Here is a 53200-nt window from a genome sequence, read left to right as displayed (position 1 = left end):
TAGGCAGAACCGTTGGCGGCGGTCGACGTGGCGCCGAAATTCCATGCGCATTTGTCGCCGTTTTCCATGCCGTTGGACAGCGCATACCAGGCGTTGCCGTCCGGGTCGGTGGTCGCTTCTTCAAGCTCATGCGAAATGATGCTGGCCATCGCATCGGCGCCTGGGGTGTTGTTCGGGCTTGGCGTATTGGCGCCGCACGAGCTTGCGCACTGGGTTTCAGGATTGCCGATGAAGGCGTACTTGATATCCTGGCCGTTGATCGTGGCGTTGGTGTGCCAGCCGCAATACTGGGTGCAGAAACCCGAGGTGGCAGTGGTGTTCTTGTCGGTCAGCACGAAGTAGACGCCGTTCGCATCCAGCGGCAGCGCGCCGGAATTGATCTTGTTGGCGACGATGGTTTCGATGTTGGCGTCGGACAGCTTGGTGCCGAGCGAGCCGCTGTCGGTAGTGGTGCCGGCATAGTTGACGACGTTTTGCACATGCGTGCCGGCCTTGTTGGTGTATGTGGTGTTGATGTTGAAGTATGGAGAGCCGCCGATGTGGTTGCCGAGGTTGGTCAATACATTCTGCGAGGCGCTATCCCAGGTGCCGTACCAGATGTAGTAAACGTTCTTTGGCGCGGTCATCACCGGACCGCCCTGGTTGGTCAGGTTGGCGGTACGCTGGGCTTTCAGGGTTGCCGCCTTTTGCGCATGGGTCTGCACGTCCAGGTCCAGCTCGCCCCAGCCCTTGCCGGTTGGCTTGTAGACCGAGTCGCCGGATCCCTTGACAGCGCCTGCAAGCGCAACGCTGGCGTAAGCACAAGACAAAGCCAGCACGACTAATTTGCGATTCAATTTCATTGCATCTCTCCATAGTTGATGTGAATTGACATAGCCGGACGTCCGATCGGGAGCGTCCGGTTACCGCATCTGCAGCGAGATTGCGTCCCGCTGCAGGTCGACGCACAGGCGTGCCGCCACCTGCCATGGCGGAACGACGGCTGCGTCTAAGACAACCCGGGCGTGCAGAGCGCCAGGATTGAAATTCGGTATAGCGAAAAATTGGAAGCTAGAAGCTAGAAGCTAGAAGCTAGAAGCTAGAAGCTAGAAGCTAGAAGCTAGAAGCGAAGAGGCGGAGCGAGCGGCCTTGAGGTGGCGTGATAGGCGTACGGCTGGAAACCGATGAAGCTGAGCATCATGTCATTCCTCCTGTTGTACAGCCATGTGCTGGCGCCGCATTGTGGTGGGCGCCGCATCATTTTGTCGTGGCCAGGGTTGGTCACGGGACTGCAGTGTATCCCCACATTTTGCTCTCGGACAATCTATTTAATTGTTACGCGGAAACAAAATTGTAACCAGATGATACAGAGTGATACAGTTGTCCAGCCATTGCATGCGAATGATTATTGGTAAAAAAAATGACAGCCGCGGCTGTCATTTTTTTGATGGGACCGGCAGGGCGGCAAGCCCTGGGTGCGCTGCCTTTATTTGAACAGCAGACGGATCGAATCCCAGGCGCGGCCGAAGATGGTGGCCTGGGCCACGTCTTCCAGCGCCACCACCGGAAACTCGGCAATGGTCTTGCCGTCGGCGTTTATCTTGACCGTGCCGACCTTGGCGTTTTGCTGGATCGGCGCGATCAGCGGATCGGTGCGTTCCAGCACTGGCTTGATCTTCTCTGCGACGCCTTTCGGCACGGTGACGTAGACGTCATGCGTGAAGCCGATCTTGATCTGGTTCTTGGCGCCTTTCCAGACTTGCGGCGTATCGATCGCCTGGCCCTTGGCGTACAGCTTGACGGCATCGAAGTTCTGGAAACCCCAGTTCAGCATTTTTTGCGCTTCCTGGGTACGGGTGCCGTCGGAATTGGTGCCGATCACGACCGCCAGCAGGCGGCGGTCGCCGCCGGCGTTCGGACGCTTGGCGCTGGCGATGATGGAATAGCCGGCGCTGCTGGTGTGGCCGGTCTTCATGCCGTCGACGGTCGGATCCAGCCACAGCAGGCGGTTGCGGTTAGGCTGGGTGATCTTGTTGTAGGTGTATTTCTTGGTCGAATCGATCTTGTAGAACTCGGGGAAATCGACGATCACGTGGGCCGCCAAAGTCGCCAGGTCGCGCGCGGTGGAGTAGGTATCGGCGCTCGGCAAGCCGTGCGGATTGCCGAAATGCGTGCTCTTCATGCCCATGCGCTCGGCTTCGTGGTTCATCAGCGCGACGAAGGAATCTTCGGTGCCCGCGACCGCTTCCGCCAATGCCACTGCGGCGTCGTTGCCCGACACCACCATCAAGCCGTACAGCAGGTCGTTGATCGACACCGGCGTCGCCGGATCGATGAACATTTTCGAGCTGCTTGGATCGACCTTCCAGGCGCGCACCGAAACATTGACCATCTGGTCGAGGCTGATTTTCTTGGCCTTGAGCGCATCGAAAACCACATAGGCGGTCATGATCTTGGCCAGCGAGGCCGGTTCGATGCGCATGTCGGGATCTTGCGATGCCACTACCTGGTTGCTGGTGGTATCGAGCAGCAGCCACGATTTGGCGGCTACTGTCGGCGGCGGCAATGTCTGCGCAAAGGCAACGGATATGGAAAGGACAGTGGCAGCAAGCGCCGCGAGTATTTTTTTCATGGAGTATCGAGTAATGAAATCAGTAGCGATAGAGCTGCATCATGTGAACAACTGGTGTAGACGATGAGCAACTTTATCTGCTTAAGGGGTTGAAAAATGCGTAAGCGGAGGCGGCAAGCAAACAACCGCATACAACCATGCCGACAGAATTATAGCCCCACTGCCTCCCCGGACGGCTTAAACACTATGCCAGCATGCTTGCATCGTCTTTAAACCGCGTCTTTTAGCGACGCCACATTTCGACCATGAGATTCTTGATATGTTGCAGCCGGCGATGAAAAAAATGATCGGCGCCGGGAATCACGATTACCGGGATGTCTTGCGGACGCGCCCATTCGAATACGGCAGCGAGCGGAATCGTATCGTCCAGCTCGCCGTGGATCAGGATGGTGTCGGCCGGCACGGTCGGCATCGGCCATTTGCCGGCGGCGGTGCCGACCAGCACCAGCCGGTCGGCCGGCGTGCCGGCCTGGTTCAGGCGCTGCTGCAATTGCGCCTGGACGAAAGTGCCGAACGAGAATCCGCCGAGCACCAGCGGCAGGTCGCGATACTGCTGGCGCATGTGGGCCAGCAGCAGCGCCATATCGTCGGTTTCGCCGCGCCCTTCGTCATGCACGCCTTCGGATTTGCCGACGCCGCGGAAATTCATGCGCACCGTGGCATAACCCAGCGCCAGGAAACCGCGCGCCAGCGTATGCACTACCTTGTTGTCCATGGTGCCGCCGAACAGCGGATGGGGATGCGCCACCAGCGCCAGGCCGCGCGGCGCGGCGAAGGTTGAAGGATCGGGCAGGTCTAGCGCGCATTCGAGCTGGCCGACAGCGCCGGCGATGAAAAAGGGAAGCGTTTGGGCGTTCATTGCATTGATGGTTCTGATTGATGGCGACGGAATGCGTGTTGCTTAGATTTTGAGGCGTTCGACAATCTTGCCGCCGACGATATGGACATCGATGATTTCGTCGATGTCTTCATTGTCGACGTAGGTGTACCAGACGCCTTCAGGATAAATCACCAGCGCCGGCCCCTCTTCGCAGCGTTCGAGGCAGCCGGCCTTGTTGATCCGCACCTTGCCTTCGCCGGCCAGGCCGAGCTGCTTGACGCGGCGCTTGGCATGCTCCTGCGCGGCCTGGGCGCCGGCGTTGGCGCAGCAGACGCGTTCGCCCGGTTCGCGCTGGTTCAGGCAAAAAAATACGTGGTGTTCGTAAAACGGCTTATCGCTCATGGCAGGATTCTGGAATAGTTGACCAATACAGACGGGAATCATACACCGCCGCCATTTTGATTTCAGGAGCGGGGCTGCCGCGAGTCGCGCTGCGCCAGCTCGCGGCGCCGCTTGTGCATCGGATGGAACAGGAACCACAGCGTGCAGAACGGCCACAGCAGGGCCAGGAACTGGGCGACGCCGTTGAAGTTCAGGAATTTCCCCTGCGACCAGGTTTGCACGGTTTCGGTGTAATACGGATTGTCCGGCATGACATTGACCAGCAACAGCGATATGGCCAGGGTCAGCCCGGCCAGGCGCCGTTGCGCCAGCTGCGGCGCATAGGCCAGGCCGCTCAGCATGAGGCCGCCGATCAGCAGGCCGCCGAATGAGCCGGGGGTCAGCCAGACGAAGGCGTTGTCGGGCGCGAACAGCAGCGCCGTCGCCAGGATCTTGGTCATCAGCGTGAGAAACACCAGCAGCAAGGTCAGCGGCAATTTCGGCGCCTGCTGGCGCAGCAGGATCAGGAAGGTCAAGGCGGCCCCGGTCAGGCCGCAGGCGGTGATGATGGTCTCGGTCAGCCAGTACTGGTCGGCGCTGAACTGGATATCGTTGGTCAGCCAGGCTTGCAGGTCGATCGGCTGTTCCAGCAGGTCGGACAGCCAGGTCGACAGCATGGAGGTGAACTGGCCGAAGCCGAACAGGTGGCTGAGCGGATAAATCTGCGCCAGCGGCCACAGCGCGACCACCACCATGCCCTGGCTGGCTTCACGGTTGAACCAGTGCTCGCGCAGCTGCAGCAAGCGGCTGTCGGGGCCGAAGCGCGGCCGCAGGATGACGCCCAGCACCGCGCCGAGCAAGGCGCCGGCGCTGTTGGTCATCAGGTCCAGGTTGGAGGCGACGCGGGTCGGCAGGAAAGTCTGCACTGCCTCCATGGCGCCCGAGACCAGGATGCCGGCCAGGGTCGCCAGCAATACCGACCAATACGGCGACCAGCGGCGCGAGCGCGGCAACGACAGCACCATCAGCATGCCTAGCGGCAGGTAACCGGCGATATTGGTCCAGACATCGAACACGGTCCAGTAATGCGGCAGCGGCGCGCCCAGGTAGGCGAAGGCGGTCAGGCCGAGGTCGCGCCAGCCGGCAAACGGATACCAGCTGGCGTAGATGATCAGCAGCAGGTAGATCAGCAGGCTGACGCGGGCAAACGACGACGCGGCTGAAGAATTTGAAACGGTTGCTTGTTGCGTCATTATTTTTTCGGCGCCACTGTCGCCAGCCAGCTCATCAGGTCATCGATCACGCCGTCATTGGCCGCCACGAAAGCGCTGGCGGCGCCGGCGGCGTCGGCGCTGGGAGTCGCGGCCTGGCGGCTGAAGCTCTTTTGCGCCAGCAGCGTGCGGCCGTTGAACAGAGAAGCCCGTACCTGCAGCGTCGCCAGGCTGTGCGCGGGAGTATCGAAGGTTTGCGTGAAATCATCCATGTCGATGCGCAGCAAAGGAATATTCAGCGCGGCGTCCGACATCGCCAGCACCGTGCCGCCAGCCTGGGCCAGGCGCGATTTCAGGCGCTGCTGGAACAGCTGCGCCGGCGGCATGGTCCAGCGGCTGGCGGCGTATGGCCGGGGCTGCAGCTGGTTGGCGTAGGCCAGGCGGAAATACATCATGTTGTTGTCCAGCCAGGCCGGCGCATTGACGTCGGCCACGCTGACGGCGGGCAAGGCTGGCGCGGCGGTCGCGGCTGCGGGAGGCAGCAGGCCGAGGTCGTATTGGGTCGGCGCGTCGACCTTGCTGGCGCAGCCCGCGACCAGGGCAATCGCAAGGAACGACGACAGGGTTTTCAAGATAGCGGTCATGGCATGCCTTTAATCGGTTGGCGGCAGAGTGCGATCTCTGCCGCGCGAATGTTTATTTTCCTGGGGCGACAAAACCCGCTTCGCCGGGTCCGGGAGGCAGCGGCTTGCTGCCGAACAGGATGCTTTGCGGCTGCTGGTTGAGATGGTCCAGGGTCTGGTTCAGGCTGCGCATCGACGAGCGCGCTTCCGTGGTCAGCACATTGAAACGCGGCAGCGTATCGTATTCGACGCCATTGGCGACCGAGCCGATATTCTGCACCGCCCCGGCCAGGTTGGCGACAGCGCCGTCCGGTCCTTGCAGGCTGGCGGTCAAGGTGTTGAGGTTCTTGCTGAGCACCATCATGTTGTTGGACAGCGCCGTGACCGAGGCCAGCGCCTGGTTCAGCTGGCTGGTCAGGGCCGGCAGCTGGTTCAGGGTCGGCTGCAGCTGCTGCGGGATGCCCTGGTATTCGTTGACGGTCTTGCTGACGTCGCTGAACGCTTTCACCATGGTTTTCTGGTTCTCGGGATCGAGCAGGCTGTTCAGTCTTTCCACCGTATCGTTGGCGCGCGACAGAATCACCGCGCCCTTGCTCTGCAGGTTGTCGAACAGGCTCGGCCGCAGCTCTATGCGCGCCAGGTGCTGCTTGCTGCTGTCGAGCTTGAGCGGCTTGCTGCCGTCGTCGTCGAGCTGGATATAGGCGATCCCGGTCACGCCCTGGTAGCCCAGGGTGGCGAAGGTGGATTGCGTCATCGGCGTATCCGGATTGACCTTGATCTTGATCAGGATCTGCCCCGGCGATTTCGGATCGAAGGTGATGGTGTCGACCTTGCCGGCATCCAGGCCGCGGTAACGCACGTCGGCTTGCGGATTGAGGCCCGGCACCGACAGCTTGGTGGCGATTTGGTAAGGGATCCGTTCCACCCGGTCGCTGTTGAACCACATGACGCCGAACAGCGCCGCGATCAGCAAGGCCACCGTGAACAGTCCGGCGATCAGGGCATGCGCTTTATTTTCCATAAGACTTCCTATTTACGCTTTCTGCATTTATCCGCAAGTTTCATGCTCAAAACGGTTAGCAGTAAGAAAAAATGTTTCGATGAACGGATGCCGCACTTTCATCACGCGCTCCGGCGTGTCGTAGGCGATCACATGCTTGTCCGCCAGCACCGCGATCTTGGTCGACAACGCCAGCAGCGGCTCCAGGTCGTGGGTGATCATCACTACCGTCAGGCGCATGTCTTTGTGCAGCGAACGGATCAGTTCGATAAAAGCGGCCGACGATGCCGGATCGAGCCCGGCCGTCGGTTCGTCGAGAAACAGCAGTTCCGGTTCCAGCGCCAGCGCACGCGCCAGGGCCACCCGCTTGACCATGCCGCCGGACAGGTCGGACGGCATTTTCAGCGCATGTTCAGGGCCGATGCCGGCCATCTGCAGCTTGAGCAGGGCGGCGTCCCTGATCAGCCGGTCCGGCAAGGCGCGCAACTCGCGCATCGGCAGCGCCACGTTGTCGAGGACGGTCAGCGCCGAAAACAGGGCGCCCTGCTGGAACAGCATGCCCCAGCGGTTTTGCAGCGCGTACATCTGGTCGACATCGGCCTGGCTGATATCGGTGCCGAACACCATCACCTTGCCCTTGGTCGGCCGGTTCAGCCCGAGTATCTGGCGCACCAGCGTGGTCTTGCCGGAACCGGAGCCTCCCACCAGGCCGACGATCTCGCCGGCTTCTATGCGCAGGTCCAGGTCCTGGTGGATCACCGCCTGGCCGAACTGGGTCCAGAGCTTGTCGACCTCGATGATGGGTGCGTGCTCGGCCATCAGAATCCCACGCCGCTGAAAATGATCGCAAACACCGCATCGGCCACGATCACGATGGTGATGGCGGTCACCACCGAGGTGGTGGTGCCGTGCCCCAGGCTTTCCGTATTCGGTTCGATGCGCAGGCCGAAATAACAGGCCACCATCGCAATCAGGCCGCCGAACACCGCGCCTTTGCCGAGGCCGATCAGGTAATTGGGCAGCGGCACTGCGTTCGGCAACTGCTGCAGGAAATAAGTCGGCGACAAACCCAGCTGCAACTGCGCGGCGACCATCCCGCCCAGCAGCGCGATGGCGTCGGTCCAGATGACCAGCAAGGGCATCGCCACCAGCAACGCGAGCACGCGCGGCAAGATCAGCCGGAAGCCGTGCGGCAAGCCCATCACCAGCATCGCGTCGAGTTCTTCGGTCACGCGCATCACGCCCAGCTGTGCGGTGATCGCCGAGCCGGAGCGGCCGGCCACCAGGATCGCCGCCAGCAACGGCCCCAGTTCGCGGATAATGCTCATGCCGAGGATGTTCACCAGGTAGATATCGCCGCCAAAGGTATGCAATTGCTGTGCCGACAGGAACGACAGCACCACGCCGATCAGGAAGCCGACCAGCGCCGTAATTCCCAGCGCCTGGTAGCCGACGTGGTAGACGTTGGCGGAAATCTCTTTCCACGGCGCCCGCTGCGGCGCGCGCACCATGCGCAGGAAATCCAGCACCAGTTGTCCCAGCAGGGTGATAAAGCCGGACACATGCTCCAGCATCTCGGCGCCGATGTCGTAAATCACGTTGAGCAGGCGGCGGCGCGGCGGCTTGGGCGGTAATGCCAGGGTGCCGGCGCTGGCCAGGCGCTGGAAAAAATCGCGGTGCTGCGGCGCCAAGGTCAGTTGCCTGGGCCGGGTTTTGCCCCATGCGTTCCACAGAAATTGCGCGCCGATATGGTCCAGCGTGCCGATCCCCGACAAATCCCAGCGCAATGCGTCGTTTTTCCCGCCCAGTTTTCTCAGCTTGGCCTGCAATTCCCAGATCACCCCCGGCTGCGTCAAGGCATGCACCTGCCAGTTGCCGCGGGCGGCTACCAGGCTGCCATCTTTAAGATCGAGAACAGGAGTAGTGGAATCTGGGTTCGGCATCGTGTCAGTTTAAGGGAGAATTGCTTTCCAGACTATTACGGCAGTGATAAAACCCGGCCGGAAACGCCGCTCGGACAAGCGATTTAACGGTTTCCAGAGAAATATGCCATACGGATTAGCGGCGCCGTTGTTTTTTATTGTGTTTTCATGGGGAATCCCGCGCATGGCGAGCCGCATTCCGGCATAACTCCCGCTACAATGCGCGGCATGACTGTCCAATTTATTGCACCAATTTCGCCCGCGAGCCATTTGTCGGCCGCCCGCATCACCGCATTTGCCGGCTACCACGCTGAACAGTGCAGGGTCGAGGTAGTGGCCGAGACCGGCTCCACCAATGCTGACCTGCTGGCGCGCGTCGCCAGCGGTGACCGCTCCAGGGCGCTCGGCGCGCCGACCTTGCTGGCGGCGCAGACGCAGACTGCCGGCCGCGGCCGCGCCGGCCGCGCGTGGCTGACGGCGCCGTCGGCGGCGCTGACGTTTTCGCTGGCCTGGCCGTTTGCCGCGCCGTTGCAAACGCTGGTCGGCCTGCCGCTGGCGGTGGGCGTGGCGATTGCCGAGACCCTGGCCGATTTCGGCGTCGAGGTCCAGCTGAAATGGCCGAACGATGTCTTGCAAGGCGGCCGCAAGCTGGCCGGCATCCTGATCGAAACCGCGACCGCGCCGGACCAGCAGCTATGGGCGGTGGTCGGCATCGGCATCAATCTCGCCATGCCGGAACAGCTGCAGGAACAGATCGGGCGCCGCACCGCCAGCCTGCCGGCGGCGGCGGCGCAGGACCGCGACCTGCTGCTTGGATCGCTGCTCAGCGCGCTGGCGCAGACCATGCGGCAATTCGAAAACGCCGGCCTGGCGGCTTTCGTCGAGCGCTGGAACCGGCTGCATGCGTTTGCCGGCCAGCAGGTGCTGATCCTGGACCAGGGCAAGACGCTGCATGAAGGCCGCGCGCTGGGTATCGACCAGATCGGACGCCTGCTGCTGCAAACCGATGGCGGCAGCAGCCCGATTGCGATCATGGCCGGCGACATTTCATTGCGGCCGAAGGAAGACTGAACCATGGGCATGCTGTTGATCGATGTCGGCAATACCCGCATCAAATGGGCGCTTACGGCCATGCCGCAGCCAGGCGACCTGGCGGGCGCGTGGCTCGACAGCGGTTCGACGGCGCTGGGCGAACTGGTGGCGCTGAGCGAACGCTGGCGCAAGCTGGCGGTGACGCGCATACTGGTTTCGAACGTTGCTGGCGAACATGTGCAAGAGCGTCTGCAGACGTTGCTGGAGACGGTTTTCGGCGCTGCCGTGCGGCCCCACTGGTTTGTTTCGCTGCCGCAGCTGGCCGGCCTGCGCAACGCTTACCGCGACCCGGCGCAGCTCGGATGCGACCGCTTTGCCGCAGCGCTCGGCGCGCAACGCCTGTTTCCGCAGCAGACCCTGCTGGTCGCCACCTGCGGCACGGCGACCACCATCGATGCGGTCAGCGCCGACGGCGTGTTCAGCGGCGGCATGATACTGCCGGGGCTGGGCTTGATGGCGACCTCGCTGGCGCGCAGCACCGCGCGATTGCCGCATGTGACGGACCATGTGCAAGTCAACACGCTGTTTGCCGACAACACCGACGACGCCATCATCAGCGGCTGCATCAACGCCCAGGTCGGCGCCATCGAACGGGCCTTTGCGTTGCTGGGCCGGCAATCTGGCGCGCATATACTTTGTGTCGTGGCCGGCGGTTCGGCGGCGCTGGTGGCGCCCTACCTGTCCATCGCCCACGAAACAGTTGATAATCTGGTATTGATCGGTCTACAAACTGCCGCGGCAACTATCTGAACCATGTTGAAAATAATTTTCTGGCTGTTGTTATTGGCGAATGCCGCCTTGTTTGCCATGCAAAAAGGCTATCTCGGCGCGCTCTACAGCGACGGCAGGGAGCCGGCGCGCATCGGCAGGCAGCTGCAGCCGGACAAGATCAGGATGACCGCGGCCGAGAACGTTATGGCCCCGGCTGCGGTTGCCTCGCTCGCCAGCGCCGCGCTGGCGCCGGCGCCCACGGCCGCTGAACTGGCGCCGGTGGCCTGCACCGAAGTCGGCAATTTCACCGCGGCCGAAGCGCGGCGTTTTTCGAGCCAGCTGGCGGAACGCGTGCCGGCCGTCAAATTTGTCCGCCGTGAAACCCAGGAAGTGGCTAGCCACATGGTCTACCTGCCGTCGCTGGGCAGCAAGGAAGCGGCCGACGCCAAGGCCGACGAGGTGCGCCGGCTGGGGATCAGCGACTTTTTCGTGATCCAGGATTCGAGTCCGCTGCGCTATGGCATTTCACTGGGCATTTTCAAGACCGACGAAGCGGCGCAAAAGCAGGTCGCCAGCCTGGCCAAGCGCGGCTTGAGCGGCGCCAAGGTCGGCACGCGCAGCGTCAGTTCCAGCAAGGTGGCGTTCCAGCTGCGCGACCTGGGCGGCGACGCCAAGCTTGCCTTCGACAAGATCAAGCTGGATTTTCCTGCCCAGGAAGTGCGCAGCTGCCCTTAGTCCTTAGGGCAAGGTTTTTCCAGCGGCCGGTTCTTGTGCCTGTTTTTGTTCGTGCCGCAGCAGGCGCTGCAGGCAATCCGGGCAATAACATCCTGCCGCCGTGAGGCTGGCGCCGCCCAGCGGCGGCAGGCGGCTGCACCAGCAGGGCTGGCTCGCATGCTGGCTGGCGCCGCAGGAGAACTGTTGCCGGCAGGCGGGACATTGCGCCATTCCGTTTATCCTTTGAAGGCTTGTGGGCGTAGTGAGGGAAACCGCTGTCAGGATAACCATCTTCCCGGCATTGATATATCTACGCAACATCGCATGATTATTGGCGTGTCAGCCGTACCTAAGCAAGCGCATTTCCATGTAAAATCGCGCTGATCCATCGCGCAGCGATTTTTAACTCCCCCAGAGTTGCAGTCTTTGCACCTTTTTACTTTCTTCTGACAAACTGTTTCAGGTCGACGGGTCGTTAGCCACCGGTATTGAACCGCGCCGCGACCACGCAGCACCCCCAGCTTTTCGGAACTCTCTCGTAGGACTGTTCATGGCCGATTTGACCAACGATCTTGCCAACGTTGCACCAGGAATCAAAGCGGAAATTCTGGCCGAGGCGTTACCTTACATCCGTCAATTCCACGGTAAAACCATTGTCGTCAAATACGGCGGCAACGCCATGACCGAAGAACGCCTGAAGCACGGCTTCGCGCGCGACGTGATCCTGCTCAAACTGGTCGGCATGAACCCGGTGGTGGTGCATGGCGGCGGCCCGCAGATCGACAATGCGCTGAAGAAAATCGGCAAGCAGGGCACGTTCGTGCAAGGCATGCGCATCACCGACGAAGAAACCATGGAAGTGGTGGAGTGGGTGCTGGGCGGCGAAGTGCAGCAGGATATCGTGATGCTGATCAACCACTACGGCGGCCAGGCGGTTGGCCTGACCGGCAAGGACGGCGGCCTGATCCGGGCCCGCAAATATCGCATGCCGGACCGGGAAAAACCGGGCGAATTCCTCGACATCGGGTTTGTCGGCGAAATCGAAGCCATCAATCCGGCCGTGGTCAAAGCCTTGCAGGACGACGCCTTCATTCCGATCATTTCGCCGATCGGCTTTGGCGCCGACGGCCAGGCATACAACATCAACGCCGACGTCGTGGCCGGCAAGATCGCCGAGATCCTGCATGCGGAAAAGCTGATCATGATGACCAATATTGCTGGTGTGCAAGACAAGCAAGGCAACCTGGTGACTGACCTGTCAGCCCGTGAAATCGACGAAATGTTCAAGGACGGCACCATCTCCGGCGGCATGCTGCCGAAGATTTCATCGGCGCTGGATGCAGCCAAGTCGGGCGTCAATACAGTGCACATCATCGATGGCCGGATCGAGCATTCGCTGTTGCTGGAAGTGCTGACCGAACAGGCGTTCGGCACCATGATCCGCTCGCACTGATTTCCGGGAGCTCCCGGAAGCAAAAAGCGCAGGACTCAGGTCCTGCGCTTTTTTTCGCGCTACGCAGGCACCAGCAGGGCCAGGTGCTCCGGTTCCAGATAGCACCATTCTCCCAATTCCAGTTCCAGCGCTTCCAGCGTCAGGCCGCCGATGGCGGTGCGGCGCAAGGCTGAGCAATGGTTGCCGGCGGCGACCAGCATGCGCTTGACCTGATGGTATTTGCCCTGTTCCAGCACGATTTCGATTTCATGCGTGCCCAGCACGCGGCAGCTGACGGCCGCCAGCGTTTGCGGCTCGTCATGCAGCTTGACGCCGGCCAGCAGGCTCTGCACCAGTTCTTCGGTGACAGGATCGTGGGTGGTGGCGACGTACAGCTTCGGCACATGCCGCTTGGGCGACGACTGCGCATGGATGAAGCTGCCGTCGTCCGACATCAGCAGCAGGCCGGTGGTGTCGTGGTCGAGCCGTCCGACCGGCTGCACGTCGCGCCAGCTGAATTGTTCCGGCAGGATGCTCAGCACCCCGGGATGGTGGCTGGGCTTGCGCGAGCATTCGATATCGGCCGGCTTGTTGAGCACGATATAGACGTGTTCGCGGTAAGTCCATTCTTCCTCGAACAGGGTGAACACCAGGCCGTCGGTGTCGGGCGTGGACTTGTAGTCGGTGACGGCGGCGCCGTTGATGGCGACTTCGCCGTCTTCAATCAGCTCGCGGCAATATTTTCGGCTGCCGAAACCCTGCGATTGCAGGATCCGGTCTAAGGTCAGTTTAGGCATGGCGGCAATGTAGCAGAACGCTGTAAAGACGGAAAGGGGCGGCGCGCGATGTACCATGTTGCCAGAATAAATAAATCGCCGTCACCGGCAAACCGGTAAATGACCAAATTACTCTTTGTCTGCAGCCGCAACCAATGGCGCAGCCCCACAGGCGAACAGGTATGGCGGCGCCAGCCCGGGATACAGGCGCGCTCGGCCGGAACCAGCCCGAATGCGCGCAGGAAAATCAGCGCCGGCGATATCAGCTGGGCCGATGTGATTTTTGTGATGGAGAAAAAGCACAAGAACCGCATCGTCGCCGAGTTCGGGCGCCTGCTGGAGCACAAGACCATCCACGTGCTGGATATTCCGGACGAATACCAGTACATGGATCCGGAACTGGTCGAGCAGCTGACCGAGGTTGTCGCCCACCTGCTGGCGGCTGCGGGCGGCCGGCAGGCGGACTGAGCCGCTTTAAGCCGGTTGAGCCGGTTTCGCGGCGTTCAATGACTCTTGGCGTTACTCTGCCACCGCCTGGTGCCGGAAGCATTCGACGCAATGGTCGTTGACCATGCCGATCGCCTGCATGTAGGCGTAGATGATGGTGGAACCGACGAATTTGAAGCCGCGCTTGGCCAGGTCCTTGGAAATGCGGTCGGACAAGGGCGTCGTGGCAGGATTGCCGCCCAGCAGCGTCCATTCGTTCTGGATCGGCTTGCCGTCCACATAGGCCCACAGGAAAGGCGCCAGGCCGCCGGCTTCGGTGCGCAGCTTGAGATAAGCCTGGGCGTTGCTGATGGCGGCGGCAATCTTCAGGCGGTTGCGGACGATGCCGGCGTCGGCCAGCAGGGCGGCGACCTTGTCCTGGTCGTAGCGGGCGATTTTCCTGGCGTCCCAGTTGTCGAACGCGCGCCGGTAGTTGTCGCGCTTGTTGAGGATGGTTTCCCAGCTGAGGCCGGCTTGCGCGCCTTCCAGGTTCAGCATTTCGAACAGCCGCACCTCATCGTGGCAGGGCTTGCCCCATTCTTCGTCGTGGTAGGCCAGGTAGCGCGGATTGGCGGGATTGGCCCAGGCGCAGCGGGTGAGGACGGGGGTGGTGGTCATGGTCGGGATAAGAGAAGAAAGCGAGAGGGGCGCTTCCTCGAAGTTGAAGTATGCACATGCTACCGCATCGCACCGGAATCATCCTGTCGTGGCGGAAAAGGGGAGGCGGCGCATCCGCCTGTCTTCCGCATACTTTTTTTGCATACCCTGCACGCCGGCGCTGTGCCAGAATTGAATCCTCTACTTTTTCAGGAATCCGATCATGCAAGACCCGCTGGTTTATCTTAACGGCAGCATGACGCCGCTGTCCGAAGCGCGCATCCCGGTACTCGACCGCGGCTTCATTTTTGGCGATGGCGTGTATGAGGTGATTCCTATCTACGGCCGCAGGCTGTTCCGTTCCGAGCACCACCTGGCGCGCCTGTTCCGCAGCCTGGCGAAAATCAGTATTACAAATCCGCATGACAGGGAGCAGTGGCTGGCGCTGATCCAGGGCGTGATCGACGCCCATCCGGCGCATGACCAGATGGTCTACATCCACGTCACGCGCGGCGTCGCCAAGCGCGGCCACGCGTTCCCGAAAGAAGCGCTGGCGCCGACCGTGTTCATCATGACCAATCCGCTGGTATTGCCGAGCGACGCGCTGCGCGCCAGCGGCGTGCCTTGCGTTTCGATGGAAGACCAGCGCTGGCTGCATTGCGAAATCAAGTCGATCTCCCTGCTGGGCAATGTGCTGGCGGCGCAAAATGCCGCCGAGCACGGCGTGGTGGAAGCGATCCAGTTCCGCGACGGCTGGCTGACCGAAGCGTCGTCGTCGAATGTCTGGATCGTCAAGCACGGCAAGCTGATGGCGCCGCCCAAGGACAACCTGATCCTGGAAGGCATCCGCTACCGCCTGATCGAGGAGTTGTGCGCCGCCGGCGGCATTCCGTTCGAAGCGCGCCGGATTGCGCGCGAAGAGGTGTTCGCTGCCGATGAAGTGCTGCTGTCGTCGGCCACCAAGGAAGTGCTGCCGGTGGTGTCGATTGACGGCAAGGCTATTGGAAACGGCGCTCCCGGCCCCATATACAAGCAGTTATACGAGGCTTATCAGCAAGCCAAGGCTGCTGCCTGAAACGAACCGGTTTCTTTCGGATAGCCGGACGGATGGTTGCAGGGTGGAAATTTCCACCCTGTTTTCATTTGAACAAGCCGTTCCTGCAGAATTGCATGCCGCCGATGAGCTGGTGCAGCGTTTCGTATGTAATGAAACTTCATAAACGGTGTTTTTTCGCGCCATGCGTCGTTGCAAATCCTCGCGATAGCACCACTATCGCTCCGGTTTGCGCCTAGCCTGGCACGAAAATCCACCATTTCTGAAGCTCCATTACATACGAAACGCTACACGGAGTAAACTACCTGCCAGTAACATCACTAAAGAGTAAAGACCATGACCGACCTGACCAAGCCAATCGATCCAGCCGACAGCCTGATCGAATATCCAAGCGTGTTCCCCATCAAGATCATGGGGCCGACGCACGATGCTTTCGCAGAGACCATCATCGGCGTGGTGGTGCAGCACGATCCTACTTTTCATATCGACAAGCTGGAAGTGCGGCCGTCGTCCAAGGGCAATTACACCGGCCTGACGGCCAATGTGTATGCCGTCAACCGCGAGCAGCTGGATAACCTGTACCGGGCGCTGTCGTCGCATCCGATGGTGAAGATGGTCCTGTAAAGCGAATCATGGCTCGGGCGCCCCGGGCCATTCGCTTTGCGCCTTGAAAGCCCTCACCTCGTCCAGCAGCCAGCGATGGAAAGCCTGCACCTGCGGTTTGCTCATCGCTTCCTTGGTGCAGGCGAAATAATAGGATAGCGGGCAGCGCGCGACGACGTCGAACAAGCGCACCAGCTCTCCCGAAGCAATCTCCTGCAGCGCAATCGCGTGCCGCGTCAATGCAATCCCCAGGCCGTCCGAAGCCGAACGCAGCAGCATCGAGGCGTCCTCGATCAGCAAGCCGCCGGTCGGCTCCACCAGGTCGATGCCGGCCGCCTCGAACCACGGCAGCCAGGACGATTCCGTATCCATCCGCAACAGGCTGCACTGTTCCAGTTCCTGCGGCGTTTTCGGCAACTTGCCGCCGCGGTAGTTCGGGCTGGCCACCGGATAGTAAAAATCATCCATCAGTTTCTCCACCACCAGCCCCGGGTAATGCCCCAGGCCGTAGCGCAGGCCGACGTCGATAGGTTCACGTTCCAAGTCGTTGAGGTGGTTGCTCGACTGCAGCACCACCTCGGTATCGGGATGCAGGTCGATGAATTTCCACAGCCGCGGCGCCAGCCAGCGCGCGGCAAACGAGGGCAGGGCGGAAATCGTCAATCGCTTTTGCTTGGCGTCCATCTTCAGCGCTTCGGCGGCAAACGCGATTTCATTCAGGGATTTGCGGATGACGGCGGCAAAACGCTGCCCCTGCTCGGTGATCGTGATCCGTTTACCGTGGCGGCTGAACAACATGATGCCCAGTTCTTGTTCCAGGGCCCGGATTTGATGGCTGATCGCACCTGGCGTCACATAGATTTCTTCGGCCGCACGCGAAAAGCTGTCGTTGCGGGCGGCGGCCTCGAAGGCGCGCAGGGCGGAGAGATTCGGCAGTTTTCTGAGATCAGCCATGTTATATGAGGAAAATTAGCAAGGGGAAGGAAAATTACTCGTTTTGCAACCGCCTACCGCACGACTAGAATGGCTCTGTAGAAACAAGGAATGTCTATATCAAGCGGTTCATCGGCTGATGTGGCATCCAATATACCAGCAGTTTCAAGGAGTGACATCATGAGAAAATTATTAGCTAACGAATCGTTGTCCATAGGCGCCGGCCAAGCCATGTCGGTCACTGCCCCGGTGGCCCAGACCCTGCAGATCATGCAAGGCCGCGTATGGGTGACGGTGGCAGGACAAGGCGACGACTACTGGCTGCATGCCGGGCAGTTCCTCAACGTTGCCGCCGACAGCCATATCGTCATCGAAGCCGTCAAGGGCAACAGCGTGGTGCAGATCCAGCGGCAATCGACTCGCCTGCCGGCTGCCAGCGTACGCGCCGGCCTCGGCAAGCCGTTGGGCGCCCGTCCTGTAGCCTGCTGACCTGATGTCCGGCATGCAAGACGAGATCACGCTTTACGGCAATGCAAATTCGGGGCACGCCTATAAGGTCGCCTTGATGCTGGCGGTCAGCGGCGTGGTCCACGATTACCAGGCAATCGATATCGACCAGCCGCACGGCCAGCGGCCGGAGCCGTTTCGCAGCCTGGCCAGGTTCGGCCAGGTGCCGTTGCTGGTGCACAACGGCGAGCCGTATGCGCAATCCGACGCCATCCTTTGCCACCTGGCGCAGCACACGGGCGGTTTCGGCGCCGAATCGGCGAGCCGCATGGCGCGCGTGCACGAATGGCTGTTCTGGGAAGCCAACCGGCTCGGCATGTGTTTGCCGCAGCTGCGCTGGGCGCGCAGCTTTGCGCCGCAGGAATACCCTGCCGGCGCCGTCGACTGGCTGCAGGGCCGGTTTGACGCGGATATCGCCAGGCTGGAAGCGGAACTGGCCGATGGCCGCGCGTTCATCATCGATGAACTGCCGACCGCCGCCGATTTTTCCCTGTGCGGCTACCTGTTCTGGGCCGACGCCGCCAAAGTCGCGCTGCCGCCGCATGTGATCGCCTGGCTGCAACGCATCCGCGCCTTGCCGAACTGGCAATCTCCCGAGAGTTTACTTGGCCCCCTGAGGACCTGACCGCGCGCCGGCGTGCCAGCCGCGGCGTATCGCCGTTTCTGCACGCCGGCCGCTTTTTTTCGTTACACTTGCGCTTATGTCCAGCGTGCAGCAGCTCCGTTCCCCCGATCATCCGCCCAGCCCCCAGATCATCCAGCGCGGCGTCGAGCCGTACTCCGTCAGTTTTGACGCGATGCGCGCGTTCACTGATTCCCGTTCCGCTGATACCCCGGACCAGCTCTGGATCGTCGAGCACCCGCCGGTGTTTACGCTGGGTTTGGGCGCCGATCCGAGCCACGTGCTGGCGCCGCACGATATCCCGGTGATACAGACCGACCGCGGCGGCGAAGTGACCTACCACGGACCGGGCCAGGTAGTGATTTACCTGCTGCTGGACTTGCGCCGCCGGCGTCCCGCCGCCCGCCTGTTCGTGCGGGAATTCGTGCAGGGCATCGAGCAGGCGGTGATCGACACGCTGGCAGCGTATAATCTGGCCGGTGAACGCAAGGCCGGCGCGCCCGGGATTTATATTGCCGACGGCGCCTGGCAAGGTGCGAAGATCGCCGCCCTTGGCTTGAAAGTAAGGGGCAGCGGCTGCACTTACCACGGTGTGTCGCTCAATGTCAGCATGGACCTGGAGCCTTTTTCCTGGATCAACCCGTGCGGCTACGAAGGCCTCGCCACCGTCGATATGAAAACACTGGGCGTTGATATAGCTCTCTCTGAGATGCAGTTAGCGCTTGCTCACAAACTGATTGACCGTTTTAACTGAGTCCCTTCCCTGGACTCCCGCAAGGAAACGCCTAGACCATGACCACAGAAACCACGCCGTCGCTGCCTGCCGAAACCAGCGTTGCCGCCGCCAGCTACAATCCGTCCGAAAAGCAGAAGGGCGCCAGCAAGACTGCGCGCATCCCGATCAAGATCATCCCGGTCGAGCGTTTGCAAAAGCCGGACTGGATCCGCGTCAAGGCGGCCTCGCCATCGTCGCGTTTCTATGAAATCAAGGACATCCTGCGCGCCAACAGCCTGGTCACGGTATGCGAAGAAGCCAGCTGCCCGAACATCGGCGAATGTTTCGGCAAGGGCACCGCCACTTTCATGATCATGGGCGACAAGTGCACCCGCCGCTGCCCGTTCTGCGACGTCGGCCACGGCCGTCCCGATCCGCTTGACGTCAACGAGCCGGAAAACCTGGCCAAGACCATCGCTGCGCTGAAACTGAATTACGTCGTCATCACCAGCGTCGACCGCGACGACCTGCGCGACGGCGGCGCCGGCCACTTTGCCGAGTGCATCCGCCACGTGCGTGCGCTGTCGCCGAACACCCGCATCGAAATCCTGGTGCCGGACTTCCGCGGCCGCATGGACCGCGCGCTGGAGATCCTCAACCTGGCGCCGCCCGACGTCATGAACCACAACCTGGAAACCGCGCCGCGCCTGTACAAGGAAGCGCGGCCAGGCTCCGACTACGAATATTCGCTGAATTTGCTGAAACGCTTCAAGGCCCTGCATCCGAACACGCCGACCAAATCCGGCATCATGGTCGGCCTCGGCGAAACCGATGAAGAAGTCTTGCAAGTCATGCGCGACATGCGCGCCCACGATGTCGACATGCTGACCATCGGCCAGTACCTGATGCCGAGCGGGAACCACCTGCCGGTGCGGCGCTATGTGCATCCTGACGTGTTCAAGATGTATGAAGAGGAAGCTTACAAGATGGGTTTCGCGCACGCCGCGGTGGGCGCCATGGTGCGCAGTTCCTACCATGCCGACCAGCAGGCGCATGACGCCGGCGTTGCTACCAACATCGCTTCAGCGTAGTCCTCGGTTGTTTACCGGAAAAACCCGGCGACCTATGTCGTCAGAAATACGTCACTTCCGACACGCTGCGCCATGTATTTGATGGCAACAAGGATTTTGGAGCAGGTCCGCTGCCCGGCCTGCAATTCCAACAGCGAACTATTACCTATGCCTTCATTACCTCAATCAATGCTCTGAGACCGGCAGACTGGTGCCTGCGGCTTGGGAAATAGAGGAATAGCCCTTCGTCGACATTACACCAGTCCTCGAGGCAGCGCCTGAGCCGGCCATCGCGCAGATAAGGCGCGGCGCGGTCTTCCCAGACGTATCCCAGGCCCAAACCTCGCGCCGCGGCATCCGCCATTAATTCTTGGCTATCGACCGTTAACGGCCCCGAGACCTCGACCTGAACGGTCTCGCCGTTCTTGAAGAACTCCCAATTGAAGATCGTTCCGCTGGGAAATGCATATCGGATACATGTGTGGCTGTGCAGATCATGGGGTGTCAAAGGTGGCTGCTTGCCTTCGAAATAGCTGGGCGAGCCGACGACGGTGAAGCGGAACTTCGATTTGATCCGAACCGCGATCATGTCCTGCGATAGACGTTCGCCGAAGCGGATTCCCGCATCGAAACCTTGTTCCACGATATCGACCAGCGTGTCGGTGGCCACCACCTCCAGCTTCAGTCCGGGATTGCGCTTCAGCAGCAGCTCCATCGCATCGCCGAGTACAAAGGGAGCAATCGAGTTGGGAACATTGATCCTGACTGTACCGAAAGGCGTGGCGCGGAAGGAGTTCAACTCATCCACGGCTGCCCGCATATCCGAAAATGCCGGCCCCAGCCGAGTAAACAATATCTCCCCGGCTTCAGTCAGCGAAACACTGCGCGTGGTGCGATGAAAAAGACGTACCCCCACCCGGGTTTCCAGGCTGCGTATCGAATGACTGATCGCTGACGCAGATGTGCCTCGTTCGGTGGCTGCCTGGCGAAAGCTCAGGTACTTCGCCACCACGGCAAACACGGCAAGTTCGGCAAGCTCGGAATTTTCCATTGATGAATATTATTCAGTATTGTAAGGAATATTGACTACTTTATCATATCAATATCAAGTTGCAGAATAGCGTCCAAGGAATCAGCGAAATTTTCTTTTTCCCTTCCTTAGCCCTCAACTTACTGATTATGGAGAAACAAATGAATGCTTCCGTCTCACCCCAAACTCTTTCCGGAAAAGTCGCGCTGGTCACCGGCGCCAGTTCCGGCATCGGCCGCGCCACGGCCATCGAACTGGCCCGCCGTGGCGCCAAAGTGGTCGCCAGCGCCCGCCGCCGGGCCGAAATCGACGCGCTCGTCGCCGAGATCAGGAAGGATGGTCACGAAGCGTCGGCCGTCGTCGCCGACATCAATATCGAACAAGATGTGATCGACCTGGTTGCCAAGACCATCTCGCTCTATGGCCGGATCGACGTTGCTTTCAACAATGCTGGTACCGAAGGTGAGTTCACACCCTTCGTGGAGCAATCGAATGAAACGTATGACACGATTTTCAACGCCAATGTCCGCGGCGTCTTCTGGTCGATGAAGCATGAAGCGAAGGCAATGCTGGCGCAAGGCGGCGGCACCATCATCAACAATGCATCGATGGGCGGCGTCATCGGCTTCGCCAATGCGGGCCTCTACATCGCCAGCAAACACGCGGTTCTCGGCCTGACCAAGACGGCGTCGATAGAATTGTTCAAGCAAGGCGTGCGGGTCAACGCCGTCAATCCCGGCATCATCGACACCCCGTTCCAAGACCGCATCTGGCCGAGCAGCGAGGCGAAGGACACCTTCGCAGCCTCGACCGTTGCCGGCCGTGCCGGCAGGTCGGAAGAGATAGCTGCCGTCGTGGCTTTCCTTGCCTCGGATGACGCCTCGTTCGTTTCCGGCCACGGCCTGCTCGTTGACGGCGGCTATTCCATCGCCTGATCACCAGACAATCAGCGATGCAAACCGGTCAAACGGTCATAGAGTGGAGCCGAGGTACCTGTCAGACTGCTTACCGAGAACTTCGGGACCGGCGGCGCCGCGCTACGGCCGCTGGCTCACGTAACGCAACCCAATCAAACTGGATGACCTGTATGACTATTCATTGGAAACCTTGGTGCGCAGCGGCGCTGACCTTCACTGCCCTCATCGCCGAGGCGCCCCTTGTTCTCGCGCAAGACAGCAATCTGCCGGCGCCGGGCGCCCGTTCGGCAGCGGCGGAGCTGCCGGCGTGGATACGCCGCGGGCTGCCTGGCGCTGGCCATGCGGCGATCGCCCCGCTGGTCGGCACATGGCATGTCCAGATGGGTATCTACGGTACCTTGGGGCGCCGGGATGACGAACCGCCCATCACATCTGATGACATTGTGGCCCGGCGCGAATGGGTTGCAGGCGGACGCTATCTGGAGGACACGACCGAAGGCAGCCTGGAGGGGGCACGCTATTGGCGGCGTGGCTGGCTAGGCTACAGCAATATGGACCGGCGCTATGAGTGGGTCACCATTGATGCCGTCAACTCCGAAATGATGAGCTATGCCAGCAGCACCGGCTCCGGCCCTCAGACCGCCATCAGCCTGACCGGCGTGTTCACCGACCAAGGCGTGGCTGGCGAAGCGTATGCCGGCAAGTCGATTCCCATGCGCACCGTGATCCGCATCGAGAGCAACGATCGCCACACGATCGAGCTGTACTTCACGCGTCCAGGCGACAAGGAACGGCTTGCAACGCGCGCGGTTTACACCCGCACCGCCCCGTGAATCCGCAGGCCAGGGCGCAAACCGCGCTGTTTGCGCTGGCGCTGAGCGCGTTCGTCTTCGGCACGGCCGAGTTTGTCGTTGTCGGCGTGCTGGATCTTGTCGCTCGCGACCTGGCGATACCAATCGCCACCGCCAGCCACCTGGTGATGGCGTATGCCTTGGGCATCGCCATTGGCGGCCCCATTGCCACTGCGCTGACGACGCGGTTCGAGCGCCGCTTTGTGCTGGCTTTGGCGCTGGCGGTGTTTGTCGCGTCTAACGTCGTCATCATTGTCTCTCGCCATTTTGGCCTGCTGGCGCTGGCGCGCTTCGTGCCCGGCGCCATGCACGGGCTGTTCGTGGGAGCGGCGTCTGTCGTAGCCGCGGGACTGGTGCCCGCCAGGCAGCGCGGACAGGCCATGTCCATGGTATTTGGCGGCGTCGCCGTTGCGACCGTGCTGGGCGTGCCGCTAGGCACCTGGATGGCGCAGGCGATGGGCTGGAGGGCGGTGTTCGCGGGCATCGCCGCACTCGGTGCGCTGGCGTGGGCCGCGACGCTGGCGATCGTTCCGCGCCACGAGGCCGGGGCCGCCGTCGGCACCATGGCACAGGCGCGCGCTGCGTTTGCACCGCGCGTATTGGCGCTGCTGGCCGTGGCGGCGTTGTTGATGGGCGGACAATTCAGCGTCTTCACCTATATCGCACCGTATCTCAAGCAAGTCGCCGGGGCGACGGACAAGTCAATCGCCGCCTATCTGCTGGTCTACGGCGTCGCCAGCGCGGCGGGCATGTTCGCTGGCGGCCGTCTGGCAGACCGCAACGCAAGCGCCACTATCGTGGTCGCCAACGCGCTGCTGCTGGCCGTGCTCAGTTCACTTTACTTTTTTGGCTCTGGTGCATTCATGGCGATGCTGATTTTGGCCGCCTGGGGCATTATCGGTTTCGGCATGGTTCCTGCCATTCAAATCCGTGTGGTCGGACTGGCCGGGCAAGGCGGCGATCTTGCCGCGTCGCTGAGCGCCTCCGCCATCAACGCGGGCATCGCGGCCGGATCCTTGGCGGGTGGATGGGCGCTGGTGCGGTTTGACGTGAGCGCGGTTGTGTTGGTAGGATTGGCGCTGTGCACGCTGGCCCTGCCGGCCGCCTGGGCGACACGAAGCTTCGAGGCGCCGGTGCCGATGGCGCCGGCATCGGTGCCACGTCCCGATATCCAGCGCCAACTTCTGAATCGAGTCGCCCAGCCCGATGACTAACCGCTTCCAGCCCATCGCCTCAAGTCGAACACCAGACCATTTGAGCCCAGTCCTTCAGGACTTGAGGCTAACCCGCGCCTCGTACTGCCGAACCGATATGACTGCGCCCTGGGGCGTCGCGATCCCGCAGCAAGACGGCGTGTGTCTGCATTTCGTCGTCGAAGGCGGTTGCTGGCTGCGCTTGCCGTCCCAAGAACCGGTCTGGATCGAAACAGGCGACCTTGCTTTTCTACCGCGCGGCACGGGCCACGCCATCGCGGATGATCCGAACTCGGCCGTGCGGCCGCTGCAAGAATTCGACCAGGACACCATCGGACCGACAACTCACAATATGCGCGCGGGCGGCGGCGGCGCCCGCGCGCTAATCGTGTGCTGCGCCGTCGAATTCGAAGAGCCGGCGGTGCACCCTCTCACCGAGTTGATGCCGGAGCTTGTCTTGCTGCGCAGCACCGATCCAGCGGACCCGGCACTTCCTACCCTGCTGTCCCTGATGGCGGCCGAAGTGGCAGCCCGCCGCATAGGGTCGGCGACGGTGATGGCGCGCCTGGCCGACGCGGTAGTGACGCATCTGGTGCGAGCCTGGGCCGAAGCGTACGATGCCGATCCGAAGGGCTGGCTGGCGGGAGTCCGAGACCCCCGCATAGGGCGGGCAGTCGCCGCCATCCACCGCCAGCCCGGCCATCTATGGTCGGTCGGATCGCTGGCGCGTATCGCCGCGCTTTCGCGCTCTGCGTTCACCGAGCGCTTCACCTCCGCCGTTGGCCTGTCGCCGGCGCGCTACCTGGCACAGTGGCGCATGCACATTGCCGGCACCTGGTTGCGGCATGGCCAGCTGACCGTTGCTGATGTGGCGCGGCAGTTGGGATACGAATCCGAAGCATCGTTTAGCCGCGCCTTCAAGCGCCTGCATGGAGTACCTCCCGGTACGCTCCGTGCGCAACCCGCCGATAAGACATTTCAACCGCTTGACAGCAAATGACAGCAAGAATCATGGTCACGAAAATCACCGTCGAAACTTTCATCAATGCTCCCATCGCCAAGGTCTGGCGTGCTTACACAACGCCGAGCGATATCATGCAGTGGAACACGGCTTCCGACGATTGGCACACCACCAAATCAACTGTCGATCTGCGAGCCGGCGGCAACCAGCGCCTCATTGCCCAGGTAATCTTGATAAAGCGAGCCAACGTTCACGCGCGCCACTTCAGCGATCCGGTTGGTGCTGGCTTTATCGAAACCCTCCCTGATCAAAGATTGATCATTTCCAGCTCCTTGGCGCCGTAGCGCTGGCCGACGATTTTTTCGTCCGGCAGCGCGGCGCGGATGGCAGCCAGTTCGTCGGTCCGCAGCACGATATCAGCCGCTGCTACGTTCTCTTCCAGATGCTTGATCTGCCTGACCCCGGGGATAGGCATGATCTGTTCGCCTTGCGCCAGCAGCCAGGCCAGCGCCAGCTGCGCCGGCGTGCAGCCGCGGCGGCCGGCCAGCGTTACCAGCGCTTCAAGCAGGACGCGGTTGCTTTGCATCGCCTGATCCTGGAAACGCGGCAGCGTGCGGCGGTAGTCGTCGGCCGCCAGTCCTTGCGTGGTGCTCAGCTTGCCGGTCAGGAAACCGCGGCCGAGCGGGCTGTACGGCACAAAACCCACGCCCAGTTCGGCGCAAGCCGGCAGCACTTCATTCTCCTGGTCGCGGCTCCACAAGGAATATTCGGACTGCACGGCGGCAATCGGATGCACTGCATGGGCGCGCCGCAGGGTGGCGGCGGAGACTTCCGACAGGCCCAGGTGGCGTACTTTGCCGGCACGCACCAGCTCGGCCATCGCGCCCATCGTATCCTCGATGGCGACTTGCGGATCGACCCGGTGCTGGTACAGCAGGTCGATGGTCTCCACACCAAGGCGCTTGAGCGAACCTTCGACGGCGGTCCGCACATGTTCCGGCCGGCTGTCGACGCCGGCCATGCGCGCCACGCCTTCGCCATGCGGCGAAATCCTGAAGCCGAACTTGGTGGCGATGGTGACCTGTCCGCGGACTGCCTTGAGCGCGCGCCCGACCAGTTCTTCATTGACATAAGGGCCGTAGACTTCGGCGGTATCGAAATGGGTTACGCCCAGTTCGACGGCATGCTGCAGGGTACGGACAGACTGCGCGTCATCGGCGCCGCCGTAGCCGAAGCTCATGCCCATGCAGCCGAGGCCGAGTGCGGAGACTTGCAGGCCGTTGCGTCCTAATGTGCGGGTTTTCATGGGAAATTCCTTTCGTAGTGGGATTGAAGCCAGTATCCTCTCCATCATTGCTGGCGATAAGCCATGTTATATTCAATGAAATACTGAAAATAATTCATGAATGAATAAACCCGGCCTCAGCGAACTGGATGCATTTGCCTGCGTCGCCCGCCATCGCAGTTTCAGCAAGGCGGCCCTCGAGTGCGGCGTTTCCGCGTCGGCCCTGAGCCATGCCATACGGACGCTGGAAACGCGCCTGGCGGTGCGCCTGCTCAACCGCACCACGCGCAGCGTGACGCCGACCGAAGCCGGGCTGCAGCTGCTGCTGCGGTTGGAGCCGGCGTTGCGCGAGATCGGCGAAGCGCTGGAGCGGCTCAACGATTTCCGCGATACGCCGCGCGGCACTTTGCGCCTGAACGTGCCGCGGCCAGCGGCGCGGCTGCTGCTGGCGCCGTTGTTTGCGCGTTTCCTGGCGGCTTATCCGCAGATTCGGCTGGAAGTGGTGACCGATGACGGCCTGGTCGATATCGTCGCCGGCGGCTTCGATGCCGGCATCCGTTTCGGAGAGAGCCTGGCGCAGGACATGGTCGCCTTGCCGTTGGGGCCGCCGGTGCGCCTGATCGTGGTGGCTTCGCCCATGTATGCGGCGCGCCGGGGTCTGCCGCGGCAGCCGCAGGAACTGAAACAGCATGCTTGCGTCGGCCGCCGCTTCCCCAGCGGCGCGGTGTATGCCTGGGAGTTCAGCAAAGACGGCGAGCCGCTGGCGATTGCGGTCGACGGCCCTTTGCTGCTGGACGACGATGAACTGATACTGCGCGCCGCGCTCGACGGCATCGGCCTGGCGTATGTCTATGAAGCGCAGGCGCAGGAATCGATAGAGCAAGGCCGCCTGCTGCGCGTGCTGGATGCGTGGTGCCAGCCGATGTCGGGATTCTTCCTTTATTATCCGAGCCGGCGCCAGATGCCGGCCACCTTGCGGCTATTCATCGCCATGCTGCGTGATAGCGGGTATCAGTGAATCATATATTTCCATGGGGTAATTTTCGCGGTATTCTTGGCTGCGCCCGGCATCGATTGTCAATCCATTGGAGGTGGTCATGTTTCGCATCCGTCTGTTACCGCTGATTGCAGTTGCCTGCCTCGGCCTGCCTGTTGCGGCAATCGCCCAGCAGCAGGCATTCACCAGCAAGAACGTCAACCTGCGCGCCGGTCCGGCGCGTGATTATCCGCTGGTGGCCCAGCTGCGGCCGGGCACTCCGGTAACGGTGGCTGGCTGTATCAACGGCTATAGCTGGTGCGATGTGTCGCTCCCTGACGGCAACCGCGGCTGGGTGTTTGCGCAAAACCTGAACTATCCCTACCAGGGCAGCCAGGTGCCGCTGATCACTTACGGCAGCGCTATCGGATTGCCGATCATCGCTTTCAGCATCGGCGCTTACTGGGGGCAGAATTATCGCGGACGTCCGTGGTACGGGCAGCAGTCGCATTGGGCGCATCGTCCGCACCATCGGCCGCGTCCGCCGGTAGTGGTGCGGCCGCCGCCGAGGCCGTTCCCGAAACCGCCTGTAGTGGCGCCGGGCCGGCCGCGGCCGCCCGGATTCGGCGGTGGGCACCGTCCGCCGCAAGGAGCGAAGCCGCCAGGCGGCCGGCCGTCGCATGGCGGCAACAGGCCAGGCCGACCGGGCCAAGACAGGCCACAGCCGCGATAGGCCTTGCCTGGGCGCCTAGGCCGCGATCACGGTGATCTGCGACAAGGCGCCCGGCGCCTAAACCAGCTTATTTACCGCGCCGCATTTGCGCCAGCGTCGCCAGTTGCGCCGTGGCTTCCGCCAGTTCGGCTTGCGCGATGGCGTAGTCGATATTCGATGCCTGGTTTTGCAAACGTTCCTCGGCCTGCTGCCTGGCCGCGGTGGCTTTGGCTTCGTCGAGGTCTTTGCCGCGGATCGCAGTGTCGGCCAGGATGGTGACGGAGTGCGGCTGGATTTCGGCGTAGCCGCCGGCGACATAAATGTAATCGTCTTCGCCGCTCACCCGCTTGATATGGACCGCGCCCGGCCTCAGGCGGGTCAGCAGCGGCGTGTGGCCGGGCAAGATGCCGAGCGAGCCGGCGATGCCTGGCAGAGTGACCAACCCGGCGCTCCCGGCGTATAACTCGCCTTCGGGACTAACGACCACGACTTGAGTTTCCGACATACGGTTTCCTGTAGCTAGGGCCTGTCCCCATTAAGCCAATGATACAAGATCGCCTGCACGGCATCAGGAAATTAACGCGATCCGCACCTGCTGCAATCAGTGCAGCTGGCCGCCGCCTTCTTCCACATCCTGTTGCAAGGTCATGGCGCTCTGCAGTGCGATGCGCAAACCTTCGACCAGCGTTTCCAGCGCCAGGCTGGGCTGGCCGGGATGACGCGCCGCCTGCGACGGAATGTAAGGGATATGGATGAAGCCGCCGCGCACCGCGGGTGCATGCGCCGCCAGCCGGTCCATCAAGCCGTAGAACACATGGTTGCAAACGAAAGTGCCGGCGGTTTGCGACACTTCCGCGGGGATGCCGGCAGCGCGCATCGCCTTGGCCATGCCCTTGATCGGCAGCGTTGAAAAATACGCTGCCGGGCCGCCGCTGCGGATCGGCTGGTCGATGGGCTGGCGGCCGGCATTGTCGGCGATCCGCGCATCGTCGACATTGATCGCTACCCGTTCCAGCGACATCTGGCTGCGGCCGCCGGCCTGGCCGACGCAGATCACCAGGGCCGGCTTGAGTTCTTCCATCAGTTGCTCCAGCACTTGCAATGCCTGGCCGAACACGCAGGGCAGCTGGCGCGCCGCAACGTGGGCGCCGGCGCATGGCCAGCCGTCCAGCGCGCGCACCGCCTCCCACGACGGATTAAGCGGTTCCTGTTCGAACGGCTCGAAACCGGTGAGCAAAATTGTGTGCCGGGTCATGTGCTGTTCCGCCTTAGCTGACTGTTTCCATCGCCAGCATGGCAAATGTCGCCAGCCAGTGCTCGCCGGCGTATTCGCCGCTGACGACATGCGGCAGGCCGGCTTCTATATGGCGCCGCGCCGCCGCGGCCAGCGTGGCGGCAGCCGGGTCGTTTTCCGGCAGGCGCCGGGCAATCCGCTTCATGCACCAGGCGCGGCTCAGGTTCAAGCCGTTCAGATGGGCGATCTTGGGATCGCTATGGTCGCTGACGTCGGCCGGATTCATCAGGCGGTCGATATCGGCCAGCGCCGGCAGGTACTGGGCGAACCAGTCGACGAACACATCGGCCTCGAGCACGTCCGCCATCAGCAAGGCTTCAGTCAGCGCCGCCGACAGGAATTCGTCGCCGCCGGGTTCGTAGTGCGCCGGGTAATTGCTGTCGCCCATGAAGTAACGGCAGGCGGCATTGACGATCGCGTTTTCCAATTCCGTATCGTTGCGGTGGCGCGCGAAATCGAGTATCAGCTTCAAGGCAAACGCGCTGTTGTAGTGGGTGCCGACCCGGATCGCATAACCGAGCTTGGAAAAATAGCTGAACACGCGGCTGCGTATTTCAGCCGTCAGCGGTTCCATCGCCGCCAGCCAGGCCTTGGCCTTGGGGTGCTGCCAGGTTTCCAGTTCCTGCGCCAGCGCCATGATCCAGGCCCAGCCGTAGGGACGTTCGAAGGAGACCCGTCCCGGCGCCTGGAAATACGCCAGTTCCTGCTGCATGTTGGCGGCGCTGAAGTGGTCGTCGAACAGCGCAGCGATTTCATCCTGCTGCGGCAGCGCCGGATACAGCCGGGCGCAGCGCGCCAGCAGCCAGTAGCCGTGCACCGCCGAGTGCCAGTCGTAGCAGCCGTAGAACACCGGGTGCAGGACGCGCGGCGACAACGCATCCTGCGGTCCGTTCAAGACATGCATGATGTGGTTAGGGTACTCGTGGCGCAGCGAACGCAAGGGCAAGCGCGCGAAGGCGGAAACCTGGTCAAGGGTCAGGTGCATGGTATCTCCTTAGCGGAACGCGATGAAGTACATCAACAGTACGTTGGCGGCCAGCAGTGTCAGCGCCGTAGGAATCTGTATCTTGATCACCTTGTATTTGTCGGTCAGCTCCAGCAGCGCCGCCGGCACGATGTTGTAGTTGGCGGCCATCGGTGTCATCAGCGTACCGCAATAACCTGCCAGCATGCCGATGGTGACCAGCGGCGCCGGATCGGCGTGCTGGCCTGTGATCAGGAATGGAAGCGCGATGCCGGCGGTCATCACCGGGAAGGCCGCAAAGGCGTTGCCCATGATCATGGTGAACAAGGCCATGCCGACGCAGTAAATCACGACCAGCATGAAACGGTTGTCGGGATTGACGAACAGGGTGACTACTTCCTGCACCGATTTGCCGGTCTGGGCGGCGACGAACACCCCGCCCAGCATGGCCAGCATCTGCGGCAGGATCGCGGCCCAGCCGATGGCGTCGACCAGCCGGCGCGATTCGCGCACGGCCTGCAGCGGCGTACCGCCAGTCAGTTTCCAGCCGGCCAGGATGGCGCAGACGCTGGCTACGCATAGCGCCGCCAGCGTCAACTGCTTCTGGTCGAGCAGGTAGACGCCGCCGACCGAGACATTCTTCAGCAGCACGGTGCACAGGACGGTGATCAGCGGGATCAGCAGCGCCGGCAGGAAGATCCAGTTGCCGAAACGGTTGGCCGATGCCTGGCGTTCTTCAGCGCTGCGTTGCTTGTAAGAGCCGGCCGACAGCAGGCCGCAACCGGCGATCAGGGAAATCACCACGACCACGCTGCCGATGACGCGGTAGGCCAGCGGCTTGCCGAGTCCGGCCACCAGCATGTCGCCAAACAGGAACACCGCGCCGAACAGGAACCAGAACAAGGCCGTGGTCAGGCGTTTCGGATTACCTTTGTCGCGCAATGTCATGCCGACCAGCAGCATGACGATGATGCCGACCAGGTAATAAATCTCGTTGATGGTGAGAAGGGTCTTCATGCTGCCACCTCCTGGCCTGTGGATTTTTGCCAGGCTTCGACGTCGCGCCGGATGCTGGCGTCGAGCCGGGTCAGGCGCGTCATGTGGATGATCAGCGCGGCGATGGCGGTCGGGATGGCCCACAAGCCGAGATGCAGCGGTTCGATATTGCTGATGCCGTTTTCCTTGAGGAAGGCGTCCATCAGCAGCACCGCGCCGAAGGCGATGAAAATGTCTTCGCCGAAGAACACGGCAATGTTGTCGCAGGCGGCGGCATGGGCGCGGATCTTGTCGCGGATCGGGACCGGCAGTTCGCCGTATTTAGCGACTGCGGCGCCTTCCACCATCGGCGCCAGCAAGGGCCGTACGGTTTGCGCCTGGCCGCCGATGTAGGTGAGGCCGAGCGCGCCGAGGAACTGGCGCAATACGAAATACAGCATCAGGATGCGTGCCGAGGTAGCATTGGCCAGGCTGGCGATCCAGTCCTGCGCCCGCTCTTTCAGGCCATAGCTTTCAAGCAGCCCGATGACCGGCAGGATCAGCAGGAAGGTCGCCAGCGAACGGCTGTTGACGAATTTTTCGCCGAAGGTTTCCAGCAATGTGCCGAGATCCATGCCGACCGACAAGCCGGTCGCCAGGCCCGCCACGGTCACCACCAGCAAGGGGTTGAATTTGAAGGCGAAGCCGGCTACTACGATCGGTATGCCGATCAGCGGCAACAATTCTGTTACGGTCATTGCTATCTCCTCATGTTGAGACGGTCGTTGCTGCGCCGTCGATTCTGTTGATTTTCTGGTGTTGCCTGGTATTGCTTGGTGTTGCTGTTTCTTAACCCAGCAGCGGAAACAGGGTGTCGGCAGCTACCGCCCGCGGCGCGCGGATGGCAATGCCTTGCCGTGTCAGCTCGTCATGGATGCGGTGCGCAAAGGCCAGCGCGTGTGCACCGTCGCCGTGCAGGCATACCGTGTCGGCCTTGACCGGCGCCCAGCTGCCGTCGATCGCATGGACCTTGCCTTCGCGGATCATATGCATGGTTTGTGCCAGTGCCTGTTCCTCGTCTTCGATCAGGGCGCCGGGCGTGCCGCGCTTGACCAGGCTGCCGTCCGCCATGTAGCCGCGGTCGGCAAACACTTCTTCCACGGCATGCAGGCCGGCGCGGCGGGCGGCGGCGGCCAGTTCGCTGCCGGCCAGGCCGAACAGGGCCAGGCCCGGATCGACGTCGCGGATGGCGGCGGCGATGGTGTCCGCCAGTTTGGCGTCGCGCGCCGCCATGTTGTACAGCGCGCCGTGCGGCTTGACGTGCGTCAGCTGGACGCCGTGCGCGCCGGCGATCGCCGCCAGCGCACCGATCTGGTACTGCACGCCGCTATAGATTTCATTGGCCGGCAGCTGCATTTCGGTGCGGCCGAAATTGTCGCGGTCGGGAAAGCTGGGATGGGCGCCGATGGCGACGCCTTGCGCCACCGCCCAGGCCACGCATTGCTGCATCATCAGGGCGCTGCCGGCATGCCAGCCGCAAGCGATATTGGCCGAACTGACCAGCGCCAGCAGCGCTTCATCGCTGCCGTCGCTTTGTTCGCCGAGGTCGGCGTTGAGGTCTACCTGCTGTGATTTTTTCTTGGGCATCGTCTGCTCCTATCTGGCCGGACGCAGCCAGTGCATCGCGGCTTCGATCTGCTGCAGATACAAGGCGTCCTGGCGTAATTCTTCGCGCGCCTGGGCGGCGTCGCATTCGACAAACTGTATGGTGCGGTTAAAGCGCAGCTGGGCCAGCCTGGCCAGGTCAGCGCTGATCACCACGCCGATTTTCGGATAACCGCCGGTGGTCTGCGCATCCGCCATCAGCACGATGGGCTGGCCGGCAGGCGGTACCTGGATCACGCCCGGCAGCACGCCGTGGGACAGCAGGTCGCTGCCTTTCTTGATCTTCAGTTCCGGGCCGCTCAGGCGGAAGCCCATGCGGTTGCTTTGCGGCGTCAGGGTCCAGTCGCTGTTCCAGAAAGTCTTTTGCGCGGCTTGCGTGAATAACTCATATTCGGGGCCGGGGATCACGCGGATCGCCAGCGTTTCTGTATCGTCGGTTTCGTACCAGGAGGGCGGGCGGACGCCGAAAGACGGCGCGGTATGCAGCGCTGCTCCGGGGTTGTCCGGCGCGCCGGTTGGCAGGCTGTCGCCTTCGGCCAGCGCACAGCCGCCATGGCCGCCGAAACCGGCTTGCAGGTCGGTGGCGCGCGAGCCCAGCTGGATGGCGGAGTCGATGCCGCCGGAGACTGCCAGGTAGGCGCGCATGCCGTGCCGCGCTGCGTTCAGCTTCAGGGTCTGGCCGGCGCGCGCACGCACGCTCCACCATGACGGCAGCGGCTTGTCGTCCAGCGTCGCCGCGAAATCCGCGCCGCCCAAGGCGATGCGGCAATCGGCCGTGAACGCCAGCTCGCAGGGGCCAAGCGTGAATTCGATGGCGGCGGCGCCGTGCGGATTGCCGACCAGCAGGTTGGCGATGGCCAGCGCGGTGCGGTCCAGCGCCCCCGACTGGCAGACGCCGAGATGGCGGAACCCGCTGCGGCCCATGTCCTGAACCGAGTTGATGCGGCCGGCGCGAATGATCTTGATCATGCGATCACCTCGCTAGCGACAAAGCGCACGCGGTCGCCCGGTTGCAGCAAGGTAGGGGGATTGGCGGCGGGATCGAACAGGCGCAGCGCGCTGTGGCCGATCAGTTGCCAGCCGCCGGGCGAGGCTGCCGGATAGATCCCGGTCTGGCTGCCGCCGATGCCGACCGACCCCGCCGGCACCACTAGCCGTGGCTCGCTGCGGCGCGGTGTGGCCAGCTGGGGGTCGAGGCCGCCCAGGTAAGGGAAGCCGGGCTGGAAGCCGATGAAATAGACGATGTATTCAGCCGCCGTATGACGCTTGACGATTTCTGCCGGCGACAGGCCGGTGTGGCGCGCGACTTCTTCCAGGTCGGGGCCGCAGGCGCCGCCGTAGGTAACCGGGATGTCGATCTTCCGTCCGGCTTTCTGGCTGGTGGCAGCTGCGTCCCATGCGTTCTGCAGCTTGTCCGCCAGCTGCCCGGCGTCGGCCGCCAGCGGGTCGAACAGCACAGTCAGGTTATTCATGCCCGGCACCACATCGCGTACGTGCGGCCAATGCGCGGCCTTGGCGGCGATGGCCCACAAGCGCTGCTGGCAATCCAGGGTGGCGCTGGCTCCTGTATGCAATATCAGGGCGCTTTCGCCAAGAACTTGTATGACGGCTTGGGTCATTGCGACTGGTTTCCTTCGGCAGAATGGTCGGCAATCGCGGCGCCGGGCCTGGCTGTTGCAAGGCCCTGTTCCTCGATTGCTGGGACAACACGTTGTATTGCAAAGAAAAATGGCGGAACAAGTTCGCAGCCGTCGCAGCCTGCCGAATCAGTCTACCCCCAACAAGCTTACTCTTTGTAAATCAGAGTTTAAGCAAAGGGCAATATCCTTCATCAAAAATAAAATGTCAATAATTTGTATGTAAATAGCGTGTAATGTTGCTGGAGTGTCGGTTTGAATTCACTCTGGTTTTTGGTACAACTGGTTGTATGATTGATTTTTCTTGTCGTTTTGTGAGAAATGTATGAACGTCGCCGCACCTAAAATCCTGTCTTCCGCCCACCTGGCTTCGGAAAGCAGCGTCGAGCTGTCGGAACTGGAATATGCGTTGATTATTGCCGGCAATGCATTCAACCGCTGGATGGCGCGCTGCATGTCGGCGGCCGGCGTCAAGGACATGACGCCGGTTGAAGTATCCTTGCTGCACCACGTTTGCCATCGCGAACGCAAAAAGAGCCTGGCCGACATCTGCTTTGTGCTGAATATCGAGGACACGCACATCGCCAGCTACGCGCTGAAGAAACTGGTGAAAGCCGGTTACATAGAAAGCGGGAAAGTCGGCAAGGAAGCGTATTTTTCCGCCACGGCAAGCGGTTACGCGCTGTGCCTCAAATACCGTGAAATGCGCGAGGAGTGCCTGGTCACCGTGCTGTCGGACACCGGTTTGTCGAACCAGGCGCTGGGCGACGCCGCCAAGTTGCTGCGCACCGCCTCGGGCCTGTATGACACGGCTTCGCGCGCGGCGACGTCGAGATAAGCCTGGCAAAAAGGCGGATATGAAAAAAGGCGCTTGAAGCGCCTTTTTTTATGCTGCCGCGAGTGCCTTGTCGAGCAAGGCATGCAACTCTTCAAACTTGGGCGCGCCCACGTAGCGCTTGATGATGTTGCCTTGCTTGTCGATGACGAAAGTGGTCGGCGTCAGCTTGACGTCGCCAAAGGAATCGGCCAGCTTGCTTTGCGTATCCAGGGCGACCTGGAACGGCAGGCTGCGGGTTTGCACGAAATTCATGACGTAGTTGGGCGGATCGTAGCTCATCGCCACGGCCACGTAGTCGAGGCCCTTGTCCTTGTACATATTGTAGGTCTGCACCATTTGCGGCATTTCGGCGACACAGGTGGTGCAGCTGGTGGCCCAGAAATTCACCATCACCACTTTGCCGCGCAAGCTCTTCAGCGATACCTGTTCGCCCTTGATATTGGTGAACGTGACATCGGGCGCCGCATGGGTGTTGGCCATCGACAGGTAGCCGGCCAGCGCCAGCGCTACCACCGCGGCGGCGCCTGCAACCTTGATCCAGAGCCGTTTGCCGGCGGTGTTTTCAACTTGAGCTTGCATGACAGAATCCAGTACGGGCGAAACCCGGAAAGACCCATTATAACTATCTGGGAGCGGCTCTGCCGAAAGCCCCGAAATTAACGGTCAGTTGTCGAATTGCCACGGGTAGGCGTGATAAGTGGCAGCCACCGCGGGCGGAATCGGCGCTTCGATGCCGGCGCAGATTGCACGCAGGATGTCGGCGCTGGCGATCTGCAGCGGGGCGCCATCGTCAGCCACGGCCAGCAGGGCTTTGACCAGCTGCGGCTTGGCCAGCGGCGCCAGCTGGTTGGCATGGTCCAGCGCCAGCCTTACCTGCGGGAAGCCGAGGCTGGCGCCGTCGCAATAGTGCTGGGCGGCGAGATTGAGTTCAGGGCACAGCCGGGCGCCGCGCAGGAACGCCGCCAGCCGCGCGCCGACAGCATCGGCATGGTTGGCCGGCACTGCCACATGCGCTACCAGCGACAGCAGCACGGCGATGTCGCCGCTCAGTTCGGACAGGCGATTGAACCTGACCGGCACCAGGCGCCCGGAGCGCAGCGCCAGGCGGCGCGCCAGGATGGTTTGCAGCACGAACTCAGCCAGCGTGATGCGGCTGTCGGCGGCGATCAGCTGGTCCACCAGCGCCAGCATCTTGTCGCGCTCGGCTTGCGCCAGCTGACGCAATGCAGGCATCGCCAGGTCAACCAAGGGCAGCCTGGCGCTGAGCGGCAGCTGCGCAATCGATTCCTCCAGGAAAGTAGTCAGCGCTGCCTGCTGCGGCGCCTCCTGCTTGAGCAGCGCGAGCTGCGTTGCGCGCTCTGCGCCTTCACCCAGCAGCAGGGCATAGACCACCGCGCGCGCCGAGAAAGGATCGCGCACCGCGCCGTTGAGCTGGGATGACAGCGCGGCTTTGCCGCTGCTGTTGCCGAATTCGAGCGACGGCGTCGGCAATCCGCCGGCCGCCGGCGCGGCTGCCGGTACCGCCGCTGCGCCCGCCAGGCCGGCAGCAGCAGCGGCAAACGGCAGGTCAGGCAGGCGTTCTTCGCTGGCGGCATACGGCACCGCCAGTTCCGGCGCTTCCAGCGGCGACATGCTGCGGCCGTAGATGCGCTTCAAGCGCTCCGCCAGCGGCGGATGGGTGGCGAACCAGCCGTCCAGCAGGTTGGGGCGGGCGCTGCCAAGGAACATGTGCGACAGCTGCTCGGCATTCGGATGATCGATCTGCGAGCCGATTCTCTTGCCGTCGGTGAGACCGCCGATCTTGCGCAAGGCGCCGCCTATGCCCTCAGGATTGCGGGTGAACTGGACGGCGCTGGCGTCGGCCAGGAATTCGCGCTGGCGCGACACCGCGGATTTGATCAGGCGGCCAAAGAAGATGCCGATATAGCCGACCAGGAACAACGCCAGCCCGGCCAGGAACAGCACCAGCTGCCACGGCGGGCCCTTGTCGTCGCTGCGGCTGCCGGAGAAGCGGCCGAAGTTCATCAGCTGCTGGCCGAAGCCGGCGATCATCTGGATGCCGAACAAGACGCCGATCAGGTGGATGTTCATGCGCATGTCGCCGTTCAGGATATGGCTGAACTCGTGGCCGACCACGCCTTGCAGTTCATCGCGCGTGAGCCGGTTCAAGGTGCCGCGCGTGACCGCGACTACCGCCTCGTTCTGGTTGTAGCCGGCGGCGAAGGCGTTGATGGCATCTTCGCGCTCCAGCAGATAGACCTTGGGGCAGGCAATGCCGGACGCCAGCGCCATTTCTTCCACCACGTTCAACAGCCGCCGTTCCTGCAGGTCGCCGCTGGCGGGAGAGACGATGCGGCCGCCGGCCATTTGCGCCACGGCGTCGCCGCCATCGCGCAGGTTGAAGGTCTGGATCAGGGTGCCGCCGCCGATCAGCAGCAGCGTGACCAGGGTATTGACTTCGAAGAAGCCCTTCGGATATTGGCGCAGCACCTCATGGTGACTGCCGAACTTGAACGTCCATAACAGCGCCATGGCAAGGTTGACCGCCAGCACGATGGCGATCACCGCCAGCACGAACAGGAACACCAGTTTCCTGGTTTCCTGGCGCGCCTGGTGCTGCTGTTCGAAGAAAGTCATGCGCGCTGCTTCAGCTACGCTTGCGCGCCGGGCTTAGAACGTCACCTTGACCGCCTTGCGTTCTTCAGGCGCTTCGGTTGCCTGCAGCAATTCGGCCGGCTTGAAAGCAAACATGTTGGCGAAGATCGAGCCGGGGAATTGTTCGATCGCGGTGTTGTATTCCATCACGCTATCGTTATATGCCTGGCGCGAAAAGCCGATCTTGTTTTCAGTGCCGGTCAGCTCTTCCGTCAGCTGCATCATGTTCTGGTTGGCTTTCAGGTCCGGATAGGCTTCCGACAACGCAAACAGCTTGCCCAGGCTGGCGCTGAGCGCGCCTTCGCTGGCCGCCATCTGCTGTACCGCCGCTGCGTCGGTGGCGTTGCCGCCGACCTTGGCATTGGCGCTGACGGCCTGGTTGCGCGCCGCGATCACCGCTTCCAGCGTCTCGCGTTCATGCTTCATGTAGCCCTTGGCGGTTTCCACCAGGTTGGGGATCAGGTCGTAACGGCGCTTGAGCTGCACGTCGATCTGGGCGAACGAGTTCTTGAACCGGTTGCGGAAGCTCACCAGGCGGTTGTAGATACCGACCGCCCAAAACACGATGGCGAGCACGATTGCCAGAAAAATGATGAAGCCGATCATGGTTTTCCCCAAAAAAAAGCCGCCGGACAATTTGTCCAGCGGCAACGTTATATGACAAGAAGCGGAAAAGCAAGCCGGATTCCATCCAGCCCCTAAAGGCAGGCCGATTACTTGGCGTTTTCCTTGCTGCTTTCCCTTGGCGCCGACGACATCTGCGTCAATTCGTCCTCGGTGATGTAATCAAACACCTTGACCACTTTTTGCACGCCGCTGACGCCTGCCGCGATTTCGGCGGCGCGCTTGCCTTCGCGTTCAGTGACACGGCCCATCAGGTAGACATTGCCGCGTTCGGTCACCACCTTGATCGAGTTGCCGAATACATCCTTGGCGTCGACCAGGGAGGCGATCACCTTGCTGGTGATGAAGGTATCGTTGGAGCGCGCGGAGAAAGTCGACGGTGCGCCGATCGCCAGTTCATTGGCTACCGCATGCACGTTTTCGATGGCTTGGGCCTCGCGCTCAGCCGCTGCCTTGGCGGCATCGTCGCGCACTTCGCCGGTCAGCAGCACCTTGCGGTTGTAGCTGGTGGCGTTGACGTGGCCGTCCTGGCCGACCACGCCGGGAATCCGCGTTTCAGCCTTGACCATGATGGCCTTGTCTTCGGTCTGCGCGCCCAGGGTGCGGCGATCCGTCGCGGCGAAGCCGCCGGCGACAGCGCCGCCCAGCGCCAGCGCCACGCAACCTTGCAAAGCCATCACCACTGTGCCGCACAATGCTACCGCAGCCAACGGACGCTGCCAGTTGCTCCAACCCGGGTTTTGCCGATCAATCATTCGCATCTCCTCCAAATAAAGCGACATCGATGCCGTCGCATAAGCAGTGAATCGTTAACAGATGGACTTCCTGGATGCGCGCGGTGCGGTCGTGCGGCACACAGATGTGGACATCTGCTTCAGTCAGTTTCTTGCCGATGGCGCCGCCGCCTTTGCCGGTCATGGCGACGACGCGCATGTCGCGTTCCAGCGCGACATCGATGGCAGCCAGCACGTTGGCGGAATTGCCCGATGTCGAGAACGCCAACAGTACGTCGCCGGCTTGTCCAAACGCTTGCACCTGCTTGGAAAAGATTTCGTTATAGCTGTAATCGTTGCCGACCGCCGTGATGATCGAAGTATCGGTAGTCAGCGCCAGCGCCGGCAACGGCAGCCGCTCCCGTTCAAAGCGTCCCACCAGTTCCGCCGCAAAATGCTGGCAGTCGGCAGCAGAGCCGCCGTTGCCGCAGGCAAGAATCTTGTTGCCATTGGACAGCGCAGAGAACATAAGTTCAACCGCGCTGGCAATCGGGCCCGCCAGGACTTCCGCTGCACGGGTTTTCAGTTCGGCGCTTTCGTTGAAGTGCGCCAGGATGCGTTGATTTATCATGATGTCGGTATTCTGTGTGGAATGCTGGGGTTTGTGGTCCGCGTCGCCGGCAGGACAGTTTTCTGCTTAGTTTCCTGCCTGATATGCTTGCCATGGTTATCGTGGCCTGATTATAGCGGTCAAGCCGGCAGCTTAATCATGTTTCGAACGCCTGCCTGATCCATTCGATCGCGTCGTCGTCGATGGCGACCACATCGAAGCGGCAGGCCGGCGGCTGGGCGTAGCGCTGCAGGAACACTTCGGCGGCGATGATCAGCTTGGCTTGTTTGCTGCGCGTGACGCTGGCTGCGGCGCCGCCGTAGCGCCGGCTGTTGCGCTGCCTGACTTCGACAAAAACCAGCAGGCCGGAAACCGGCTCGGCCAGGACCAGGTCGATTTCACCGCCCTTGCAGCGAAAATTCCTTTCGACCAGTTTCAATCCGCGTTGCTGCAGGTAGGCCAGCGCGCGGTCTTCCGCCATCCGGCCGCTGGCCTGGCGCGGCGTCGGCGCTTTCAACGGTTGCATCAGGCGCGGGGCCGGATCAGGGCGCACCCAGCGGCGTGACGACGCCGTTCTGATAGGCCGCGGCCGGTTCTATGCGCTCAAAGCTGGGCATGCCGACGCCGAAGCTGATGTTCAGCTGGCCGGTCACGCCGTCGATCTGGAATACCGTATTGCGCGCGGCGATTTCATGCGCGATGCGGAAGGCGTCGATGCCCAATGCATATAGCCGTTCCAGGTCGGCATTGCGGCGCTGGTCGGCGGCCACCGGCTGGTGCGGATACACCATCACGGCAGGATGGTCGGCTTCCACTTGCCAGGGAATGTCGAGCAGCCGTACGCCGTTCAGTTCAGGGATCTGGTGTTCTGGATTGTTGTCGTTGAGGGTCAGCGGATTGAGCTGGGAAATGCCGAAGATCGGCGTTTCCTGGCCGACTGCGCTGCGAATCTGCCGGGCCTGGTCGGCGTTGAGGGCGGCGAACAGCAGGCGCGGTTTTTCGCTTTCGATCCGTTGCTGCAGCTGCGCCAGCGCGCCGGCGTTGAACGTGCCGTCTTCAAGGTTCAAGGTCATCAGGTCGGCATGCAGTCCGCTGCCCTGGATCTGCTGTATGAAGGCATTGGCGACGCGTTTTTGCCAGGTGGTGCTGGTGCTCAGCACGAACACCGTGCCGGGCGCATAGTCGGCGCCGACCCAGCTCGCCACCTGCCGCGCTTCAGCTTCGATCGACAAGCCGACCGGCAGCAGCTGCGCCGGCAGGGCGATTTCCTTGCCGCCGGAAAAATCCGGCTGGGTCAGGGCGATGGTCGGTTTTTCTATCTTGCCGTTCTGGATGATGGCGGTGAGGCCGGTGCGCGACAAGGGGCCGACCACGATATCGTATTTCTTGCTGGCGGTCAGGTAGGCTGCCAGCATGTCGCCAGGCGTGTCGGCCGCTTCGATCACGGTCACGGCCAGGCCATTCTTGTCGCGTTCATAGGCGTTCAGGAAGCCGCCGCGCACGGCGTCGGCCGCCGCGCCCAGAGGACCTGAGCGCAGGGGCAGCAGCAAGGCGATGCTGGCCAGCGGAATGGTGTCGGCGCCGCCATCGGGGTCAGCGGCGCCCGCAGTGGTTGTGTTTGCCAGCGCAGGCGGGCACAATCCGTTGAACAGGATACACATCGCCAAAGCCAGCCTGGCCCATTTATATAACATTCATTACTCCCCATGACTCATCAATCTGCCAGCAACCTCATCAACCCAGCAATTTTGGATGAGGTGGCGCAGCAAGCGTATCCCGCGTCGACATTATATGTGCTGGCCACACCGATCGGAAATGTCTGCGATATCAGCCTGCGCGCCTTGCACGTATTGTCCATGGTCGACGCGGTGGCATGCGAGGACACGCGCAATACCGCCCATTTGCTGGGCCGCTACGGTTTATCCAAGACCTTGCTGGCGGCGCACGAACATAACGAACGGGAAGTTGCGGAAAAAATCGTGGCCCGGCTGCAGGCCGGCGAGCGCATCGCGCTGGTGTCGGACGCCGGCACGCCGGCAGTCTCCGATCCTGGCGCGCGCATCGTCGACGCCGTGCTGCGCGCCGGTTTGCGCGCCTTGCCGCTGCCTGGGCCGTCGGCGGCGGTCACCGCGCTGTCGGTCAGCGGCCTGGTCAACGACCAGTTCCAGTTCGTCGGATTCCTGCCGAGCAAGGCCCGGCAGCGCGAAATCGTGTTGGCCAGCCTGACCGGCGCGGCTGCGACCCTGGTGCTGTACGAGGCGCCGCACCGGATCCTGGAAACCATCGATGCCTTGCTGCAGGCTTTCGGCCCGGATCGTCAAATCGTGCTGGCGCGCGAGTTGACCAAGCTGTTCGAGAGCGTGCACCGCTGCCCCCTGGGTGACGCACCGGCCTGGCTGGCGGCCGACGGCAACCGGCAGAAGGGCGAATTCGTGCTGCTGGTCGAAGCGGCGCCGGCCGTGCTCGACGATAGTGCGGAAGGCGAGCGGGTTTTGCAGATCCTGCTGGCGGAATTGTCGATCAAGCAAGCTTCCGCCTTGGCGGCGCAAATTACCGGGCAAAAGAAAAACGCCCTGTATGAGCGGGCGCTGGCGTTGAAAAATGCCGGTTAACACAAATATGATAGCCTTTTGTTATCAATAAATACCGCTCTGATTCGCTAAACTTGACCATAAATATGCACAAATTGATGGGCGCGGGGATGTATTTTAGCAACGGCGGCAGCATTCCAAATTAGTGCCGGTCCCGGGTTCGAGAGTAAAATCCGCCTCCTTGTGCAATGCCGCAAAAAGTTTCAAGCAAATATCAAATTGAAGTAAGCGGGCCATAGCCAGACTTGCCCTTACCAATAAGAGAGAGAACATGAGCAATACGCAAAACAGCAATAGCGCCGGATTCAAGTCATCCCGTTTCCACATCATTACGCTGGCTGCTTTGGGCATCGTGTTTGGCGATATCGGCACCAGTCCGCTGTATGCGCTGAAAGAGTGCTTCAGCACGGAACATGGCATCCCGTTCACACCGGCCGGAGTGCTGGGGATTATCTCGATGCTGTTCTGGGCCATCACGATCGTGGTTTCGCTGAAATATGTCTTGTTCGTGATGCGCGCCGACAATAACGGCGAAGGCGGGGTGCTGGCGTTGATGGCGCTGTCGCTGCGCACCGCAAAAAACGGTTCCGGCCGCGCCAAGCTGCTGATGATGCTGGGTGTGTTCGGGGCCTGCATGTTTTACGGCGACGTCGTGATCACGCCTGCCATCTCGGTGCTGTCGGCGGTGGAAGGGCTGGAAATCGCCACGCCGGGGCTAAGCCGCTATGTGGTGCCGCTGTCGCTGGTGATCCTGATCGCGTTGTTCCTGATCCAGAAACACGGCACCACGGTGGTCGGCAAACTGTTCGGGCCGGTGATGTTCGTCTGGTTCCTGTCGCTCGGCCTGCTGGGCGTCTACAACGTCATCAAGGCGCCTGAAATCCTGGCCGCGATCAATCCTTATTATGCTTTTGCCTTCATGCAGCAGCATGCGCTGCAAGCCTTCATCGTGCTGGGTTCGGTGGTGCTGGTGCTGACCGGCGCCGAAGCCCTGTACGCCGACATGGGACACTTCGGCATCCGGCCGATCCGCTTTGCCTGGCTGTTTACCGTGATGCCTTGCCTGATGCTGAATTATTTTGGCCAGGGCGCAAACCTGTTGACCAATCCGAGCGCGATCCAGAATCCGTTTTACCTGATGGTGCCTGACGCCTTGCTGCTGCCGATGGTGATCCTGGCCACGGCTGCCACCGTGATTGCATCGCAAGCCGTGATTTCCGGCGCGTTCTCGCTCACCAGCCAGGCCATCTTGCTGGGCTTCGTGCCGCGCATGCGCATCCTGCACACTTCCGAAGACGAACGCGGCCAGATCTATGTGCCGGTGATCAACTGGATGCTGCTGATACTGGTGGTGGCGGTGGTGCTGGCGTTCAAGAAATCCGACAACCTGGCCGCCGCTTACGGCGTTGCGGTGACCACTACCATGCTGATCACCACGGTGCTGGCGGCAGTCGTCATGCGCACGGTCTGGAAATGGAACCCGTTCCTGGTGGCGCTGGTCATCAGCGCCTTCTTCATCGTCGATTTCGCTTTCTTTGCGGCCAACCTGCTGAAGATCGTCGACGGCGGCTGGTTCCCTCTGCTGCTGGGCGGTTTTGCCTTCTTCCTGCTGATGACCTGGTACTCCGGCCGCATGCTGCTGCGCGAGCGCACCAAGGACGAAGGCATTCCGCTGGAACCTTTCGTCGAAGGCTTGCTAGCCCATCCGCCGCACCGGGTGGAAGGCACGGCGGTATTCATGACCGGCAATGTGGCCACGGTTCCGGTAGCGCTGCTGCACAACCTGAAGCACAACCGCATTTTGCACAAGCGCGTGTTTTTCTTGAAGATCAGTATCTGGGACGTGCCTTTCGTCGAAGACGACAAGCGCCTTACCTTGAAGGAACTGGGCAACGATGTGTACATCCTGCGCACCGCTTTCGGTTTCAAGGAAGCGCCTGATGTCCATACCGTGATGGCCCTGGCCAGCAGCCAGTTCGGCCTGGAGTTCGATGTCATGGACACGTCGTTTTTCCTGGCGCGCGACACCGTGATCCCGAGCAAGATTCCTGGCATGCAGCTGTGGCGCGAGAAACTGTTCGCCTGGATGTACCAGAACGCCGCCAAGCCGTCTGACTTTTTCCATATCCCGGTAAACCGGGTAGTTGAACTGGGCACCAAAGTCGAAATCTGAGCTGCCGGAGTACCCCCGCTAGCCGCTCCGGCCGGCGGGATTCAATGCTTGCCGAGGTTAACCTGGCAACGCCACAAACGATGGCCGGACGCCAGGTATTTGCTCTCGAACGGAGTGATCGGCTGTTGCGGCAGATATGCTTCGCAGCCAACCTCCTTGCCGCTGAGCTGGCTCAGGGCGCTGGCGCATTCCTCCACATAAATCTGCCAGTTGCTGCGGCATTCCAGGATGCCGCCGAGCGCGACGATATCAGGGAACACCGGATGGCCGTGCCAGCGGCGGCTTAGCTGGCCAATCTTCGGCCATGGATTCGGATACAGCAAATAATGCCGCGCCGGGAAAACGCCTGCGGCCAGCAGCAGGCGCCAGTAATCCACCAGGTCGGCACGAATCCGCATGAAATTGCCGGGCAGCGGCGCCGTGCCCGGCCACAGGGTGTTGCGGCCGACCCGGTCTGCCGACTGGTCGACGCCGATCACGAAATGATCGGGATATAGCACCGCCAGGTGCATGGTTGACAGGCCGACGCCGCAACCCGCATCGAGGATCAGCGGCAAGCTGCCGGCAGCGCGCCAGGCCGCCATGCTCTCATCGAAAGCGCGCTGGTTGTAGATGCTGACCGGTTTTTGAAAAACATGCGCCGCGTGTTTGGCGACGGTGGCCGCAAGCTGGTCATGGACGCCGCTCTGGGCACTATGGATCGGACTGGAATTGGCGTACATGAAGGGACGAAAGGAAGCGGACTGCGATGAAACCGCGGAGACGGCGAGGCCGCCCCAGTCTTCCCGATGAAGCCGGCGGCGCCGGCAACCGCAGGTTGACTGAAACGAAGTGGATCGGAAAAGAAATTACTGCAAGGTTACGGGCTGACTCATCATCGAGTCGTAATTGCCTAAAAAGGCATCGATATCTTCGATGCTTGGCTCGGTCGCGATCAGATCTTCGACTCCTTTACGGAAAAACTCGGCCAAGGCACCAGCAATGAAAATCTCACGCTTGAATGATTTATCGACGATTTCATAGCCGCCGAAGCGCAAGGCTTCGCGTTGTTCATCGGCACCAAATTCGACGACGCTGTATTGGTCACTGTTATAAATCAGGTTCATATGCGCTCCCGGTAGTTAAGACAGAAGGTAATGATCGAGTAAGCAGTTTTCAAGCCAGCCAATGAAAATATTATTGTTAACTCCTTTTCCGAGAGACATGTTTCCGATGAGACATATTTATCTGGTGAAGAACTTAAGCATTCATTTCATTTATATACTACGCCAGCACTCCTGTTTGTCACGAACTAAATGTTGATCAAGGCTATGCATTTTTCTTAACAGCCATCCAAAATCGCCAGATCCCATTGCACCGCAGTCCTGAATTGCCGTTGCCGGGCCTTGCCGGCGATGTTGCAGATCCGCTACTCGGTCCATTCGAACATGATGTGTTGATGCGATCCCTGTTTGATTGTCACATCCTGAGCCTTGCTCTTGCCGTCCTTGGTTGCTTCAAGGCGGTAACGGCCTGCCGGCAGCTGCGCCAGCAGGAAAGGCCCTTTTGATACGGTATCCAGGACTGCGTTGTGGCTGGCGTCGCTGATCTTCACCTGCACGTCAGAAGTAAATTCGGCGCGGGGCGAGGCGTTGATGACAAACTCGAGCTCCAGCGAATAATTTTTGGCCATCTGTTGTATGGCGGTCGATTCGTCTTGTCCGATACCGCCGGACAAGTAAGTGACGGCGCCGCTGGTGACCGGTTGCAGCCGGCCCGGCACGGCATCGGCCGCAAAGGCCAGATTGGCCGCCAGCAATACTGATACGGCAAAAAGAGAGCGCTTGTTCATGATGCTTCCTCCAAAAATGCATCTCCCGGCACGGGCGATGGCGGAATGAGGAAAAGAAGTCGGCGCGACGGTGAAGAGATGGATCTGGCGCGCCTACGGAAACCATCTTAGCGGCCGCAAATTAAAATCAGCTTAAACCGGATTGCTATCTGCGCATTCAGCTGTAGTAATAAGATTTGGCCGGCACGCTGTCCTTGCCGGCCCTGTTCTGTTCGTCCAGGTCGACGTCGCGATCCCAGAATATGTGCCAGCCCCGGCTTTGCTCATCAATCACTTCAGGGTGCTCTTCCAGAAACTTGTCCAGGAACAGCGTGATTTCCGAAACGTAACCATCATGTCCGGCCTTGTAGGTTTTCGGTTTGCTAAACATATGGCCTCCAGTCCTGATGATTTTTGGACTTCCAGCCGCGTCTTGAGTTTCCTGCTCTTGTATTTAATGGTGCAAGCATGCAGCTTGCAACACTGCGGGAAATTGCCTGGAAGTATAGAAATATTTCAAATGAAAACTAAAAGATATAGTCCGTTCTACGTGCATGTAGCAGTATTTCGTCATATCCATCTGGCAATCTTGAACGTTGCTAGAGCCGCCCAATGATAGGCTGCACCCGTTATCGTCAGAAAACGTCGGTTGTCAAAATGTTATTCAGATGATTGATGGCGTGTGGAGACGTTGTGGTATTTCCATTGGAGATAGTTAGTGGGCAACATTACAAGAGGGGCTGGCAAGCGCCAGCAAATAGTGGATAAGGCGACTGAGCTGTTTTCTGCGCATGGTTTCCATCCTGTCGGCGTGGATCGGATCATTGATGAATCAAACGTGGCGAGAATGACCATGTATCGTCATTTCGCAGGAAAAAACGACCTGATCGGGGAGGTCCTGGGGCAGCGCTTCACTTTCATCGTCGACAGCATCGCTCGGCAGCTGGCGCCGATGGAAGATGCCGGCGCCCGCATCAAAGCCATTTTTGACTGGTACGGAGCCTGGTTTCGCAGTCCTGAATTCGCCGGATGCTTATTCGAGAGGGCGCTTGCCGAATTTGGCACTGCCTATCCTGGCGTGTCGGAAGTGGCAATCCGTTACAGGGTGAAATTGTTCGGGTGGTTTGAAGAATTATTATTGGAGATAGTGCCAGACAAGGCCGCAAAACAGCTGGCCGGCGTGTTTGTGATGCTGCTCGATGGCGCCACGATTGACGCTCGTGCGTTCAACGATCCGTCGGCCGCGGAGCGAGCCTGGCAGGCGGCGGAACTGTTGCTGAACCAGGCGAAGAACGCAGCGCCGCGTCTTTTTGAGCAGGCATAAGATTCATTTATCCTGCAGCGCGCGCCGGTACTGGATCGCCTCCGCCACATGGGCTGCGCCGATGATATCGGCCGCGGCCAGGTCGGCGATGGTGCGCGCCACTTTCAATACCCGATGGTAAGCGCGCGCCGACCAGTGCAGGTGCGCCATCGCGTCGCTCAGCAGTTTTTCGCCGGCCTGGTCGGGCTTGCAGAAGCGGTCGATTTCATTGGCTGACAAGCCATTGTTTTGCTTGCCTTGGCGGACCATCTGCAACCCATGCACTTGCGCCACCCGGGCCGCGATCGCGGTGGAAGATTCGCCATCGGCTTGTTTGAGCAGTTGATCGTGAGGCACGGCCGCCACCTGGATCTGCATGTCGATGCGATCCAGCAGCGGTCCCGAAATCCTGTTTTGGTAACGCAAGATATTGTCGGGCGTGCAGCGGCATGGCTTGGCCGCATGGCCGAGGTAGCCGCAAGGGCAGGGGTTCATCGCCGCCAGCAGCTGGAACTGCGCGGGAAAATCGGCCTGGCGCGCGGCCCGCGAAATCGTAATGTGGCCGGATTCGAGCGGCTCGCGCAATACTTCCAGCACACGCCTGTCGAACTCGGGCAGTTCGTCGAGGAACAAGACGCCGCGATGCGCCAGGGAAATTTCACCCGGACGCGGCGGGCTGCCGCCGCCCACCAGCGCCACGCCGGACGCAGTGTGGTGCGGCGCCCTGTATGGCCGCACCTTCCAGCGCGCGCCGGAAAAACCGCTGGTGAGCGACTGCACTGCGGCCGATTCCAGCGCTTCACGATCGCTCATAGGCGGCAGGATTCCCGGAAAACGCGCCGCCAGCATGGATTTTCCGGTGCCCGGAGGGCCAACCAGCAGCACGCTATGGTTGCCGGCCGCCGCCACTTCCAGCGCGCGTTTGGCCTGCGCCTGTCCTTTGACGTCGCTGAAATCGAGGTAGGGAGGCAGCCGCCGTTGCGGCTCCGCTGTGTGGCGCGACAGTTTTGTTTCCTGTTGCAGAGAGGAAAAGTGAGCGCATACCTGCAACAAACTGTCAGCCGGGAAAATGCAAGCATCGCCAACCAGCGCCGCCTCATCGGCATTGCCGCGCGGCAGGATGAAAGCGCGGCGTTCGCCGCTGTCCGCGGTCATGGCGAAAGTCATCGCCAGCGCGCCGCGTATCGGCCTCAATTCGCCAGACAGCGACAGTTCCCCGGCAAATTCATATTGATCGAGCTGGTCGGACGGCATTTGTCCCGAAGCCGCCAGGATGCCGAGCGCAATCGGCAAATCGAAACGGCCCGATTCTTTCGGCAGATCGGCTGGCGCCAGGTTGACCGTGATGCGGCGCGAGGGAAATTCGAAACGCGCATTTTGCAGCGCTGCGCGGACCCGGTCTTTGGATTCCTTGACCTCGGTTTCGGGCAGGCCGACGATGGTAAAAGATGGCAGGCCGTTGGCCAGGTGGACTTCGACCGTGACCGCGGGCGCCTGCATGCCTGCCAGCGCCCGGCTTCTCAGTACCGCCAGCGTCACTGGCTCGGCATCAAGGGCGTTTCAATTGCGCTTCAAGCTCGGTCACGCGAGCCTCAAGCGCTTCGAGCTTGGCGCGGGCGCTTGCCAGCACCTGGGCCTGCACGTCGAATTCTTCACGCGTGACCAGGTCCAGCTTGGAGAATCCCTGGCCCAGCATGGCCTTGACGTTTTTCTCGATATCCTTGGCGGGAGAGTTTTCGATGGCCTGGTTGATCTTGGCCTGGATGTCGTCAAAAAAGTTGGGTTTGTTCATGATCGGCCCTTCAAGGTAAATAAGAAAAATGATAACCGATACAGGCAAACCCGACATCGGAATTCTGGTCCGGCGGGGCAGTTTAAGCCATAACCACCCATCCTTCCGCCGCTAGAGCTGCTTGCGGTATTGCACGAAACCGGAACGTTGCGCGATGCGGTCGTACAGCTGCATCGCGGTGCTGTTGGTTTCGTGCGTCAGCCAATGCACGCGGGTGCTGCCGGCCGCCTTGGCCTGCGCATAGACATGCTCGATCAGCCGGCGGCCGACGCCGGCGCCGCGCTGTTGCGGCGAGACGTACAAATCTTGCAGGTAGCAGGAATCTTCCACTGTCCAGCAGGAACGATGGAAAATCCAGTGGACCAGGCCGACCGCCTCGCCGCCTGCCATCGCCAGCGCGCCGAACGCCGGTTCCTTCGGATCCAGCAGGCGCTGCCAGGTGACCAGGCGCGTGGCTTGCGGAATATCGACTTCATAAAAATCCTGGTAGCCCTGCCATTGCGGCTGCCAGATGGCGAAATCCTGCTCGCTGAGCGGCTTGATCTGAATCGATGAACGTGGTGCGGATGCCAAGATAACCTCCTGTGGAAATACGATGACGATAAATGCCTGCGGGTGCACAACAGCGTTTATCGTAGCGCCGCAAGTTGGTATCATCAAAGATCCAAGATTGATTATATTTATAGGTCCAATGTGAAGATTGCGCCTCCGCTCCTGTTGATGAACCTCGATCCAGCCGGCATTACGCTGGACGGCGGCAACGGCCTGGCCAAGCAGCTCTACCTGGCGCTGCGCCGGCGGATCCTGGCCACGCCCGGCACTTACCGCATCAAGCTGCCCACTTCGCGCAACCTGGCGCTGGCTTTGCAGGTGTCGCGCAATACCGTGGTGCGGGCGTACGAGCAGCTGTACGCCGAGGGTTACATCAGCAGCAGGGTGGGCGACGGCACCTATGCCGATGGCTTGGCGGCGGCAGTTGTTGCCGAGCCGGATGCGCAGGCCGCGGCAGCGCCCGCCATGCGGCAATCGGCCATGCAGGGGCGATTGAGCGGATATGAGACACGGCGCCGCATGTCGGCCGGGCCGGCGCGCGCGTTCCGGCTCGGGATTCCCGCCTATGACTTGTTTCCGAACCAGATCTGGGGCCGTCTGCAAAGCCAGTTCTGGCGTCGTGCGCCGCTGGCGGAAATGGGTTACGGCGACGCCGCCGGCAACCTGCGGCTGCGCGAGCTGATTGCGGCCTACCTGCGGCAGGCGCGCGGGCTGGCTTGCGAACCGTCGCAAATCGTCATCACGGCCGGAGCGCAGCACGGGATTGCCCTGTGCGCGCAATTGCTGCTCGATGCCGGCGACAAGGTCGCTATCGAAAATCCTTGTTATCCGGCTGCAGCTGCAGCGCTGGCGGTGGTTGGCGCGCAGCTGGTGGGGATTGCCCTGGACCAGGATGGGATGGACACGTCGCAACTTGCGCAGCACGCTGATTGCCGGATGGCGTATGTGACGCCGTCGCACCAGTATCCGCTCGGGGTCACGCTGTCGCTGGCGCGCCGGCTCGAACTGCTAGCCTGGGCCGAGCGCCACAACACCTGGGTCGTCGAAGACGATTACGACGGCGAATATCGTTACGACGGCACGCCATTGGCGCCGCTGGCGGCGCTCGATCGCAGCGGGCGCGTGCTGTATGTCGGCACCTTTTCAAAAATCGCCTTTCCCGGTTTGCGGCTGGGCTACCTGGTGCTGCCGCCCAAGCTGGTGCCGGCGCTGACCGCGCTGCACGCCATGGGCGACCGCCATCCGCCGGCCGCGGACCAGGCGGTGATGGCCGAATTCATCGCGGCCGGTCATTTCCAACGCCACATCCGGCGCATGCGGCGCGCCAGCCGCGCGCGCCGTGACGCCTTGCTGGAAGGCTGGGCGCCATTGTTCGGACAGCAGCTGCCTTTGCCCAAGGTCGCCGCCGGTTTGCACCTGAGCCTGCCATTGGCGAGCGCCGGACAGGAGGCTGACCTGGTGGCCAAGGCCATCGCCGCCGGCGTTGAGCTCAATCCCATGAGCCGGTTCTGCCTGCCTGGGCAAGCAGTCAATCCGCAGCATCGAGCCGGCCTGGCGCTGGGTTTTGCCGGTGTCGACGAAGCGGCCATCGGGCGCGCACTGTTATCCCTGCGGCAAGCCTGGACTTGATTTGTAGCCGACTACAGGGCGTCATGTAGTCTTCTCTTCATATTTTCGCACCAAAATAATGCTCAATTAAATGCGTGCATTATTATGGTGCATTTCCTTGCCGATTTTTTTGTGCAAGAACATCCTGCAGTTAACAATCAGTAAAAGCAGTGAGTAAAACGCCCCACAAGGGGCTGCAGCCATGGAAAAGGAGAGATCGGCGCAGTTGGCATGGGTTCTGCTATGGAAAGTCCGAGGAGTACTGATTTAGCGGTTTTTCATTCAACATACCAACAGGGACATCCATGAAAAAGCTGATTTTAGCCGCAGCAATAGCAGCAAGTTTCTCCGCAGGTCTCGCTCACGCCGAAGACGCCAAGCCGGATAACGAGATCAGTTACAACATTGGCGCGGTCAACGACTACCGCTTCCGCGGCATTTCGCAAACGCGTTTTGACCCGGCGATACAGGGCGGTGCGGATTACACCAACAACCCTACCGGCCTGTATGCGGGCACCTGGCTGTCGAATATCAAGTGGATCAAGGATGCGGTCGACAGCGCCCATACCGGCACCGGCGGCAAGGGCCCGGTTGAATGGGACATCTACGGCGGCAAGCGCGGCGAACTGCCTGGCGGCTTCACCTATGACGTCGGCGGCCTGTACTACTACTACCCGACCAACAACTACAGCCAGATCGGCCGCAACGCCAACACTTTCGAGCTGTATGGCCAGATCGGCTACGGCCCGGCCTATTTCAAGTACTCGCATGCGCTGACCAACCTGTTCGGCACGGTCGACAGCAAGAACAGCGCTTATTACGATGCCGGCGCCAATTTCGATGTCGGCGCGGGCGTCACGCTGGGGCTGCACCTCGGCCACCAGACAGTGGAGCATTTCAGCTTCGGCAGCTACACCGACTGGAAAATCGGCGCCACCAAGACCTTTGAGCAGCTGGCCGGCGTGACGCTGGGACTGGCCTATGTCGGCACCGACGCCAAGGATGGCGCGTACGTCAGCCCGAGCGGCAAGAACCTGGGCCGCAACGGGGTAGTGTTTTCGGTAGCGAAGACCTTCTGACGCATTGGGGACAGAATTACTCTGTCCCCAACTGACCAGGACATGAGCTTAAAGCAAAGCCGGATTACGCAAAACCTGAGTGAGCTGAATTCCTAAATTCGATAAAACAACGAGGCCGACATGAAACTGATTACAGCAATCATCAAACCATTTAAGCTCGACGAGGTGCGCGAAGCGCTTTCGGCGATTGGCGTGCAAGGCATTACCGTGACCGAGGTCAAGGGTTTCGGCCGCCAGAAAGGGCATACTGAGCTGTACCGCGGCGCCGAATACGTGGTCGACTTCCTGCCGAAGACAAAAATCGAAGCAGCGGTGGACGACAGCATCCTGGAACAGGCGGTAGAAGCGATTGAAAACGCGGCGCGCACCGGCAAGATCGGCGACGGCAAGATTTTTGTATTTGATCTGCAGGAAGTTATTCGTATTCGTACCGGTGAAACCGGCAAAGATGCAATCTAAGGGGATAAAAAATATGAACATCAAAAGTACGTTTGCTACGATTTTGGCGGCTT

General features: G+C 61.4%; 63 protein-coding genes and 1 pseudogene (2 of these 64 running past the window's edge). 26 read left to right on the top strand and 38 right to left on the bottom strand.

Features of this window, described 5'->3' with window-relative positions:
• From V8G57_RS10980 to V8G57_RS10940, 9 genes are all read right to left on the bottom strand, one after another.
• Positions 1–842 carry the 5' portion of a hypothetical protein gene (locus tag V8G57_RS10980; RefSeq protein WP_342829408.1) on the bottom strand. It extends 88 nt beyond the left edge of the window, so the window shows 842 of its 930 coding nt (coding positions 1–842); it begins with the start codon at positions 840–842; its stop codon lies off the left edge, out of view.
• 623 nt (positions 843–1465) lie between these two features.
• A complete protein-coding gene (locus V8G57_RS10975; RefSeq protein ID WP_092395567.1) occupies positions 1466–2611 on the bottom strand; it encodes a D-alanyl-D-alanine carboxypeptidase family protein in 1146 nt (381 codons plus the stop codon).
• A 223-nt stretch (positions 2612–2834) separates the two neighbouring features.
• Positions 2835–3470, bottom strand: coding sequence for an alpha/beta hydrolase (locus V8G57_RS10970; RefSeq protein ID WP_342829406.1), 636 nt, complete (start codon positions 3468–3470; stop codon positions 2835–2837).
• A 42-nt stretch (positions 3471–3512) separates the two neighbouring features.
• Entirely contained in the window at positions 3513–3833 is a 321-nt protein-coding gene (locus tag V8G57_RS10965) for a (2Fe-2S) ferredoxin domain-containing protein (protein ID WP_041742684.1), read from the bottom strand.
• Positions 3834–3895: 62 nt separating this feature from the next.
• Entirely contained in the window at positions 3896–5065 is a 1170-nt protein-coding gene (locus tag V8G57_RS10960; protein WP_342829405.1) for a VanZ family protein, read from the bottom strand.
• The gene (locus V8G57_RS10955) at positions 5065–5667 is read right to left on the bottom strand and encodes an ABC-type transport auxiliary lipoprotein family protein (protein WP_342829404.1); all 603 of its coding nucleotides are present in this window, start codon (positions 5665–5667) and stop codon (positions 5065–5067) included. Before V8G57_RS10955 ends, V8G57_RS10960 begins: the two co-directional genes overlap by 1 nt.
• A 52-nt stretch (positions 5668–5719) precedes the next feature.
• Positions 5720–6667, bottom strand: a complete 948-nt coding sequence (locus V8G57_RS10950; protein WP_092395559.1) for an MlaD family protein — start codon at positions 6665–6667, stop codon at positions 5720–5722.
• 27 nt (positions 6668–6694) lie between these two features.
• Positions 6695–7465 carry an ABC transporter ATP-binding protein gene (locus tag V8G57_RS10945; protein ID WP_342829402.1) on the bottom strand — a complete coding sequence of 257 codons (771 nt, stop codon included), beginning with the start codon at positions 7463–7465 and terminating at the stop codon, positions 6695–6697.
• A complete protein-coding gene (locus V8G57_RS10940) occupies positions 7465–8589 on the bottom strand; it encodes an MlaE family ABC transporter permease (RefSeq protein WP_342829401.1) in 1125 nt (374 codons plus the stop codon). The genes V8G57_RS10945 and V8G57_RS10940 overlap by 1 nt, the downstream gene beginning before the upstream one ends.
• Before the next feature lie 207 nt (positions 8590–8796).
• Here V8G57_RS10940 and V8G57_RS10935 point away from each other — a divergent pair, with 207 nt between their 5' ends.
• Genes V8G57_RS10935 through V8G57_RS10925 form a run of 3 tightly spaced genes read left to right on the top strand, consistent with a single transcriptional unit; the run spans position 8797 to position 11106 of the window.
• The gene (locus V8G57_RS10935; RefSeq protein WP_342829400.1) at positions 8797–9639 is read left to right on the top strand and encodes a biotin--[acetyl-CoA-carboxylase] ligase; all 843 of its coding nucleotides are present in this window, start codon (positions 8797–8799) and stop codon (positions 9637–9639) included.
• Positions 9640–9642: 3 nt separating this feature from the next.
• Positions 9643–10410: a type III pantothenate kinase gene (locus V8G57_RS10930; protein ID WP_342829399.1), complete on the top strand. Its 768-nt coding sequence runs from the start codon at positions 9643–9645 to the stop codon at positions 10408–10410.
• Positions 10411–10413: 3 nt separating this feature from the next.
• Entirely contained in the window at positions 10414–11106 is a 693-nt protein-coding gene (locus V8G57_RS10925) for an SPOR domain-containing protein (RefSeq protein ID WP_342829398.1), read from the top strand.
• A 3-nt stretch (positions 11107–11109) separates the two neighbouring features.
• Here the strand turns inward: V8G57_RS10925 and V8G57_RS10920 are convergent, their stop codons facing one another.
• Positions 11110–11316 (bottom strand): cysteine-rich CWC family protein, encoded by a 207-nt coding sequence (locus V8G57_RS10920; RefSeq protein WP_342829397.1) that lies wholly within the window; start codon positions 11314–11316, stop codon positions 11110–11112.
• A gap of 319 nt (positions 11317–11635) precedes the next feature.
• On the opposite strand from V8G57_RS10920, the gene argB reads away from it, so the two are divergent.
• Entirely contained in the window at positions 11636–12538 is a 903-nt protein-coding gene (gene argB, locus V8G57_RS10915; protein WP_014008176.1) for an acetylglutamate kinase, read from the top strand.
• A gap of 59 nt (positions 12539–12597) precedes the next feature.
• Here argB and V8G57_RS10910 read toward each other — a convergent pair whose 3' ends face one another.
• Positions 12598–13314, bottom strand: coding sequence for a pseudouridine synthase (locus tag V8G57_RS10910; RefSeq protein WP_342829396.1), 717 nt, complete (start codon positions 13312–13314; stop codon positions 12598–12600).
• A 99-nt stretch (positions 13315–13413) separates the two neighbouring features.
• Between V8G57_RS10910 and V8G57_RS10905 the strand changes: the two genes are divergently transcribed.
• Complete coding sequence (locus V8G57_RS10905; RefSeq protein WP_092395547.1) at positions 13414–13761, top strand: low molecular weight protein tyrosine phosphatase family protein; 348 nt, start codon at positions 13414–13416, stop codon at positions 13759–13761.
• A gap of 51 nt (positions 13762–13812) precedes the next feature.
• Here the strand turns inward: V8G57_RS10905 and V8G57_RS10900 are convergent, their stop codons facing one another.
• Positions 13813–14397 (bottom strand): DNA-3-methyladenine glycosylase I, encoded by a 585-nt coding sequence (locus V8G57_RS10900; RefSeq protein ID WP_144738229.1) that lies wholly within the window; start codon positions 14395–14397, stop codon positions 13813–13815.
• 202 nt (positions 14398–14599) lie between these two features.
• On the opposite strand from V8G57_RS10900, the gene V8G57_RS10895 reads away from it, so the two are divergent.
• Positions 14600–15451: a D-amino acid aminotransferase gene (locus V8G57_RS10895; protein WP_342829394.1), complete on the top strand. Its 852-nt coding sequence runs from the start codon at positions 14600–14602 to the stop codon at positions 15449–15451.
• A 315-nt stretch (positions 15452–15766) separates the two neighbouring features.
• On the top strand, positions 15767–16054 hold the full coding sequence (locus tag V8G57_RS10890; RefSeq protein WP_092395541.1) for a DUF493 family protein: 288 nt from the start codon (positions 15767–15769) through the stop codon (positions 16052–16054).
• Between the two features lie 6 nt (positions 16055–16060).
• Here V8G57_RS10890 and gcvA read toward each other — a convergent pair whose 3' ends face one another.
• Entirely contained in the window at positions 16061–16987 is a 927-nt protein-coding gene (gene gcvA, locus V8G57_RS10885; RefSeq protein WP_144738231.1) for a transcriptional regulator GcvA, read from the bottom strand.
• A 159-nt stretch (positions 16988–17146) separates the two neighbouring features.
• On the opposite strand from gcvA, the gene V8G57_RS10880 reads away from it, so the two are divergent.
• The 4 genes from V8G57_RS10880 (at position 17147) to lipA (ending at position 19901) form a co-directional block, all read left to right on the top strand.
• Positions 17147–17455 (top strand): DUF2917 domain-containing protein, encoded by a 309-nt coding sequence (locus V8G57_RS10880; protein WP_342829393.1) that lies wholly within the window; start codon positions 17147–17149, stop codon positions 17453–17455.
• 4 nt (positions 17456–17459) lie between these two features.
• Positions 17460–18098, top strand: coding sequence for a glutathione S-transferase family protein (locus tag V8G57_RS10875; protein WP_342829392.1), 639 nt, complete (start codon positions 17460–17462; stop codon positions 18096–18098).
• 76 nt (positions 18099–18174) lie between these two features.
• Positions 18175–18849 carry a lipoyl(octanoyl) transferase LipB gene (gene lipB / locus V8G57_RS10870; RefSeq protein WP_342829391.1) on the top strand — a complete coding sequence of 225 codons (675 nt, stop codon included), beginning with the start codon at positions 18175–18177 and terminating at the stop codon, positions 18847–18849.
• Between the two features lie 38 nt (positions 18850–18887).
• Positions 18888–19901, top strand: a complete 1014-nt coding sequence (lipA, locus tag V8G57_RS10865; RefSeq protein ID WP_342829390.1) for a lipoyl synthase — start codon at positions 18888–18890, stop codon at positions 19899–19901.
• Between the two features lie 145 nt (positions 19902–20046).
• On the opposite strand, the gene V8G57_RS10860 is transcribed toward lipA, so the two are convergent.
• Entirely contained in the window at positions 20047–20931 is an 885-nt protein-coding gene (locus tag V8G57_RS10860; protein WP_342829389.1) for a LysR family transcriptional regulator, read from the bottom strand.
• A 140-nt stretch (positions 20932–21071) separates the two neighbouring features.
• On the opposite strand from V8G57_RS10860, the gene V8G57_RS10855 reads away from it, so the two are divergent.
• The 5 genes and pseudogenes from V8G57_RS10855 to V8G57_RS10835 form a co-directional block, all read left to right on the top strand.
• Positions 21072–21845 (top strand): SDR family NAD(P)-dependent oxidoreductase, encoded by a 774-nt coding sequence (locus V8G57_RS10855; protein ID WP_342829388.1) that lies wholly within the window; start codon positions 21072–21074, stop codon positions 21843–21845.
• Between the two features lie 152 nt (positions 21846–21997).
• On the top strand, positions 21998–22660 hold the full coding sequence (locus V8G57_RS10850) for a DUF1579 family protein (RefSeq protein ID WP_342829387.1): 663 nt from the start codon (positions 21998–22000) through the stop codon (positions 22658–22660).
• Complete coding sequence (locus tag V8G57_RS10845; protein WP_342829386.1) at positions 22657–23892, top strand: MFS transporter; 1236 nt, start codon at positions 22657–22659, stop codon at positions 23890–23892. Before V8G57_RS10850 ends, V8G57_RS10845 begins: the two co-directional genes overlap by 4 nt.
• Entirely contained in the window at positions 23885–24871 is a 987-nt protein-coding gene (locus V8G57_RS10840; protein ID WP_342829385.1) for an AraC family transcriptional regulator, read from the top strand. The genes V8G57_RS10845 and V8G57_RS10840 overlap by 8 nt, the downstream gene beginning before the upstream one ends.
• Positions 24868–24993 (top strand): annotated as a pseudogene (locus tag V8G57_RS10835) (hypothetical protein); the annotation flags it as partial. The gene V8G57_RS10840 and the pseudogene V8G57_RS10835, both read left to right, overlap by 4 nt.
• A gap of 15 nt (positions 24994–25008) precedes the next feature.
• Here the strand turns inward: V8G57_RS10835 and V8G57_RS10830 are convergent.
• Positions 25009–25095, bottom strand: a complete 87-nt coding sequence (locus V8G57_RS10830; protein WP_342829472.1) for a hypothetical protein — start codon at positions 25093–25095, stop codon at positions 25009–25011.
• 44 nt (positions 25096–25139) lie between these two features.
• The gene (locus tag V8G57_RS10825) at positions 25140–26138 is read right to left on the bottom strand and encodes an aldo/keto reductase (protein WP_342829384.1); all 999 of its coding nucleotides are present in this window, start codon (positions 26136–26138) and stop codon (positions 25140–25142) included.
• A gap of 100 nt (positions 26139–26238) precedes the next feature.
• Between V8G57_RS10825 and V8G57_RS10820 the strand changes: the two genes are divergently transcribed.
• On the top strand, positions 26239–27135 hold the full coding sequence (locus V8G57_RS10820; RefSeq protein WP_342829383.1) for a LysR family transcriptional regulator: 897 nt from the start codon (positions 26239–26241) through the stop codon (positions 27133–27135).
• Positions 27136–27214: 79 nt separating this feature from the next.
• Positions 27215–27826, top strand: a complete 612-nt coding sequence (locus V8G57_RS10815) for an SH3 domain-containing protein (RefSeq protein ID WP_342829380.1) — start codon at positions 27215–27217, stop codon at positions 27824–27826.
• 67 nt (positions 27827–27893) lie between these two features.
• Here the strand turns inward: V8G57_RS10815 and V8G57_RS10810 are convergent, their stop codons facing one another.
• From V8G57_RS10810 to pxpB, 8 genes are all read right to left on the bottom strand, one after another.
• Complete coding sequence (locus V8G57_RS10810; RefSeq protein WP_092395525.1) at positions 27894–28310, bottom strand: F0F1 ATP synthase subunit epsilon; 417 nt, start codon at positions 28308–28310, stop codon at positions 27894–27896.
• Positions 28311–28406: 96 nt separating this feature from the next.
• Positions 28407–29060, bottom strand: coding sequence for a pyroglutamyl-peptidase I (gene pcp / locus V8G57_RS10805; RefSeq protein ID WP_342829378.1), 654 nt, complete (start codon positions 29058–29060; stop codon positions 28407–28409).
• Between the two features lie 13 nt (positions 29061–29073).
• Complete coding sequence (locus V8G57_RS10800) at positions 29074–30084, bottom strand: DUF2891 domain-containing protein (protein WP_092395521.1); 1011 nt, start codon at positions 30082–30084, stop codon at positions 29074–29076.
• Positions 30085–30093: 9 nt separating this feature from the next.
• On the bottom strand, positions 30094–31080 hold the full coding sequence (locus V8G57_RS10795; RefSeq protein WP_092395519.1) for a DUF979 domain-containing protein: 987 nt from the start codon (positions 31078–31080) through the stop codon (positions 30094–30096).
• Entirely contained in the window at positions 31077–31796 is a 720-nt protein-coding gene (locus V8G57_RS10790; RefSeq protein WP_342829374.1) for a DUF969 domain-containing protein, read from the bottom strand. The genes V8G57_RS10795 and V8G57_RS10790 overlap by 4 nt, the downstream gene beginning before the upstream one ends.
• 91 nt (positions 31797–31887) lie before the next feature.
• Complete coding sequence (gene pxpA / locus V8G57_RS10785) at positions 31888–32685, bottom strand: 5-oxoprolinase subunit PxpA (protein WP_342829373.1); 798 nt, start codon at positions 32683–32685, stop codon at positions 31888–31890.
• Positions 32686–32694: 9 nt separating this feature from the next.
• Positions 32695–33672, bottom strand: coding sequence for a 5-oxoprolinase subunit C family protein (locus tag V8G57_RS10780; protein WP_342829371.1), 978 nt, complete (start codon positions 33670–33672; stop codon positions 32695–32697).
• On the bottom strand, positions 33669–34322 hold the full coding sequence (pxpB, locus tag V8G57_RS10775; protein ID WP_342829369.1) for a 5-oxoprolinase subunit PxpB: 654 nt from the start codon (positions 34320–34322) through the stop codon (positions 33669–33671). Before pxpB ends, V8G57_RS10780 begins: the two co-directional genes overlap by 4 nt.
• A gap of 343 nt (positions 34323–34665) precedes the next feature.
• Here pxpB and V8G57_RS10770 point away from each other — a divergent pair, with 343 nt between their 5' ends.
• The gene (locus V8G57_RS10770; protein WP_092395509.1) at positions 34666–35178 is read left to right on the top strand and encodes a winged helix DNA-binding protein; all 513 of its coding nucleotides are present in this window, start codon (positions 34666–34668) and stop codon (positions 35176–35178) included.
• Positions 35179–35226: 48 nt separating this feature from the next.
• Here the strand turns inward: V8G57_RS10770 and V8G57_RS10765 are convergent, their stop codons facing one another.
• The 7 genes from V8G57_RS10765 to V8G57_RS10735 all read right to left on the bottom strand — a co-directional run bounded on the left by V8G57_RS10765 (position 35227) and on the right by V8G57_RS10735 (position 41474).
• The gene (locus tag V8G57_RS10765) at positions 35227–35757 is read right to left on the bottom strand and encodes a TlpA disulfide reductase family protein (protein ID WP_092395507.1); all 531 of its coding nucleotides are present in this window, start codon (positions 35755–35757) and stop codon (positions 35227–35229) included.
• Positions 35758–35841: 84 nt separating this feature from the next.
• Entirely contained in the window at positions 35842–37815 is a 1974-nt protein-coding gene (locus V8G57_RS10760) for a M48 family metallopeptidase (protein ID WP_342829368.1), read from the bottom strand.
• A 33-nt stretch (positions 37816–37848) separates the two neighbouring features.
• Entirely contained in the window at positions 37849–38439 is a 591-nt protein-coding gene (locus V8G57_RS10755) for a LemA family protein (RefSeq protein ID WP_092395691.1), read from the bottom strand.
• Positions 38440–38546: 107 nt separating this feature from the next.
• The gene (locus V8G57_RS10750; RefSeq protein ID WP_092395503.1) at positions 38547–39212 is read right to left on the bottom strand and encodes a BON domain-containing protein; all 666 of its coding nucleotides are present in this window, start codon (positions 39210–39212) and stop codon (positions 38547–38549) included.
• Positions 39205–39801 carry a phosphoheptose isomerase gene (locus V8G57_RS10745; RefSeq protein WP_092395501.1) on the bottom strand — a complete coding sequence of 199 codons (597 nt, stop codon included), beginning with the start codon at positions 39799–39801 and terminating at the stop codon, positions 39205–39207. The genes V8G57_RS10750 and V8G57_RS10745 overlap by 8 nt, the downstream gene beginning before the upstream one ends.
• Positions 39802–39937: 136 nt before the next feature.
• Complete coding sequence (locus tag V8G57_RS10740; RefSeq protein WP_342829367.1) at positions 39938–40306, bottom strand: YraN family protein; 369 nt, start codon at positions 40304–40306, stop codon at positions 39938–39940.
• Positions 40307–40322: 16 nt separating this feature from the next.
• On the bottom strand, positions 40323–41474 hold the full coding sequence (locus V8G57_RS10735) for a penicillin-binding protein activator (RefSeq protein ID WP_092395499.1): 1152 nt from the start codon (positions 41472–41474) through the stop codon (positions 40323–40325).
• A 12-nt stretch (positions 41475–41486) separates the two neighbouring features.
• On the opposite strand from V8G57_RS10735, the gene rsmI reads away from it, so the two are divergent.
• Positions 41487–42392, top strand: coding sequence for a 16S rRNA (cytidine(1402)-2'-O)-methyltransferase (gene rsmI / locus V8G57_RS10730; protein ID WP_342829365.1), 906 nt, complete (start codon positions 41487–41489; stop codon positions 42390–42392).
• A gap of 250 nt (positions 42393–42642) precedes the next feature.
• Positions 42643–44544 carry a potassium transporter Kup gene (locus V8G57_RS10725; RefSeq protein ID WP_092395495.1) on the top strand — a complete coding sequence of 634 codons (1902 nt, stop codon included), beginning with the start codon at positions 42643–42645 and terminating at the stop codon, positions 44542–44544.
• 41 nt (positions 44545–44585) lie between these two features.
• On the opposite strand, the gene trmB is transcribed toward V8G57_RS10725, so the two are convergent.
• The 4 genes from trmB to V8G57_RS10705 form a co-directional block, all read right to left on the bottom strand.
• Positions 44586–45266 carry a tRNA (guanine(46)-N(7))-methyltransferase TrmB gene (gene trmB / locus V8G57_RS10720; RefSeq protein ID WP_342829364.1) on the bottom strand — a complete coding sequence of 227 codons (681 nt, stop codon included), beginning with the start codon at positions 45264–45266 and terminating at the stop codon, positions 44586–44588.
• Positions 45267–45392: 126 nt separating this feature from the next.
• Positions 45393–45650 (bottom strand): BTH_I0359 family protein, encoded by a 258-nt coding sequence (locus V8G57_RS10715; RefSeq protein ID WP_014008142.1) that lies wholly within the window; start codon positions 45648–45650, stop codon positions 45393–45395.
• A 302-nt stretch (positions 45651–45952) separates the two neighbouring features.
• Positions 45953–46375, bottom strand: a complete 423-nt coding sequence (locus V8G57_RS10710) for a peptidase associated/transthyretin-like domain-containing protein (RefSeq protein ID WP_092395491.1) — start codon at positions 46373–46375, stop codon at positions 45953–45955.
• A gap of 157 nt (positions 46376–46532) precedes the next feature.
• Positions 46533–46745, bottom strand: a complete 213-nt coding sequence (locus V8G57_RS10705; protein WP_342829362.1) for a DUF3460 family protein — start codon at positions 46743–46745, stop codon at positions 46533–46535.
• 327 nt (positions 46746–47072) lie between these two features.
• Between V8G57_RS10705 and V8G57_RS10700 the strand changes: the two genes are divergently transcribed.
• Complete coding sequence (locus tag V8G57_RS10700; protein ID WP_342829361.1) at positions 47073–47678, top strand: TetR/AcrR family transcriptional regulator; 606 nt, start codon at positions 47073–47075, stop codon at positions 47676–47678.
• A gap of 3 nt (positions 47679–47681) precedes the next feature.
• On the opposite strand, the gene V8G57_RS10695 is transcribed toward V8G57_RS10700, so the two are convergent.
• The 3 genes from V8G57_RS10695 to V8G57_RS10685 all read right to left on the bottom strand — a co-directional run bounded on the left by V8G57_RS10695 (position 47682) and on the right by V8G57_RS10685 (position 50022).
• A complete protein-coding gene (locus V8G57_RS10695; protein ID WP_342829360.1) occupies positions 47682–49196 on the bottom strand; it encodes a YifB family Mg chelatase-like AAA ATPase in 1515 nt (504 codons plus the stop codon).
• A gap of 10 nt (positions 49197–49206) precedes the next feature.
• Positions 49207–49449 carry an accessory factor UbiK family protein gene (locus V8G57_RS10690; protein WP_342829359.1) on the bottom strand — a complete coding sequence of 81 codons (243 nt, stop codon included), beginning with the start codon at positions 49447–49449 and terminating at the stop codon, positions 49207–49209.
• A 111-nt stretch (positions 49450–49560) separates the two neighbouring features.
• Entirely contained in the window at positions 49561–50022 is a 462-nt protein-coding gene (locus tag V8G57_RS10685) for a GNAT family N-acetyltransferase (RefSeq protein ID WP_342829358.1), read from the bottom strand.
• 147 nt (positions 50023–50169) lie between these two features.
• Between V8G57_RS10685 and pdxR the strand changes: the two genes are divergently transcribed.
• The 4 genes from pdxR to V8G57_RS10665 all read left to right on the top strand — a co-directional run.
• Entirely contained in the window at positions 50170–51630 is a 1461-nt protein-coding gene (gene pdxR / locus V8G57_RS10680; RefSeq protein ID WP_342829357.1) for a MocR-like pyridoxine biosynthesis transcription factor PdxR, read from the top strand.
• A 284-nt stretch (positions 51631–51914) separates the two neighbouring features.
• Positions 51915–52688 carry a TorF family putative porin gene (locus V8G57_RS10675; RefSeq protein ID WP_342829356.1) on the top strand — a complete coding sequence of 258 codons (774 nt, stop codon included), beginning with the start codon at positions 51915–51917 and terminating at the stop codon, positions 52686–52688.
• 120 nt (positions 52689–52808) lie between these two features.
• On the top strand, positions 52809–53147 hold the full coding sequence (locus V8G57_RS10670; RefSeq protein WP_014008135.1) for a P-II family nitrogen regulator: 339 nt from the start codon (positions 52809–52811) through the stop codon (positions 53145–53147).
• Positions 53148–53166: 19 nt separating this feature from the next.
• Positions 53167–53200, top strand: partial view of an ammonium transporter gene (locus V8G57_RS10665; RefSeq protein ID WP_425458266.1) — the 5' portion only. 1514 nt of this gene lie beyond the right edge of the window; the window shows 34 of its 1548 coding nt (coding positions 1–34); it begins with the start codon at positions 53167–53169; its stop codon lies off the right edge, out of view.

Origin of the sequence: Collimonas rhizosphaerae, from assembly GCF_038896935.1 — a bacterium.
GTDB lineage: Bacteria > Pseudomonadota > Gammaproteobacteria > Burkholderiales > Burkholderiaceae_D > Collimonas > Collimonas rhizosphaerae.
This window is presented reverse-complemented; position numbering and strand designations above follow the sequence as displayed.

What these genes read in the sequence shown, in the direction of transcription:
- V8G57_RS10970 (WP_342829406.1), bottom strand. Translation starts at nt 3,470, where the DNA reads ATGAACGCCCAAACGCTTCCCTTTTTCATCGCCGGCGCTGTCGGCCAG.
- argB (WP_014008176.1), top strand. Translation starts at nt 11,636, where the DNA reads ATGGCCGATTTGACCAACGATCTTGCCAACGTTGCACCAGGAATCAAA.
- V8G57_RS10910 (WP_342829396.1), bottom strand. Translation starts at nt 13,314, where the DNA reads ATGCCTAAACTGACCTTAGACCGGATCCTGCAATCGCAGGGTTTCGGC.
- V8G57_RS10780 (WP_342829371.1), bottom strand. Translation starts at nt 33,672, where the DNA reads ATGATCAAGATCATTCGCGCCGGCCGCATCAACTCGGTTCAGGACATG.
- V8G57_RS10770 (WP_092395509.1), top strand. Translation starts at nt 34,666, where the DNA reads ATGAACGTCGCCGCACCTAAAATCCTGTCTTCCGCCCACCTGGCTTCG.
- V8G57_RS10965 (WP_041742684.1), bottom strand. Translation starts at nt 3,833, where the DNA reads ATGAGCGATAAGCCGTTTTACGAACACCACGTATTTTTTTGCCTGAAC.
- V8G57_RS10715 (WP_014008142.1), bottom strand. Translation starts at nt 45,650, where the DNA reads ATGAACCTGATTTATAACAGTGACCAATACAGCGTCGTCGAATTTGGT.
- V8G57_RS10690 (WP_342829359.1), bottom strand. Translation starts at nt 49,449, where the DNA reads ATGAACAAACCCAACTTTTTTGACGACATCCAGGCCAAGATCAACCAG.
- V8G57_RS10900 (WP_144738229.1), bottom strand. Translation starts at nt 14,397, where the DNA reads ATGACCACCACCCCCGTCCTCACCCGCTGCGCCTGGGCCAATCCCGCC.
- V8G57_RS10895 (WP_342829394.1), top strand. Translation starts at nt 14,600, where the DNA reads ATGCAAGACCCGCTGGTTTATCTTAACGGCAGCATGACGCCGCTGTCC.
- V8G57_RS10800 (WP_092395521.1), bottom strand. Translation starts at nt 30,084, where the DNA reads ATGCACCTGACCCTTGACCAGGTTTCCGCCTTCGCGCGCTTGCCCTTG.
- V8G57_RS10795 (WP_092395519.1), bottom strand. Translation starts at nt 31,080, where the DNA reads ATGAAGACCCTTCTCACCATCAACGAGATTTATTACCTGGTCGGCATC.
- V8G57_RS10860 (WP_342829389.1), bottom strand. Translation starts at nt 20,931, where the DNA reads ATGGAAAATTCCGAGCTTGCCGAACTTGCCGTGTTTGCCGTGGTGGCG.
- V8G57_RS10765 (WP_092395507.1), bottom strand. Translation starts at nt 35,757, where the DNA reads ATGCAAGCTCAAGTTGAAAACACCGCCGGCAAACGGCTCTGGATCAAG.
- V8G57_RS10815 (WP_342829380.1), top strand. Translation starts at nt 27,215, where the DNA reads ATGTTTCGCATCCGTCTGTTACCGCTGATTGCAGTTGCCTGCCTCGGC.
- pcp (WP_342829378.1), bottom strand. Translation starts at nt 29,060, where the DNA reads ATGACCCGGCACACAATTTTGCTCACCGGTTTCGAGCCGTTCGAACAG.
- V8G57_RS10945 (WP_342829402.1), bottom strand. Translation starts at nt 7,465, where the DNA reads ATGGCCGAGCACGCACCCATCATCGAGGTCGACAAGCTCTGGACCCAG.
- lipB (WP_342829391.1), top strand. Translation starts at nt 18,175, where the DNA reads ATGTCCAGCGTGCAGCAGCTCCGTTCCCCCGATCATCCGCCCAGCCCC.
- V8G57_RS10820 (WP_342829383.1), top strand. Translation starts at nt 26,239, where the DNA reads ATGAATAAACCCGGCCTCAGCGAACTGGATGCATTTGCCTGCGTCGCC.
- V8G57_RS10670 (WP_014008135.1), top strand. Translation starts at nt 52,809, where the DNA reads ATGAAACTGATTACAGCAATCATCAAACCATTTAAGCTCGACGAGGTG.
- V8G57_RS10735 (WP_092395499.1), bottom strand. Translation starts at nt 41,474, where the DNA reads ATGTTATATAAATGGGCCAGGCTGGCTTTGGCGATGTGTATCCTGTTC.
- V8G57_RS10935 (WP_342829400.1), top strand. Translation starts at nt 8,797, where the DNA reads ATGACTGTCCAATTTATTGCACCAATTTCGCCCGCGAGCCATTTGTCG.
- V8G57_RS10675 (WP_342829356.1), top strand. Translation starts at nt 51,915, where the DNA reads ATGAAAAAGCTGATTTTAGCCGCAGCAATAGCAGCAAGTTTCTCCGCA.
- pxpA (WP_342829373.1), bottom strand. Translation starts at nt 32,685, where the DNA reads ATGCCCAAGAAAAAATCACAGCAGGTAGACCTCAACGCCGACCTCGGC.
- V8G57_RS10725 (WP_092395495.1), top strand. Translation starts at nt 42,643, where the DNA reads ATGAGCAATACGCAAAACAGCAATAGCGCCGGATTCAAGTCATCCCGT.
- V8G57_RS10955 (WP_342829404.1), bottom strand. Translation starts at nt 5,667, where the DNA reads ATGACCGCTATCTTGAAAACCCTGTCGTCGTTCCTTGCGATTGCCCTG.
- V8G57_RS10920 (WP_342829397.1), bottom strand. Translation starts at nt 11,316, where the DNA reads ATGGCGCAATGTCCCGCCTGCCGGCAACAGTTCTCCTGCGGCGCCAGC.
- V8G57_RS10710 (WP_092395491.1), bottom strand. Translation starts at nt 46,375, where the DNA reads ATGAACAAGCGCTCTCTTTTTGCCGTATCAGTATTGCTGGCGGCCAAT.
- V8G57_RS10950 (WP_092395559.1), bottom strand. Translation starts at nt 6,667, where the DNA reads ATGGAAAATAAAGCGCATGCCCTGATCGCCGGACTGTTCACGGTGGCC.
- V8G57_RS10810 (WP_092395525.1), bottom strand. Translation starts at nt 28,310, where the DNA reads ATGTCGGAAACTCAAGTCGTGGTCGTTAGTCCCGAAGGCGAGTTATAC.
- V8G57_RS10840 (WP_342829385.1), top strand. Translation starts at nt 23,885, where the DNA reads ATGACTAACCGCTTCCAGCCCATCGCCTCAAGTCGAACACCAGACCAT.
- gcvA (WP_144738231.1), bottom strand. Translation starts at nt 16,987, where the DNA reads ATGGCTGATCTCAGAAAACTGCCGAATCTCTCCGCCCTGCGCGCCTTC.
- V8G57_RS10940 (WP_342829401.1), bottom strand. Translation starts at nt 8,589, where the DNA reads ATGCCGAACCCAGATTCCACTACTCCTGTTCTCGATCTTAAAGATGGC.
- V8G57_RS10750 (WP_092395503.1), bottom strand. Translation starts at nt 39,212, where the DNA reads ATGATTGATCGGCAAAACCCGGGTTGGAGCAACTGGCAGCGTCCGTTG.
- V8G57_RS10790 (WP_342829374.1), bottom strand. Translation starts at nt 31,796, where the DNA reads ATGACCGTAACAGAATTGTTGCCGCTGATCGGCATACCGATCGTAGTA.
- V8G57_RS10825 (WP_342829384.1), bottom strand. Translation starts at nt 26,138, where the DNA reads ATGAAAACCCGCACATTAGGACGCAACGGCCTGCAAGTCTCCGCACTC.
- pdxR (WP_342829357.1), top strand. Translation starts at nt 50,170, where the DNA reads ATGAACCTCGATCCAGCCGGCATTACGCTGGACGGCGGCAACGGCCTG.
- V8G57_RS10760 (WP_342829368.1), bottom strand. Translation starts at nt 37,815, where the DNA reads ATGACTTTCTTCGAACAGCAGCACCAGGCGCGCCAGGAAACCAGGAAA.
- V8G57_RS10925 (WP_342829398.1), top strand. Translation starts at nt 10,414, where the DNA reads ATGTTGAAAATAATTTTCTGGCTGTTGTTATTGGCGAATGCCGCCTTG.
- V8G57_RS10930 (WP_342829399.1), top strand. Translation starts at nt 9,643, where the DNA reads ATGGGCATGCTGTTGATCGATGTCGGCAATACCCGCATCAAATGGGCG.
- V8G57_RS10740 (WP_342829367.1), bottom strand. Translation starts at nt 40,306, where the DNA reads ATGCAACCGTTGAAAGCGCCGACGCCGCGCCAGGCCAGCGGCCGGATG.
- V8G57_RS10890 (WP_092395541.1), top strand. Translation starts at nt 15,767, where the DNA reads ATGACCGACCTGACCAAGCCAATCGATCCAGCCGACAGCCTGATCGAA.
- V8G57_RS10875 (WP_342829392.1), top strand. Translation starts at nt 17,460, where the DNA reads ATGTCCGGCATGCAAGACGAGATCACGCTTTACGGCAATGCAAATTCG.
- V8G57_RS10905 (WP_092395547.1), top strand. Translation starts at nt 13,414, where the DNA reads ATGACCAAATTACTCTTTGTCTGCAGCCGCAACCAATGGCGCAGCCCC.
- V8G57_RS10850 (WP_342829387.1), top strand. Translation starts at nt 21,998, where the DNA reads ATGACTATTCATTGGAAACCTTGGTGCGCAGCGGCGCTGACCTTCACT.
- trmB (WP_342829364.1), bottom strand. Translation starts at nt 45,266, where the DNA reads ATGTACGCCAATTCCAGTCCGATCCATAGTGCCCAGAGCGGCGTCCAT.
- V8G57_RS10855 (WP_342829388.1), top strand. Translation starts at nt 21,072, where the DNA reads ATGAATGCTTCCGTCTCACCCCAAACTCTTTCCGGAAAAGTCGCGCTG.
- V8G57_RS10705 (WP_342829362.1), bottom strand. Translation starts at nt 46,745, where the DNA reads ATGTTTAGCAAACCGAAAACCTACAAGGCCGGACATGATGGTTACGTT.
- V8G57_RS10880 (WP_342829393.1), top strand. Translation starts at nt 17,147, where the DNA reads ATGAGAAAATTATTAGCTAACGAATCGTTGTCCATAGGCGCCGGCCAA.
- V8G57_RS10745 (WP_092395501.1), bottom strand. Translation starts at nt 39,801, where the DNA reads ATGATAAATCAACGCATCCTGGCGCACTTCAACGAAAGCGCCGAACTG.
- lipA (WP_342829390.1), top strand. Translation starts at nt 18,888, where the DNA reads ATGACCACAGAAACCACGCCGTCGCTGCCTGCCGAAACCAGCGTTGCC.
- V8G57_RS10975 (WP_092395567.1), bottom strand. Translation starts at nt 2,611, where the DNA reads ATGAAAAAAATACTCGCGGCGCTTGCTGCCACTGTCCTTTCCATATCC.
- rsmI (WP_342829365.1), top strand. Translation starts at nt 41,487, where the DNA reads ATGACTCATCAATCTGCCAGCAACCTCATCAACCCAGCAATTTTGGAT.
- pxpB (WP_342829369.1), bottom strand. Translation starts at nt 34,322, where the DNA reads ATGACCCAAGCCGTCATACAAGTTCTTGGCGAAAGCGCCCTGATATTG.
- V8G57_RS10960 (WP_342829405.1), bottom strand. Translation starts at nt 5,065, where the DNA reads ATGACGCAACAAGCAACCGTTTCAAATTCTTCAGCCGCGTCGTCGTTT.
- V8G57_RS10755 (WP_092395691.1), bottom strand. Translation starts at nt 38,439, where the DNA reads ATGATCGGCTTCATCATTTTTCTGGCAATCGTGCTCGCCATCGTGTTT.